This is a genomic window from Corynebacterium sp. P3-F1 (genome assembly GCF_030503635.1).
Lineage (GTDB): Bacteria > Actinomycetota > Actinomycetes > Mycobacteriales > Mycobacteriaceae > Corynebacterium.
This window is the reverse complement of sequence record NZ_CP129965.1, coordinates 691,166-746,788: the sequence shown is the minus strand read 5'-3', so window position 1 is coordinate 746,788 and position 55,623 is coordinate 691,166. Positions and strand designations below refer to the sequence as shown.

Below are 55,623 nucleotides of genomic sequence, written 5' to 3'. Positions count from 1 at the left end.
CGGCCAGGTAGCCCTGCAGCTCCAGGACATCGTTCGGGAAGTTCTCCGCCGCCATCGGGTCGCGCCGCAATGCGCGCCCGAGAGTGTTTTGGTCCGTGCCGGGAGCGCGCCCCAAGCCGAGATCAATCCGGCCGGGGTACAACTCGGCGAGGGTCCCGAACTGCTCCGCAATCACGTACGGAGCGTGATTAGGCAGCATAACGCCGCCAGCACCCAGACGAATTGTCTCGGTGTTGGCGGCGATATGAGAAATGAGCACCGCCGGCGACGACGATGCGATCGACGGCATGTTGTGGTGCTCGGAATACCAGATGCGGTCGTACCCCAGTTTCTCCGCTGTTTGGGCCAGTTCCACGGAGCGGGCCATGGACTGGCTTGGACTCTCATCGTCGCGGACAGTGCAAAAATCCAGCAGAGAAAGCGGGGTCATGGTGGTCCTTCCGGTCAAATCAGGTTTCTTTCACTCCCATGCAACATCCCGGAAGTCCGCACCATTCCATCTCGTGGTTAGGCGTTGCGGGCCTCGGCCTCTTCCAAGCTCTCGCCCTCGACCGTACGCTGCGTGCCGATCTCCAGTGGCGCGTGAGGTTTAGCGAAGTCGATGATGACTCCGACGATGAATGCGATTGCGGTGGGAAGCAACCAGCCTAGGTCGTTGCTCTGCATCGGTGACCAGTCGACGAGCGGGGACAGAGCGTCTGCGCCCCAGCCGAGGGAGACGAAGGTGGAGATGAGCGACCAGATCACTGCGACCCAAATCGGCAGGATGAAGCCCCAGCGCAGGCGGGTGCGGCGGCTGAAGAGGGGCTCAATCAGAGTGACGAAGATCAGGGCGATTGCCGGCGGGTAGAGGAATCCGACGACCGGGCCCGCGATCGAGATGACAAAGTCCAGGCCTTGCGTCGCCATGATGGCCGATGCCACGGCGAAGACGATCGCCCAAGTCCCGTAGGAACCAGCGAACTGCCCGGAGAAGTACTCAGCAGTGGAAGTGATAAGACCAATGGCGGTGGTCATGCATGCAAGAACCACGATCAGCGCGAAGACGGTCTGGCCGGGGCGCCCCATGAGCTGCAACGCTGCGTCAGCAAGCAAAGGCGCGCCTGAATCGTACTGCAATGCGTCTGGCATCGCGCGGCCGATCAAACCGAGACCCAGGTAGATCAAAGCGAGCAGGATGCTGGCGCCGATACCGGCGTAAATCGTGCTGCGGACCAGCGGTTTTCCTTCAGCGAAACCCTTATTGCGCAGCGAGGAAATAACGACGATGGAGAACGCCAGTGCGGCGATCGAGTCCATGGTCAGGTAGCCCTCGAGGACACCCGACGGGTACGGGTTGGTCGCGTAGGTTTCGCTGGGCTCGTAGTGCTGGTTGGTCATGGTGAACAGCGCCATGCTGATCATGATGACAAGCAGCACGACCAGCGCCGGGGTGAGGAACTTGCCCAGCGTGTCGGTGATGCGGGTCGGGTTCCACGACAGCGCCAAAGCGATACCGAAGAAGACGATGTTGAAAAGTGCCGCGCTGAATGTGCTGTCCCAGCCGAACAGCGGTGTGACCGCCACTTCGAAAGAAACAGCGCCGGTGCGCGGCAGAGCGTAAAAAGCGCCGATGGACAGGTAGGCGAGGATCGGGAAGACAACGCCGAAGATGGTGCCTGCGCGTTGCGCGAGGTCGCGCACATTGGAGCCGGAAAGGGCGATCGCGACCACGGCCAGCACGGGCAGGAGCGCACCCGTGGTGAGGAAGCCGAGGATGGCGGGCCAGAAATTATCGCCTGCTTGGACTGCGAGCATCGGCGGGAAGATGAGGTTGCCGGCGCCGAAAAACATCGAGAAAAGAGCGAGTGCCGTGAATAGGATTGCACTGTTCGACGAACTCTTGCCAGTTCCGTTGCCGGTAGAGGAAACAGCTGTTGACATGGAGCCTCCAGGGTGTGGACGGAAAATAATAGGTCTCACCCTAGCATCTCGCTGTATGGGATCGGAATTTTAGTAGCTGGAATTTGGTGCAGTCACATGAGGGGGCTTTATTGCTTCGGTCTGGTCTCGTGGGCGCGGTCGCGCTGGGGGATGAGCGTGCTTCGTGCATGAGGTGCCAGGGATCGTTGTGTGGCGACTGTTCGAATTGCCCGCCAAGGCACAGAACTACAACCAGGCGATTGTGGAAGCCCCCGGAAATCTAGGACAAATCTCGGATCGCGGAAAGTGGAATGTCCACCCAGTCGGGCCGGTTGTTCGCTTCGTACACGACTTCGTAGGCAGCTTTGTCGGCGGTATACGCATCGAGAATCTCGTTGCGGTCGGTTCCGTATCCAGCCAGGAGCTTATCGACGTCTGCGTGGCCTCCCATTGCCTTCGCATACCCGAAAGAGCGGACCATGCCGGCGACGTCGCGTAGCGCATGGTCGGGGAGCTGGCGTTGTTCAAGCGGCCGTGCCGGTTCTCCCTCAAAATCAATGAGGTACCAGCGATCTGCCAAGAGGGTTTGACCCAGATGAAGGTCGCCGTGAATGCGTTGAATCTCCACTGCATCGTCTGGGATGCGCGAGTAGATCTCGCGGAGTCGTTCTTCGTAGGGATCCAGCGCGTCGGTCTGCCGCAGAAGTTCGTCGAGGTGGGAGTTGAGGGAATCCCGGATGCGGGAGGCGGGAACCAAAGAGGTTTCAAAGGAGTCGGCGAGAGCCTCGTGCACGTCGCGGATAGCGCGGCCGAGGGATTCTTCGCTCTCTAGGCCGGGGTCGAGAGCCAGCTGGAATCCGTCGCGGCCACCGGTGATGAGTTCCTGCATCATCGCCAAGGTGCGGCCGTCCCGCGTGAGGTGGCCGCGCACCCCGGCGACGTGGGGACAGTCGGAGATGACGGACAAGAGCTCGACGTCGGGGTTCAGGCCGTCTTCGAGCTTGCGGAAGACCTTGAGAATCCAGCGGTCGTCGACCACGAGGGACGTGTTCGACTGGTCCGCACCGAGGGGAATTGCCGAGCTCCCAGACATGTCCCCGGAAATTTCGCCGAATTGTGGCAGATGGGCGAGGTAAGCCTGGGCGCCGGCATCAGTGTCCAAGACATCCTTGTCGCCGTCGACGAGGACTTGAAAATAGTCGAGCTGTCCATGGTCGACCTCGAGGATCTGCCAGTCAGCGAATCCGGCAGGCAACTCAGCGATCACCTGTTGCCGGTTAATGGGTTCTGATTTGAATCCGTAGAAACGGGTGCTTTTCAGGTCCATAAGTGTGCTCCGAGAATCTAGGAGATGTCGAACCAGAAGTGGCCGTGCGGGGCGAGGGTCACCAGCCAGGGGAGTTCGCCGATGGCGGGGAACTCGACGTTGCCGGACAGCTCGCGCGGAACAATTCCGGCTAGGTGGGACAGGTGCATTTCCACCGGCTGTGGGCGGGAGCTCATGTTGTTCACGCAAAGGATGCGCTCGTTCTCATACTCGCGGATGAATGCAAGAACTTGGGGGTTGGAGTGCTGCACCTCCTGGTAGTCGCCGCGGCCGAAAGCCTTGTATTGCTTGCGGATGTGCACGTGCTCGCGGACCCAGTGGAGGAGGGAGTTCTCCCGGTCCATCTGGGATTCGACGTTAATGGCCTGGTAGCCGTACGTGTCGTTCCGGATGGTGGGGAGGTAGAGGCGCTCGGGGTCGGCGGTGGAGAAGCCTCCGTTGCGGTCGGCGTTCCACTGCATGGGGGTTCGTACGCCGTCGCGGTCGGGGAGCCAAATGTTGTCGCCCATGCCGATCTCGTCGCCGTAGTACAGGAAGGGTGAACCGGGAAGGGACAGCAAAAGAGCGTGGGCGAGTTCGAGACGGTCCCGGTGGCCTCCGAGCAGCGGAGCGAGGCGGCGGCGGATGCCCACATTGGCTCGCATCCGCGGGTCGGTGGCGTAATTGGTGTACATGAAGTCACGCTCGTCTTCGGTGACCATTTCAAGCGTCAGCTCGTCATGGTTGCGCAGGAAGATGCCCCACTGGGCGGAATCGGGAATGTCCGGGGTTTCCCGCAGAATGTCGATGACGGGCTGAGCTTTCTCCTGACGGATGCTCATGAAGATGCGGGGCATGACGGGGAAGTGGAACGCCATCTGGCATTCATCGCTGCTCCCGAAGTACTGGACCACTTCGTCCGGCATCTGGTTGGCTTCGGCGAGGAGGAAACGGCCGGGGTATTCCTCGTCGAAAAGCGTGCGTACGCGTTTGATAAAATTGTGGGTTTCGGGGAGGTTCTCGCAGTTTGTGCCTTCCCGCTCGTAGAGGTAGGGGATGGCGTCGAGGCGGATGCCGTCCATGCCGAGGTCGAGCCAGAACCGGATGACGTCGATGACGGCGTCCTGGACTTGTGGGTTGTCGTAGTTCAGGTCCGGCTGGTGGGAGAAGAAGCGGTGCCAGAAGTACTGTTTGCGCACCGGATCGTAGGTCCAGTTGGACTCTTCGGTGTCGATGAAGATGATGCGGGCTTCCGCGTACTGGTCAGGGGTGTCGGACCAGACGTAGAAGTCCCCGTAGGGGCCCTCCGGGTCGCGGCGGGACTCCTGGAACCACGGGTGGGTGTCGGCAGTGTGGTTGATGGGGAAGTCGGTGATGATGCGGATGCCGCGTTTGTGGGCGGCGTCGACAAGCGAGACGAAGTCTTCGACGGTGCCAAATTCCGGGAGGACCTTGCGGAAATCGCGGATGTCGTAGCCACCGTCGCGCAGCGGGGAGTCGTAGAACGGCGGAAGCCACAGGCAGTCAACACCGAGCCATTGCAGGTAATCGAGTTTTTCCTCGACACCTTTCAAGGTGCCGGAGCCGGAGCCATCCGGATCGTAGAAGGCGCGGACGAGCACTTCGTAGAAGACGGCGTCTTTGTACCACTCAGGGTCGGGCCGCTGCCAGGGTTCGTTGCCGGGGGCTGGAGCGGGCGCGCTATAGTCGCTCGCATCCGCCTCGATGAGGAAGCCTTGCTCGTCAGTGGAGTCCATGCCCGTCAAGGATAGCGTCGGAAATCCGGTTGAGCGCTTCTGCGAGAATGTCCGGGCTCGTGGCGAAGTTCAGGCGGGCGTGGTGCGCGCCCCCGGAGCCGAAGGTGATCCCCTCGTTGAGCGCTACTTTCGCTTCTCGATGGAGCCATGCAGCCGGCTTCTCGTCCTTGATCCCGGTATCGCTGAAATTGAGGAACATGAGGTAGGTAGCGGACGGTTTGGTGAATTTGATGCCGGGGACCGCTCCGGGGAGGTTGTCGATGAGGAAGTCCCGGTTCGATTTGAGGACCGCGAGCTGGTTGTCCAGAGCTTCCTTCCCCTCCTCGTAACAAGCCTGGGCAGCGATGATGCCCAGGGTTCCGGTTCCATCTTTTGCCACGCCGGTGAGCTTGTTCCACGTGGCCACGTCCTTTTCGTTGCTGAAGATGATCTGGGCGCATTTGAGGCCGGCGATGTTCCAAGCTTTGGAGGTCGCGGTGACGGTGATGCAGACGTTGGCGGCGGTCTCGTTCACGCCGGCGGCGCAGACGTGCTGGCCTTCGTAGACGAGGGGGGCGTGAATTTCGTCCGAGAGAACGCGTGCACCGTACTTGTCGGCGATGGCGCACAGTTGGGCGAGCTCTTCGGCATCGAAGGTGTAGCCCCACGGGTTATTCGGGGAGGCGAGAAGGATCGAGCCTGCGCCGTTCTTGAAGGCGGCTTCGACTTCCATGAGGTCGAGTCCGTCCTTTGCGCCGACTTCGACTATGTCGCGGCCGGCGGTAGCCGGGATCTCCAGGAACGGCGGGTAAGCGGGAACAGGGACCACGACGGGGGAGTCGGGTTTGGTGAAGTACTGGACACCGAGGAGCATGCCGCGCACGACGTCGGCGACGGGGAAGATCCACTCTGGGTTTGGGCGCCAGCCATACCGCTCGGAATAGAAGTCACTCACAGCGCCACCGAGATCGTGGAAGGCTGGGGTGTAGCCGAACGATTCGCGGTCGACGGCATCTTGGATTGCGCGCTTCACCGGCTCGGCGGTGGGGAAATCACTCTCGGCTACCCACAGGGGGATGATATCGTCCCCGTACTGGGTCCACTTGCGGGTGCGGCGGGCGCGGAGGGTCTCAAGATCTGGAAACTGCATGCCCTTCAATTTACGCCTTGAACCCGAACGCCTTGAGACGCTTCCGGTCCTCTGCAGAAGAGGAGGCGGTCAATGCGAGGAGTTCAGAATAAATACCGCCGGAAGTGGCAAGGTGCTCGGGAGAGCCGATCTCGTCGATGCGGCCGTCATTGAGGGTGATGATGGTGTCGACGTCGGCGATCGTCGATAAGCGGTGCGCGATCATGATGGTGGTCCTGTTTTTCATCAATTCGTCGAGGCCGGCTTGGACGAGTCTTTCGGACTTCGTGTCCAGGGCGGATGTCGCCTCGTCGAGGACGAGCAGCGGGGCGTCTTTGAGCATGACGCGGGCGACAGCGACACGTTGTTTTTGGCCGCCGGACAGGCGCAAACCTCTTTCACCGATGACCGTGTCGTAGCCGTCGGCGAAACCAGAAATGAAGTCGTGGGCGTTCGCGCGCTTAGCGACGGCGATGATTTCCTCGTCGGATGCCCCGGGCTTTCCGTACGCGATGTTCTCGCGGATGGTGCCGGAGAACAGTGCGGGCTCTTGGAAAACAACACCGACAGAGGCACGGACACGCTCGATATCGGCGGTGTCGATGTCTGTGCCACAGACGGTGAGCGTGCCCGACGTGACGGGGTACAGGCCGAGAAGCAGGTTGACCAGGGTGGACTTACCGCCGCCGGACTCGCCGACAAGGGCAACTTTTTCGCCGTGGTGGGCGGTGAAGGAAATATCGGACAGGACAGGTTCGCCCGGGTTGTAGGCGAAAGAAACACGGTCGAACTTGACTGTCGGCTCAGCGGCCGGAAGGGGCGGAGTTGGCGAGATGTCCAGCTCTGGGACATCGGCGGCCTCGGTGGCGGCGACGACCTGGCTGTTCGCGGACTCTTCGACGGCCTCGTCCATGACCTTGAAGTAGTCCCGGGAACCTGCGACGGCACGCTGGGCGGAATCGACGAGCCAGCTCATCATGTGGACTGGCTGCTGCGCCATGGTGACCAGCTGGATGAGCATGACCATGTCGCCGATGGTGAAGCGGCCCTTGTACGTCTCCACAAACAGGATGAGGTAGATGCCCAGAAACACGAGATTCATCGCCATGCCGCGGGCGACATCCATGCTGTGCCACCAACGGGACTGGGGGCGAGTGAGGTCGATTGTTGTTCCGTAGTGGTCGCCGAAATTTTGGAGTTCGCGCGTTTCAGCGACGAAGGACTTAGTCACTTTGACCTGTCCGACGACCTCGGCGAAGCGCCCGTTAGCGAGGTCGATCTGCTTGTTCTTTTCTCCCTCGAATATCTGCCAGCGCTTTGACGTCATGGCGGTCAGGATGAGGTAAATGGGAAAGAGCGCGAGGAGGAGCAGGGAGAGCGGCCAGTAGAAGAATGCCGTGATGCCCAAGATGGCGATGACCTGCAGGAGCATGGGAAGCAGGGTGTTTGAGAAACTCTGCACCGTTTGCGTGATGTTCATGATCGAGCGGTCGAGTCGCGCGATGATCGTGCCGGTGACTTGCCCGTCGAAGTAGCGCTGGGGAAGCGACAGAAGCTTGGCGAAGTACCGGGTGGACAGCACTTGGCGGATCCGGGCGGAGACCACGTCGCCGAGGTAGCCACCGATATTTTGCATCAGGGTGTTGGCCGAATAAGCGGCGAAAAGGGCGACGGCCAGCCAGGCGACGGTGGTGAGCTCGCCTCCGTCAACGATGGTGTTGGTGGCTTCACGGATGATGAAGGGCGACACGAGGTTGAGGGCCACTGTCACGGTGGAAATGAGGACAATACCGACGTAATAGGGCCAGAGCGCAGACGCGCTGCCCATGACTCGAAATAGAGGCTGCACGCTCACCACTGTAAAGTGAGACGAAGTTTCGTCGAGAGGGAGGCACATCATCATGGCGCGTTCGGTTTCAGGTTTTGCCGCCGTCACTTTGTCTGCACTAGTGCTGGCCGGGTGCGCGGAAGAGGGGGTCGTCGACCAAGAGGGAAGCTCGATCACTCCGACGACAGGTGTGGCCACTCCGACTGAGGAGCCGGAATCCTTCGAGACCCACTCCGCCGAGCCGCTGAAGACCGACGAGTTGGGCGGAGGAATCGTCGAGGATCCGGGCATGGATGTCTCCTACAAATGGCAGGGGACCAACTACGCGCCGAATGGTGGGACAGTGGTCACGGTCGCTGTGACGAACCATTCGGAAAACATCATGCCGCCCGAAGCACTCGGCGACCCGGAGCTGAAGTATAAAGGCGGCAATGAAACTGCCAACCGCATCAGCGCCGAAAAAGCAGGGCTTGAAATGGAGGGGCTCGATTTTCCGTTGGGTAAAGGCGCGACGATGAACGTTCAGATCGCGTTCGACGTGAGCCAGGGGAACCTCAGCGACGCGTCGTTCCAGATCGGCAACGTCATCTTCGAAGGGAATCTGAACAACTAGTGGATGAGCTCGTGGTGTTGTGCACAGAGGACGGGCAACCAACGGGCACCGCGTCCAAGATGGACGCGCATTCAACCAGTACCCCACTCCACCTCGCGTTTTCGGCATGGCTTTTCGACGGCACAGGGAACCTCCTGCTGACGCGCCGAGCTTTATCGAAGCTCACGTGGCCGGGAGTGTGGACGAATAGTTTCTGCGGGCACCCAGGGCCGGGCGAGGCACCTGAGGACGCTGTGGTGAGGCGCGCCCGCGAGGAATTGGGCACGACGGTGACGGGGATCCGGGAAGTGCTGCCGGACTTTTCGTACCGGGCGGTGGACGCTTCCGGGATCGTCGAGCACGAGGTCTGCCCGGTGTACTTCGCTGAACTGGACGGGGAACTTGATCCGAACCCGGACGAGGTCTGCGAGTATCAGTGGGTGAGCATGGAGGACCTGCGGGAAGCGGTGGCCCGCGTGCCGTTCATCTTTTCTCCGTGGCTCGTGGAAGAGCTGGCCCAGTTTCGCCGGTAGTGGCGTAGTTGACCAGCCAGCCGGTCAGTGGGCCGTCGAAAAGCGGGAGGAGCTCATCGGAGTGCTTGCTGTCGCCGGTGAACCGGATGTGCCAAACGTTGCCGGGAGCGCGGTCGACGACGTCGTCGACCCAGCGGAGAATCAGCTTCTTTGTGAGCCGTTTTCCGATGAGAGGCTGCTGGAACTCTTTTTCGTGGGAGGAGATGACGAGGTCAATCTCAGCCATTTCGGTTGGGTCTAAGGAATGGGGCCCGAGCGCCATATCCGTGGGGTAACGGCGGCGGAGGCGTGCATATGCCCGTTCGAGCGTTTTCGGTGAGGCCTTGTTCAGCCACCTGCGTGTGGTGGGGATGCGCAGGGAGGATTTCCGCTGCTGAAACGACCCGGACGGAAATGCCGGCGACATGGCGAGCGCTCTGCGGAATGCGCCGCGGTAGTGGTCGCGGCGCATGAGCCACAAGACGATGGCCGCGCCGGTGGATTGGCCCGTGAGCGTGACGTTGGTGGGGTCACCGCCGAAGGATTCGATGTTGTGCTGCACCCACTCGAGACCGAGAGCGACATCATCTACCGCACGGAAGTGGTTGGGCTGGTCGTCGGGGAATGGCACTAGGCCCTGGAGCTTCTTCCGGTAGCCGATGCGGACAAGGATGATTCCACGTCGCGCGAGCTCCTCGCCTGGCGAGGCTTCGTCCTCGTGGTTTCCCATTTCAAACCGCCCGCCGTGAATGTGGACGACGACGGGGAGGTCTTTCGCCGATTTCGGGGCGATGATGGTGAGGGCGGTGGCGGTGGGGTCGGGCACGGTCGCGTCGATAAGCATGCCCTTCGGAGCCATCTCCGCGTCGTCGAACGGGGCGGGGAAATAGGCGTACTCGATGGAGTGGAAGTAGCAGATTCCGTTGTCCGTGCGTCCGACCACGGTCCCAGCTGGGCACGTCACTTCAACGGGTGAGCTCATGGGGCCTAAGCTTAAGCGACATGATCGATTTGACACAGGCGAGTCCGTGGGTCCAGTTGCCCGTGATTCTGGTGGTGGCGGCTCCTACTGCCGGGTTTGTGTCGGTCGGAGTTCTGCGGTTGGTGGACTTCCTCTTCGGTGACGTAGAGTAGGAAGCCATGGCTAACCCCGAAGACCTGCGCAAAGAGGACATGAAGCTGCCCAAGGCGCGCAGGAAGTACCCCCGTTCCCGCGTCACTCAGGCGTTGTGGGCGCTGATCGCGCTCGTGCTGGTGGCGGGACTTATCGGGCTGTTCTAACGCTGGCCTTTGCGACCTTGTGGAAGAGGTCGATGTCCTCGAGGTTCTCAATGAGGACGGCGTTTCCGTTCTTGTCACTGAGCGGCACGCACCAGTTCTTGTACTGGTGGGCATTGGTTCCGGGCTGATTCTGGATGCGGGTGTCGCCGACCATGTCCACGAGGTTCGTGCACGTCAGCGCTGAGCCGGTGCCCGCGATGAAGCGAGTGAGGCCCAGCACCAACTCATCTACATCGCCGCGTTCAGTTCTTCCGAGACCGTCGAAGTCGGTGTCGGCCAGTGAGGTGCCGGCGAAACAGCCGTGCTCGCGAGCAGTGTTGAGGACGTGGCCCTGCCAGGCGATGTCCTTTGCGTCCATCTCGTCGAAGGAATCGTCCACGAGCCCCAGTTGGTCGCGCAGCTGGTTGTGGGCACCGGACAGGTATCCGGCGGTGGGGGGAAGGTCGTGGGTGCCCACGGAGGACAGCGCGAGATTCCTGTACTCCTGCGGGTTCATGGGGCGCTCGCCGGTGGGAGCGTGCTCGAACCAGATGACGGAGGTGCCCAAAACGCCTCGGTCGCGCAACTCTTCCTGCACCCAAGGTTCAAAGGTACCCAGGTCTTCTCCGACGACGACTGCGTTTGCCCGGTCCGCCTCGAGGGCGAGAATGCCGAGCATGGCCTCATGGTCGTAGTTCATGTAGGTGCCCTCGGCGGGGGTGCCCATGCGCGGGATCCAGAACAGACGGAAGAGCCCGAGAATGTGGTCGACGCGGATGCCGCCGGAGTGGCGCAGCACGGTCTGAAGCAATTCACGCCAGGGGGTGTAACCGCTTTCGGCGAGCTTGAACGGGTTCCACGGCGGCTGGGACCAATCTTGTCCATGCTGGCTGTATTCGTCCGGCGGGGCACCGACGGAGGCATCTTTGACGAGGACATCGCGCAGTGTGTAGGAGTCGGCGCCGGCTGGGTGCACTCCGACAGCCAGGTCGGTCATGATACCGATGGACATGCCGGCGTCTTTTGCTGCTTGCTGGGCGGCCTTGCGCTGGTTGTCGGCGACGAACTGGAGCCACATGTAGAAGCGGGCGAGGTCGTCGGAGTCCTCGTCCAGTTCGGTGCGGGCGCACCAGCGTGCGTATTCGCGTAAGCCGCCGCCCTCGAATTCCACGAACGCGTCGAAGGCGTCGTGATCGCCGGACTCCTCGAATACGTAGAAGAGCTCGTTCAGGGCGGCCAATTTCGCATCGAAGATCGGGTCGCGGTGGATGAAGTTGGGGGAGGTGTTCAGGGCGGTGAACTCGGCGGCCATCTCGTCGATGTCGGCGCGGGTGTCGGCGTCGACACGCTGGTATTCCGGCACATCCTCGACAGAGATGTAGATCGGGTTAATGAAGCGCCGCGAGGTGGGCAGGTAAGGCGAATCCTCGACCGGAGGGAGCGGCTCAGCTGCGTGGACGGGGTTGATGAGCAGGAATTCTGCGCCGTGGCGGGCGAGAATTTTGGCTAGCTCTCCGAGGTCGTGAAAATCGCCAATGCCCCAAGAATGCTTGGAGCGCACCGAGTAGAGCTGGGCCATGACTCCGTAGGACGGCTCTTGGAGCAGCTCTAGGTTGCGCCGGATCACCTGAGGGGTGACCACGAGCGTGCAGGACTCTTCGATGCCGTCCGACTCCAAGTGAATGGTGTGCCAGCCGGTGGGCAGATCGCCGCGGGTGTGGAAGGTGGCTTCCCCCCAGCCTTCCGTTGGCGGCGCCCAGTTTTCGTCTTGGTAGGCGGGGGATTCAGAGCCGTCTTCGAGTGTTATCCACACGTGTGCCGGGGCGCCTTCGGGGACGTGGACGTTGAAATACGTCTCGCGTCCCTCGCGCGCGATGACTACCGGGGGTAGCGGGCGGGTGTCCCAGTGGGTGCGCCACGTCTGCAGGGCTTCCGTGAGCTCTTCGGGTGCGGGATCGTCCGACAACGGAACGTCGAGGGCTCTCAAGAGTTGGACGAGTGATTCGCGGGGCGACACCACGAGCTCGTTGTTCTGGCCCCGGTAGGTCATGCTGAAACCGTAGGCGGTAGCGAGTTGCTCAAGCAGTTCCGTATCAGCCACAACACGTCATTGTGCCAAAGAACGCTCGCCCCCACACATTTCCCATTCAAAAGTGTCGGTCCTGGTGAGCGGTGAGCTATAGGGCAATAGTACGGTCATTGTTAGATAGCCCACACCGAGGGAGGTTTTACCGTGACCGCACAAGAGTCCAAAGTCTTCACCAAACCCGCCGAGTTCAAGCTGGGGCCGGGTGACAACTGCTTGACCATGATGCTCGCCCAGTGCGAGAAATACCCCGACCAGACGTTCTTCTCCCGGCCGGAAGGCCGCGACTGGATCGAGGTCACGGGCAAGGAGTTCGCTGACCAAGTGCGCGCCGTGGCGAAGGGCATCGTCGCTAACGGTGTGGAGCAGGGCGACCGCGTGGTTCTGATGGGTGAATCCAGCTACGAGTGGGCGCTGCTCGACTACGCCATTTGGGCGGCGGGCGCGGCCAGCGTTCCGGTGTACCCGTCCTCTTCGGCGCACCAGGTGCAGTGGATCGTGGAGGACTCGGGCGCGAAGCTCGCCATCACCGACACCGAAGCGAACCGTCAGCTCTACGACCACCTGGTGCTGCGTGAGGATGGTACGCCGCCGCTGCAGGACTCCCCGTCCCAGTTGAAGCGTTCGCTGTCGTTCGCCACCGGTGCCGTGGGTGCGCTGACCACTGACGGCCGGGAGGTCGAGGACTCGGTGATCGACGAGCGCATCTCTAAGATCCAGCACGACGACTTAGCGTCGCTGGTGTACACGTCGGGAACCACCGGTCGCCCGAAGGGCTGCATCCTCACCCACCTGGTGTGGGCGTCGCAGGCCAAGGCCCTGCTGACCAACCCGATCGGCCACTTGATCAACGACAAGACTGCCACCCACTACATGACGATTCTGCCGTTGGCGCACGTCTTGGCGCGTTCAGTAGCGCTGGCGAGCGCGATGGGCGCCGCGCACCAGGCGCACTGGTCGGATATGCGGACCCTGACGCTGGCGCTGCAGCGCTTCGAGCCGGAAATGCTGCTCGGTGTTCCCCGCGTGTACGAAAAGGTCCGCGACGGTGCCTACAACAAGGCGGCGGAGAGCTCCGATTTCTCTGCGCGTACCTTCCTCGAGGCGGAGAAGGTCGCTATCGAGCACTCTAAGGCGATGGATTCGGGGGAGAGGCTCTCGCTCCGTTCGCGCGTGCGCCACAAGGTGTTCGACCGACTCGTGTACAAGAAGCTCCGCGATGCTGTCGGCGGCCAGGCGGCGCTCGCCATCTCCGGCGGCTCGGCGATCTCGACGGATCTGCTGCACTTCTTCCGCGGCGTGGGCATCCCGATTTACGAGGGCTACGGTCTGACAGAGACTGCCGCTGCTGCCTGCGTCAACTACCCGGGCGGAACCAAGATCGGCACCGTGGGCAAGCCGAACAACGGCTACTCGGTCAAGATCAACGAGGACGGCGAGATTTGCTTCAAGGGCGACGGCGTGTTCAAAGGCTACTGGAACAACGAGGAAGCCACGAACGAAGCGATTGTCGACGGCTGGTTTGTGACCGGTGACTTGGGCGAGATCGACGACGAGGGATACGTGACGATCACGGGCCGCAAGAAGGACCTGATTGTCACGGCCGGCGGCAAGAACATCTCACCGGGCCCGCTGGAGGACATTATCCGCTCCGACAAGCTGATCTCCCAGGCTGTCATCGTGGGCGACGGCAAGCCCTTCGTCGGCGTGCTGGTCACCATCGACGAGGAAGAGCTGAAGCGCTGGCGCAAGCAGAACAACATGGGCGACCGTCCGCTCAAGGAGCTGGTGAAGACCCCGGAGCTGCGCGCCGCTGTCCAGGACGTGATCAATGAGGCGAACAAGACGGTCAGCCACGCCGAGGAGATCAAGAAATTCCGCATCCTCACGAGAGATTTGAGTGAGGAGAACGGCGAGATCACCGCGACGATGAAGGTCAAGCGCAAGGTGGTGCTGGACAACTACGCGAAGCAGATTGAGCGGCTTTACCGTTAACACCGGCGCGCCGTACAAAACGCTGTGAGACTCTGGCCTAAAGTCAACGCTCGAACGTCACAACAGGATTTGAGCAAAAGGGGGCCAGTGTGCACCGGACTGTCGCGACGCTGCGCCACCGCGAGTTGACCCAAGAGGTCTACAACATCGGCGACGAGGTCGCGGAGTACATAGAGCACATTGCGGAAGCCATCGCCGATTATGACGGGGAGCTTACCGACGACTGCTTGGCCGAGTTCTCTGAGATCGTTGATGATGCCCGCACTGATGCCCGCCGCGTGGTGGGAGAGCTGATCGGGCTGCGCCAGGCCCTAGTGTCGGGCGTGAAGGCGGGCTCGATTTCGGCGGCTCTTCCCGCCAGCGAGCGGCTGCCGGAACCCGAGCCGCTGGACGCGGCAGGCCTGTTCGAACTGTTCCCCTTAAGTTCTCCTTCTCCGGTCAAAGCGATGACGGAGGTGTGCGCGCAGCGCACCGACCTGATTGTCCAGCACCTCGAGGAAGTAGTGGACTACACGCTCGAACAAACCGACATGGTGGCCCAGAACCTGGCGGCGGTGTCGTTGCCGCACCTCTATGCGCGGGTTGGGGAGCTGGTGGAGTCGGCTGTGGACGGCTGGCTCGATGCCGTTGCTGCGGAGCATCCGGGATTCACCCGCGCAATGCGCGGTTCGAATCCACCGAAATTCCTCGAGGAGCGCGCCCGCGTGGATGCCATCGTGGCCAAGGTGGCGGCGAAGCGGTCGCGGCGCGGGGCATGAGTTTCGGCGTCTACGTCCACGTCCCGTTCTGCGCGACCCGTTGCGGGTACTGCGACTTCAACACCTACACCCCGTCGGAGACGGAATCGAGCTACGCAGCTTATTTGGACTCTTTGGAATGGGAGCTCGAGCTGGCGGCGGACAAAGTGGGTCTGGCCGCCGAAACTGTTTTCATCGGCGGCGGGACGCCGTCGTTGCTGGGGGCAGACGGGCTCGGCAGGATTCTGGACGGGATCAGAAACACGTTCGGCCTCGCCAAAGATGCCGAGGTGACCACCGAATCCAATCCGGAGTCGACCGACCCGGAATATTTCGAGGGTTTGCGGGAAGCGGGATTCACGCGGGTGTCTCTGGGCATGCAGTCCGCGTCGACACCTGTGCTGAGAGTGCTGGACCGGCGGCATACTCCGGGCCGTGCGGTGGAGGCGGCGAAAGAGGCTAAACGGGCCGGCTTCGAGCACGTGAACCTCGACCTCATTTACGGCACGCCGACGGAGACGGACGACGATGTGCGCAAGAGTCTCGATGCAGTCCTGAGTGCCGATGTAGACCATGTGTCTGCCTATTCGTTGATCGTGGAAGACGGCACAGCGATGGCCCGGAAGATCCGCTCGGGGCAGTTGCCGGCCCCGGAGGAGGAGGTCTACGCCGACCGCTACGAGATTATCGCGGAGCGCCTCGAGGGGGAAGGCTTTGACTGGTACGAGGTGTCCAATTGGGCGAAGCCCGGTGGGCAGTGCCAGCACAACCTGATCTACTGGCGCAGCGGTAGCTGGTGGGGTGCGGGACCGGGGGCGCACGGAACCGTGGAGAGATTCCGGTACTTCAACGTGAAGCGCCCGGAAAAATACAACATGATGTTGACTGACGGAGTTCTCCCCATCGACGGCAGCGAGACGATCTCTGACGGGGAATACCATTTCGAGCAGATCATGTTGGGCTTGCGGCTGCGGGAGGGGATTCCGCGGGAGTGGGTCGGATCAGGGGGCCAGGGGGTCGTCGATAAGCACGTGCGCGGCGGCGTGCTGGCGGAAGAAAACGGGCGGATTTTCGCGACAGCGTCCGGAAGACTGCTCATCGACGGGGTGATCACGGACATCTTGGCCGCGGAGTGACGTGGGCGCTACACTCGTGACTTAGCAGTCGAGGAAGGAGAGTGCCAGGTATGGCGGGTGTCGCACGCGAGCGCCGGCAAGCGGTCCTGCGCGCGATCGTTGCGGACTACATTTCCTCCCAAGAGCCGGTGGGCTCGAAGCGCTTGGTGGAGCGCCACCAGCTGAAGGTCTCCTCGGCGACGATCCGCAACGACATGGCTGTCCTCGAAACGGAAGGCTACATCGCACAGCCGCACGCAAGCTCCGGACGCGTGCCCACGGAGAAGGGGTACCGGGCGTTCGTCGACGCGATCAACGACGTGAAGCCATTATCGGTGCCGGAGCGGCGGGCGATCTCGGAATTCCTCGAGTCGTCCGTCGACCTCGAAGACGTGATGCGGCGCTCCGCCCACTTGCTTGCGCAACTCACACGCCAGGCGGCGGTGGTGCAACTACCCACGCTTGCGGTCTCGCGGGTGAAGCACTGCGAGGTCGTCGCGCTGACGCCGACGCGCTTGTTGCTCGTGCTCATCACGGACAACGGCCGTGTGGACCAGCGCAATGTGGAATTGTCGGTCCCGATCGGCGAAGACGCGGTGACGCAGCTACGGGAACTGTTGAACCGGGCGCTGGCGGGCAAGACTATGGGGGATGCATCCACATCTCTGGCCTTGCTTGTCGACGACGCGCCCGCTCCCATTGCCGACCCTTTGAAGCGCGCGATTTCGGTGCTCATCGACACACTGGTGGACAGCCCGAGCGACCGGGTACTCATCGCGGGTGCCGCGAACCTGGTACCCATGACCACGGATCTGCTCAGCGTCGTGGAGGCGCTCGAGGAACAGGTCGTGGTGCTGAAACTGTTGGCCAACCTCCCCGAGCTGGGGAACGTGTCGGTGGTCATCGGTGCGGAGAACGAGGACGAGGAATTGGCTAAGGCCAGCATCGTCACCACCGGCTACGGCGCGGCGGGCGAGACGCTCGGCGGGCTGGGAGTGCTCGGTCCGACGTACATGGATTACCCCGGTACCATGCAAAAGGTCGCCGCCGTGGCCCATTACATCAGCCACATTTTGGCCGGTGAAGAGGGCGGATGAAACGCTTCGCCGACAATGTTAGAAGAAAACAGTTTTAGACAGATTTAGCTGAGAACCGAAGGAATATAGATGGCTCGCGATTACTACGGAATCCTCGGGGTGGACCAAGGGGCCACCGACGCCGAGATCAAAAAGGCGTACCGGCGTCTGGCGCGCAAGTACCACCCGGACGTGAACGACACGGAAGAGGCCGCGGAGAAATTCCGCGAAATCTCTGTGGCGCAGGAAGTCCTGCTGGATCCCCGCAAGCGCAGCATTGTCGACCGCGGCGGCGACCCGATGGAACAGGGCCAGGCAGCTGGCGGCGGTGCAAGCGGGTTTGGCTTCGGGGACATCTTCGAGGCCTTCTTCGGGGAAGGCGGTGGAGCTTCCGGCCGCGGCCCCCGGTCCCGTGTGCAGCCGGGCAACGACGCGCTGCTGCGCACGACGATCACGTTGGCCGAGGCGTTCTCCGGAACCCGGAAAGATGTCACCGTCGATACCGCGGTGATTTGCGAGCACTGCCACGGCACCGGTTCCGAGTCCGAGTCCAAGCCGGTCACGTGCGACGAGTGCGGCGGTCAGGGCCAGGTGCAGCAGGTGCAGCAGTCGTTCTTGGGCAACATCATGACCACGACGTCGTGCCCGAAGTGCTCCGGCTTCGGCGAGATCATCACTGATCCGTGCCAGAAGTGTGGCAGCCAGGGACGCGTGCGTTCGCGCCGAGACATTTCCGTGAAGATCCCGGCGGGCATTGTCAGCGGCATGCGCATCCGCATGGCCGGCCAGGGCGAGGTCGGCCACGGCGGCGGCCCGGCAGGCGACCTGTACGTCGAGGTAGAGACGGAGCCGCACCCGGTGTTCGTCCGCGAAGGGGACAACCTGCACCTGAAGGTGAACGTGCCGATGTACGACGCGGCGCTGGGGACGGCCGTCGAGGTGGAGAACCTGGCGGGAGGCGCAACCGCCATCGACATTCCTGCCGGAACCCAGCCGGAGGAAGAAATCGTGCTCAAAGGCGAGGGCATGCCGCGTCTGCGCCGCGAGGGTGCCGGCGACATGGTCGCTCACGTCCAGATCGTCGTTCCCACCGACCTGACCAAAGAGCAGCGCCGCGGCCTGGAGGAGCTGCGCGACAGCCACGAGGGCGCTGCATTCGTCGAGGAGGAAGCCGGCCAGGACGAGGGCTTCTTCTCCCGTCTGCGCGACCGCTTCCGTCGCTAATGAGTCTGCCGTATTTCCTCGCTGAAGACCCGGCGACAGGAAGGCTCGACGGACCTGAAGGCCGCCACGCCGTCACCGTCAAGCGGATTCAAGTCGGGGAGCACGTGATGCTTGCCGACGGCCACGGGACCCTCGCCGAGGTCGAAGTGACGTCGCTGGCTGGCAAAGACCAGTTGGCGGGCACAGTCGTGGAGCTCACAAAAGTTCCCCGTCCGCGCCCGACCGTGACGGTGGTGCAGGCAATCCCGAAATCGGAGCGGGCAGAGCTTGCTGTTGATTTAGCCACGCAGGGCGGGGCGGACGCGATTGTGCCATGGATCTCTCACAGGACCATCGCGCGGTGGCAGGGAGCCAAGGTTCAGAAAAACGTGGACAAGTGGCAGGCCACGGCGCGGGAGGCGGCGAAGCAGTCGCGGCGCGCCTGGATCCCCGAGGTGCACGAGCCCGTGACCACGAACCAGTTGGCGGAGCTGATCGCGGGAAAGACTGCGGTGGTGCTCCATGAGGACGCTGAGAAGAAGCTCAGCGAACTCGATCTCGACACCGGGCACATCTTTCTCATCGTCGGCCCTGAGGGAGGGATCGACGAGGACGAACTGGAGCTCTTGAACGCGATGACGGTGAAGCTCGGCCCCGAAGTATTGCGCACGGCCTCGGCCGCGTTCGCCGGATTGAGTGCCATTGGGGCACTTTCCCGCTGGTAGGGTGAACCGCATGGCAGAACTGGTCACCCGCTCCTACGAGCTCGACCCTGAACTTGCCCAGGCTGTGCTGGGTGTGACAGACGAGAATCTGCGCACGCTGAACGATGTGCTCGGTGTGGATCTCTTCGCCCGTGGCACCACGGTCATGCTGCGCGGCCCGGTCGAGGAGGTGGCGCACGCGGTGCGCGTGCTCTCCGAGATCCAGGCGATGGCTCGCCGCGGCATTGTCATCACTGCTGATGCGGTGACGCACGCGGTGGACATCATGGCCACGGACATGCCGGAATCGGCCGCGGAGATCCTCGGCCAAGAAATCGTCGCTCGCCGTGGGAAGATCATCCGGCCGAAGACGGCGGGGCAGCGGGAGTACGTCGACGCGATCGACGAGAACACCATCGTGTTTGGGATCGGCCCCGCCGGCTCCGGCAAAACGTACCTGGCCGTGGCTAAGGCAGTGCAGGCGCTGCAGGCTAAGGACGTCAAGCGCATCATTCTCACCCGCCCGGCAGTGGAAGCGGGGGAGAAACTCGGGTTCTTGCCCGGCACGCTGAACGACAAGATCGACCCGTATCTGCGCCCCTTGTACGACGCATTGCGCGACATGCTCGACCCCGAGATGATCCCGAAGCTGATGGAGGCCGGCATCATCGAGGTCGCGCCGCTTGCATACATGCGCGGGCGCACGCTGAACGATGCTTTCGTCATTTTGGATGAGGCGCAGAACACCACCCCGGCGCAGATGAAGATGTTCCTGACGCGTCTTGGCTTCGGCTCGAAGATGGTGGTCACCGGCGATATTTCGCAGGTTGATCTGCCGCGTGGCATCGAGTCGGGCTTGCGGGTGGCTAGGCGTATCTTGAGGGACGTCGAGGACATCCACTTCCAGGAATTCGGCGCGAAAGACGTGGTGCGGCATCAGCTTGTGGGTCGCATTGTCGCCGCTTACGACCACTATGATGCACGCAGAGCCCAACGAGAAGAAGAGGGAGACAAGGCATGAGCATCGAGGTCCTCAACGAGTCCGGGGAGGCAGATGTCAACGAGGAGATGCTTATCGACGTCGCCTCGTTCGCCCTCACCGCCCTCGACGTCCACCCCGATACTGAGATGACCATCACCTGCGTCGACTCGGAGACGATGGCGGACCTGCACATGCGCTGGATGGATCTGCCCGGTCCCACCGACGTGATGAGCTTCCCCATGGACGAGCTCACCCCGGGCTCCAGGCGGCCGGACGCGACGCCTTTTGGTCCGTCGATGCTGGGGGACATTATCCTGTGTCCCGATTACGACCGGAAACAGGCAAACGCCGCCGGTCACCCGCTCGGCCACGAAATGGCGCTGCTGACCGTCCACGGGTGCCTGCACTTGCTGGGGTACGACCACGCCACGCCGGTAGACGAGCGGGAGATGTTCGCGCTGCAGAACGAGATCCTCGCCGACTGGTACGACGATCTTTCTGCCCGCGGTGTGGAGTACCAGCCGAAGCCGGCCGGGAAACACGCATTCCCGTCGGCGGCGGACAGGCAGGAGCTTGACGGGCTCGTCGAAAAGCGGGGCGAGTAGCCGCTGTGGAACTGTGGGTGACGTACCTGCTCGTTGCGCTTTTCTCCCTGCTGGGTGCGGGCGTGATGAAGATGCTCGAGTCCGCGCTGGTGCCCATTTCGCGTGCGCGCGTGGAGTCGATGGTGAAAGACGAGGTCGGGGGCGCTCCCTCTCTTTTGCGCGTCGTTGATGCGCGGTCGAACCACCTGGGGCTTCTGGCGCTGATCCAGACGGTGCTGGACACGCTCGCCGCGGTGTTCGCGCTGCTGACGGCCTTCGACCTGATCCCGTCGCGCGGATGGGCCATCACCGCCGCGATCCTGGCGGTGACGCTCATGCGGTTCGGCATCATCGGCGTGATCGCGCGCCGGGCGGGCAAGCTGAACCCGTACTCGATCTCTTTACGTGCCGCGCAGATCTTGACGGTCGTGTACGTGGTGCTGGGCCCGGTGGCGAAGCTGCTCATCTGGATCGGCAACCTGGTCACTCCGGGCGAGGAGTCGCTGGAGAACCCGTACGCCACCGACGTGGAGCTGCGCGAAGCAGTGGACATCGCGCAGGAACAGGGCGTGGTGGAAACGGTGGAGCACCGCATGATCCAGAACATTTTCGACCTGGCCACCACGCACGCGCGCCAGGTGATGGTGCCGCGCCCGGAGATGGTGTGGATTGAGGCGGAGAAGACCGCCGGCCAAGCGGCGAACCTGATGATCCGTTCGGGCCACTCGCGCGTGCCGGTGATCGGGGAGAGTGTCGACGACATCGTCGGCGTGATCTACCTGAAGGACATTGTGGAGCGCACGTACAACCGCACCGACGGCGGCAGCGGCGTGTCCGTAACCGACCTCATGCGCGAGCCCATGTTCGTCCCCGACTCCAAGCCGCTCGACGACTTGCTGGCGGAGATGCAGCGGGAGCAGACGCACATCGCGGTGCTCGTGGATGAGTACGGCGGCATCGCGGGGCTGATGACCATGGAGGACATCCTCGAGGAGATCGTCGGGGAGATCACCGACGAGTACGACGCGGACGAGGAAGCGCCGATCGAGCTGGTGATGGACCGGACCTACCGGGCGCAGGCGCGTCTGCCGTTGGACGATTTGGTGGATTACCTCGACGACGAGCTGGATTACGAGCTGGAATTCGATGAGGAGGTAACAGACAACGTCGAAACGGTCGCGGGCCTGTTGTCCTATGAGCTCGGCCGTGTCCCCCTACCGGGATCGTATGTGGAGGTCGCGGGCCTGCGTTTCACGGCGGAAGGCGGCAGGGACCGCCGGGGCCGTATGAAGGTGCGCACCGTGCTTATCGACGTCCCCTCGCAGCCCCGTGACGAGGATGCCCCCGACGACAGTGCACAATAGGTGCATGAAGAACATCCTTTCCATCCAGTCGGCGGTGGCATACGGCCATGTGGGCAATTCCGCGGCGGTCTTTCCGCTGCAGAGGATCGGACACGAGGTGTGGCCGGTTTACACCGTGAATTTCTCCAACCACACCGGCTACGGCGCGTGGAAAGGCCCGATGATCCCGGCTGAAGACGTGCGGGAGGTGATCGCGGGGATCGACGACCGCGGTGCGTTGAAAGAGGTTGATGTGGTGCTCTCCGGCTATTTGGGCGGCGACGACATTGCTGGGGTGGTTGTGGAGACAGTGGAAAAGGTGCGGGCTCAGAACCCTGCAGTGCTCTATGCGTGCGACCCGGTGATGGGCAATGCGAAGTCCGGGTGCCACGTGTCGGAGAATATTCCGCCGCTGCTCAGGGACGCCGTCGTGCCGGCAGCGGACATCATCACCCCGAACCAGTTCGAGCTAGGGTATTTGACGGAGAAGACCGCCACCGATCTGGAATCGACGGTGGAAGCCATTGAAGCGGCGCGAGCAATGGGGCCGAGCACCGTGCTGGTGACCTCGGTGGAGCGCCCCGACCAGCCGGACGAAACACTAGAAATGATCGCGGCTGATGAGCACGGGATGTGGATCGTGCAAACCCCGCGGCTTCCGTTCAAGCGCAACGGCTCCGGGGACGTCGCGTGCGCCTTGTTCACCGGGCACTACGCGGAAACAGGCGATGCAGCGGACGCTTTGGCCAAGACGGCGTCGAGCGTGTTCGACATGCTCGAGGCCACCTACGAGGAGAATGCGCCGGAGCTGTTGTTGGTCGAATCGCAGGACGCGTTCGCGCAGCCGCAGATGCAATTTGAGGTGCGCGCGCTGTGAATATCCTCTCGATCCAGTCGTCCGTCTCCTTCGGCCACGTGGGTAATTCCGGGGCAGTGTTTCCGATGCAGCGCCTCGGTCACGAGGTCTGGCCGGTGCACACAGTGAATTTTTCCAACCACACGGAGTACCCCTCGTGGCGCGGGCCCAAGATCGCCCCGAAGCATGTCGCGGATGTGCTGGACGGGATGAGTTTCGCGTACCCGCTTATCGACGTCGTCGTGACCGGCTATCTCGGCTCCCCCTCGCTGGCCTCCGTCATCGTCGAGGCGGTCGGGGAGATCAAGCGCGCCAACCCGGATGCTGAATGGGTGTGTGACCCGGTGATCGGCAACGCGAAGGTGGGCTCATTCGTCGACGACGACATTCCCGCCATTTTCAAAGACGAGATCATCCCGTTGGCCGACGCGATCTGCCCGAACCAGTGGGAGCTGGCACTGCTGACAGGCCGGGAGCTGAACAGCATTGAGGACACAATCTCCGCGGCCCGCTCGCTGAAAAGCAGAGCGCTGGTTACCAGCGTGGACACTGGGAACCCGGACACGATCGGGATGCTGGACATCTCCGAGGACTCTGCCTGGTACGTGGAGACACCACGGATCGGCGGCAATGTCGTCGGTGCGGGGGACCTCGCCGCCGCGATGTACACCGCGCTTATCGACGAAGCACCGGCCGACCGCCTCGAGCACATCGCCGGCACTCTCTACGGCATGGTCGTGGCGGCGCAGCAGACGCAGCGGCTGGACAACAGCTTCGCCGGGCTGCCACTGGTGGAGCGACAAGGCCTCATCGTGGAGCCGAAAGACAGTTTCAGTGCCGTACCATCAGCAGGCATGGACCACCTTTCCCAGTTCACCGACACCCCGGACGGCTTCCGGTCGGGCTTTGTCAGCTTCGTCGGCCGCCCGAACACAGGAAAGTCGACGCTGACGAATGCCTTGGTGGGCGAGAAGATCGCCATCATGGCGGACCAGCCCGAGACGACCCGCCACCCGATCCGCGGCATTGTGAACCGGGAGGACGCTCAGATCGTCGTCGTGGACACGCCCGGCCTGCACCGGCCACGCACGCTGCTCGGCGAGCGCCTCAACGAGGTGGTCAAGGACACCTTCGCCGATGTCGATGTGATCGGGTTGACCATTCCCGCGAACGAGAAGATCGGGCCGGGCGATCGCTGGATCCTCGACGCGGTGCGGCAGACCAAGCCGAACACCCCGATCGTGGGAATTGTGACCAAGCTCGACCGCGCCAGCAAGGATCAGGTCGGCGAGCAGCTCATGCGGCTTCACGAGCTGCTGGTTGAAACCACCGGCAACGAGAACGTAGACGTCGTGCCGGTATCGGCGACCGAGGGCGTGCAGCTGGATGTGTTGCTCGACGTTTTGGCATCCCACCTTCCGGAGGGGCCGCGGTTCTACCCCGAAGGCCACGTCACCGACGAGGATATGGAGACACGCATCGCGGAGCTGATCCGCGAGGAAGCTTTGCGTGGTTTGCGCGACGAGCTGCCGCACTCGGTGGCGGTGCAGATCGACGAGATGCTGCCGGAAACAGATGAGCGGGGCAACACACGAACCAAGATCTACGCAGTGCTCTACCTGGAACGCCCGGGGCAGAAGGCGATCATCGAGGGACGGGACGGCCGCCGCCTGAGTGGCATCGTCCAGCGCTCGCGCAAGCAAATCATGGAGCTCGTCGGCCAGAATGTGTACCTGGATCTGCGCATCAAGGTGTTAAAGAACTGGCAGTCGGACCCGAAGCACCTGGGGCGTCTCGGGTTCTAAAGTGGCGTCCAGACCCAGTTTCCGGGACCGCGCCTTTGTCGTGCGCACGTACGACTTCGGCGAAGCCGACCGTGTCGTGGTGCTGCTCACGCGCGACCACGGGCTGGTCCGGGCGGTGGCTAAAGGCGTGCGCAAGACCAAGAGCCGTTTCGGTTCCCGGGTGCAGCCATTCGTGGACATCGACGTGCAGCTCTACCCGGGGCGCAACTTGGCCACGATCACCCAGGTGGACACCGTGGCCTATTACGGCCGCGGGATCATCGAGGACTTCGACCGGTATACCGCAGCGTGCGCGGTGCTCGAGGCCGCGGAGAAACTCAGCTACACGGACGAGGCGGATTCTTTCCTGTTCGGGGAGGTGGGAACATCCTTGACGGAGCTGCAGGATGCGGAGTTCCCGACACTGATCCTCGATGCATTCATCCTCCGCGCCACCGCGCACGCCGGGTGGGGGTTGAGCTTGTTCGATTGTGCCCAGTGCGGCCGCCCAGGTCCGCACCACGCCTTCCACCCGGCGGTCGGCGGAGCGGCCTGCGTGCATTGCCGGCCGCCCGGGTCCTTCGACGTGGAAGAAGACACACTGCACATCATGTGGCTGCTTACCGGGGGATACCTCGGCGCCGCGCGGGACAAGCTCACCGAGACAACGGCGGCGCAGGTGCACCGCCTGTGCATTTCCCACCTGCAGTTCAATGTGGAGACGGCCGTGTCGTCGTTGAAGATCATGGAGCAGGCATAATAGGCCGAGTGAGCACTATCCCCGAGATTCCCCGCGAGTTCATCCCCCGCCACATCGCACTGGTCATGGACGGCAACGGCCGTTGGGCGCAGGAACGCGGCATGCCGCGGACCGAAGGCCACCGTGCCGGCGAAAAAGTGCTGATGAACATGGTGGACGCCTGCATCGAGCTCGGCGGCGTCGAATGGCTTTCTGCCTACACCTTCTCCACGGAGAACTGGCGGCGCCGCCCCGAAGAAGTGCGCTTCCTCATGGGGTTCTCCCGGGATGTCATGCGCGCGGAGCGGGACCAGCTGCACGAAAAGAATGTGCGCATCGTGTGGGTTGGTCGGCGCCCACGCCTGTGGCGTTCGGTGATCCGCGAGCTGGAGGCCGCAGAGGAGCTGACCAAGAACAACACGGGACTCACACTGGCCATGTGCATCAACTACGGCGGACGGGCGGAGATCGCCGATGCCGCCCGACGCATCGCCACCGCGGCGGCGAATGGGGAGGTGAAGCCGGGGCAGATCGATGAGGCGTCGATAAGCAACTGGCTCTACCGCCCAGACATGCCGGAAGTGGACCTGTTCTTGCGGCCGTCGGGTGAGCAGCGCACCTCCAACTTCCTGCTATGGCAGTCCGCGTACGCGGAAATGGTGTACCGCGATATCCTGTTCCCCGATTTCACCGCGGAGGACCTGTACGGCGCGGTGCTAGAATACGCGCGGCGCGACCGCCGGTTCGGAGGAGTGAAATGACGGACACGACTGCTCAACAACCCACCCGCAGCCGGATCCGCAAATGGCGGCAGTACCTAGCCAACGAACGTGCAGAGGCCGCCACCTACCGCGAGCTGGCTAAGAAACGGGAAGGCGACGAGCGGGAAATCCTCGAAGAAATCGCCGATGCTGAATCGCGCCACGAGAAATACTGGCGCGAGAAACTCGGCCCCGAGGTGGGCATGCCCATCAAGCCGGACCTGCACACGCGCTTCATGGCTTTCCTCGCGCGAAATGTCTCGCCCGTCTTCGCGCTGGCGCTGATGCAGACCTCCGAGCAGCGCTCCCCGTACCTTGAGGACGAGGATGCCCCGGACGAAATCGCGGCCGACGAGGCGATGCATGCGGAAGTGGTCCGAGCGCTCGCCGCGCAGGGCCGCGAGAAGCTTTCCGGTTCTTTCCGCGCGGCCGTGTTCGGCGCGAACGACGGCTTGGTGTCCAACATTGCGCTGGTGCTCGGAGTGATGGGCTCGGGCGTGTCCTCAAATTTCATCCTTCTCACGGGTATCTCCGGCCTACTCGCCGGCGCGCTGTCGATGGCGGCGGGGGAGTATGTCTCGGTGAAATCCCAGGCCGAGCTTCTCGACGCATCGACGCCCGCCCCCGAAGCCCGCGACCTGCTACCGATGCTGGATATGGACCAGAATGAGCTCGCTCTGGTCTACCGGGCCCGCGGAATGAGCGCCGAGGAGGCGGACACGCAGGCGAAGAACGTGTTCTGGTCCCTGATGACCGGCCACCAGCACCATCATGTGGAGGACGGGCTGGAGCCGGGGGACACCGACTCCAGTGGCGCATGGTCCGCTGCAATCGCCTCATTCATCTTCTTTGCCACGGGTGCATTCGTCCCAATCATCCCGTTTCTCTTCGGGGCCGGCCCGACGGTAGGGGCGGTCGTGGCGCTGGTGCTGGTGTCGGGGGCGTTGCTGATCACCGGTGGCATCACCGGTCTGCTGTCCGGCAAGAAGCCGGCATTGCGCGCATTCCGCCAGCTTGCGATAGGCCTAGCCGCGGCATTGGTGACGTATGCGCTGGGCGCCGTATTCGGCGCGGTGGTGGGCGCTTAAGCGTTCTGCTGGCAGTTCTCGCACACGCCGAAGATCTCCGCGTCGTGCCCGCTGAGCTCGAAGCCGTAGTTCTCGGCGGTCTCTTTCGCCCACTGTTCGACCGGGCCACCTTCGATCTCCTCGCTGCGGCCGCAGTTGGTGCACACCAAGTGGTGGTGGTGCCGGTCGGTCAGGCAGTGGCGGTAGAGAGTCTCGCCGGTGTCGGAATTCAACGCGTCGACGGCACCCACCTCAGTCAGTGTTTGCAGGGTGCGGTAGACCGTGGTCAGGCCGACTTTTTGCCCGCGGTCGCACAGTTCCCGGTGGATTGATTGGGCGGAGGCGAACCGGTCAATGTCTTGCAGGACATCCACCACGGCGCTGCGTTGGCGTGTGTTGCGCGCGCCGATCTTCGGGGGAGCGTCCTTCTTGGCCGGCCGAGTAGTCATACCTTCTACCTTAGGGCCCGCCTTTTACATCGGTGGTGCCGGTGTGTTCGGAGTCAGGCCCGGATCACGTTCCGGGATGCTATCCGGCAGCGGGCCGAATGCCGCCGCGGAGCCTGTGCTCTCTGTCGCATCGATGAAGTCCGGGGTGCGTTGCCTACGTGCTGCCAGATCGTCATCCGCTTGGCGGGGGAGCGTGGACAGGGATTCGAGCGTGGCGATCACACCGGGTACAGCCAGGTGGTACACCACCTCCCTGCCAGAACGAGTGGCATCCACAAGACCGGCCTTCTTGAGCACGCGGAGGTGCTGGCTGACAAGGGGTTGGGATTTGTCCAACGAGTCCACCAGTTCGTGCACCACGTGGTCGCGCTCGCTCAGCAGCAACAGGATCCGCAGACGCAGAGGGGAATCGAGTGCACCGATGATTTCCGACGTCCGAGTCATCTTCTCCCCGGACCAGTTCGCGGGGTGGCTCATCCGGCATCCTTTCATTTCCGGGGCGCTGCACGTGGTGGGGCGTAACGGGTATACCCTTTCCGCGCCGGTTACGCAGAAGGTTTCAGATGAACTTCAAGTTTACTAATCCGGTGTCCTGGTTTGTAGCTCGCGTGCCCCATTTTTCTGATTCCGGCCGTTGAACCTGCGCTTTAGCGCAACGGCTACACTTGTCTGCGTTGCCTAACGTCGGCGAGGCGTTAGATGCGCCATTTAGCTGTTTCACCGAACTTTTCAGGAGAGTGGACTTACCCATGGCCTCGACCGTGATCGATACCGTTGTGAACCTGTGCAAGCGCCGCGGCCTGGTCTTCCCGGCCGGCGAGATTTACGGGGGTACCCGGTCCGCATGGGATTATGGTCCGCTGGGCGTGGAACTCAAGGAGAACCTCAAGCGCCAGTGGTGGAAGCACATGGTGCAGACCCGGAATGATGTCGTGGGTGTGGATACCTCCATCATTCTCCCGCCGCAGGTTTGGGTCGCTTCCGGCCACGTCGACGTGTTCACCGACCCGTTGGTGGAATCCCTGCACACCCACAAGCGCTACCGTGCGGACCACCTGCTGGAGGCCTACGAGGAGAAACATGGCCACCCGCCGGCAAACGGTCTGGCGGACATCAACGACCCGGAGACCGGCCAGCCCGGCAACTGGACCGAGCCGCGTGAGTTCTCCGGCCTGATGAAGACCTACCTGGGCCCCGTCGACGATAAAGAGGGTCTGCACTACATGCGCCCGGAGACGGCGCAGGGCATCTTCGTCGACTTCAAGAATGTGATGACGTCGTCGCGCATGAAGCCGCCGTTCGGCATCGCAAACACAGGCAAGTCCTTCCGCAACGAGATCACCCCGGGCAACTTCATCTTCCGCACCCGCGAGTTCGAGCAAATGGAGATGGAGTTTTTTGTCAAACCTGGCGAGGACGAGCAGTGGCACCAGTACTGGATCGACAACCGCCACCAGTGGTACATCGATCTGGGTATTAACCCGGACAACCTGCGACTGTACGAGCACCCGAAGGAAAAGCTGTCGCACTACTCGAAGCGCACGGTGGACATCGAGTATGCCTACGGTTTCCAGGGCTCCAAGTGGGGCGAGCTCGAGGGTGTGGCCAACCGCACCGACTATGACCTGAAGACGCACGCGGAGGCATCCGGCGAGGACCTGAGCTTCTTCGACCAAGAGTCGGGCGAGCGCTGGATTCCGTACTGCATCGAGCCGGCCGCCGGTCTGGGACGTGCGATGATGGCCTTTCTTATCGACGCCTACCACGAGGATGAGGCTCCGAACGCCAAGGGCGGGGTGGACACCCGCGTCGTGCTCAAACTCGACCGCCGTCTTGCGCCGGTGAAAGTGGCCGTGCTGCCGCTGTCGAAGAAGCCGGAGCTGTCCGGCCCGGCGCAGGAGCTCGCGGACACGCTGCGCCAGCACTGGAATGTCGATTACGACACCTCGGGTGCGATCGGACGCCGCTACCGCCGCCAGGATGAGATCGGTACCCCGTTCTGCGTCACCTACGACTTCGACTCTCTCGAGGACCAGGCGGTGACGGTGCGCGAGCGCGACACCATGGAGCAGGAGCGCGTGAAGCTCGATGAGCTGGAGTCCTACCTGGCCGCGCGCCTGATCGGCTGCTAGGAGCTGGGGCTCATGCATTACGTCAGTTGGGATCGCGCGGACCGTGAGGCACCCGTTCTGCTCGCAGAGGGAGGCCCGGACGCGCTGGCGAAGTTCACGCACGATCGCGCCGAGCTCATCTCTGGCGAGGTGTGGGACCTGGTGACCACCCCGGAAGGCGGCGCTGTGGCGACGCAGGGCGGCCGCGAAGTGGTCCGCGTCAACGGTTCGCTGCGTCGCGACAAGCAGATCCCGGTCACGGTGGATGAGCGGCAGTACGTGATGGTTGCGGAGACCTCCAAGAACTGGATCATCGACGGTGCCGCGGGGCAGAAGGTAGGGCAGTTCACCTCTGACCACAACGGGGTGCGCCGCGCCATCCTAGAATTCGAGGGGGAAACCGATCTGGCACCCGTGGACATTGTCGCGCTCGCGTGGGCCAGTCGGCTCGTGCTCGAAGCGCGCAAGATGACCAATTCGACGGCGCTCATCGCCTTCTTGGTGCTGCTCAGCGTCTTCATTGTCGTCGTGTGGTTCGTCGCACCCCAGTAAGAACAGCAAGCACAGCAACAATGGGGGACAGGCACATGATCAGCGCGGTGTGGTACGGGGCGACGCTTCTCGCCGACGACACCGTCGTCGCGGCCGTCACGGCGGATAATCAGCTCACCGTCGACGGGAAGGTCATCGAGGTCTCCCACACAGCAGGGGCGCTGCGCTGGGAAGTCAGGGGAACATCCGGCGAGGAGCCCTTCCAGATACGTATGCGCGGATTGAACACGGGCACGCTCACCGCGCGGTGCGGATCGCGGCGCTACCGCGCGCAGAGGGACAGCACCTTCAGCCAGTCGCGCACCATCGTCGACGACGGCGTCGTTGTCGCGCGCACATCGCCTCGCAGAGGCACGGAATTGCACGTCGAGCTTTTCGACGGTGCACCTTTGCCCGACCTGGTCTTCATCACCTGGGCGCTGACCCTGATGGACACGCCCGGGCGCGCCACCAGGATCTAGCACGGGCTAGAAGCTTCCGCCGCGGCCGCCCATTCCGCCGGCGAAGCCTCCTCCGCCACCGCTAAAGCCGCCACCGCCGCCTCCACCGAAGCCGCCGCCGTATCCGCCACCGAAGCCGCCACCTCCGGAGAGCAGGGAGCCCCAGATGATCGCGCTGGCCATGTTGTTCATGGAGTGGGAGGTCTGACGGCGGCGGTAGTTATCGATGTCGTTCTCCGCAGCCTGCGCCGCCCGGCGGGCGGTGTTCGTGGCCTCCCGGGCGTACTCGATCGCGCCGCGGGTGTCCTTGATGCGGCGGTTCTGTGCCTCCGCGAACTGGCGGCCGGATTCGGCGAGCAAGCCGCGGGCGCGGGAGCCGATAATGCGGCCACGGGACTGGATGAGGTCCTGTGCACCTTGGATCTGGGCGGCAGCGACCTGCAGCTGCTGGTCGAGGAGCTGCAGTTGGCGCTTCTGGTCGCTGGCCACACCACGGGCTTTGTCGATCTCAGCATCGATGTCCGTGTCCAGCTGGGTCAACTCCATGAACAGCGCCAGAGGGTCGGTCTCTTCGCGGTTGCCCATGACACTCAGTTCCTGGCGGGCGCGGGAGGAGATGGAGTCGAGAGCGGAGACGTCGATACGCGCGCCGCGCTCACGCTCGGCCTTGAGATCCTCGATCTCCCGCAGCTCGTCCTTGATCTCCTGGATGAGGGCGGGCAGGTTCGTGCGCGCGGTCTGGATATTCGCGTCGGCGTGCTCGATGGCGTCCAAATTGTTGTCGGCGACCTCGACGGTGTGCTGGGCACCGCGGAGAATATCGACGAGTGCGCCTTGCTTGCCGGCCGGCTGTGCGGCGAGGCTGCGGGCTTGCTCCAGCTGCTTTTCCGCCTCGTCGATGGATTCGAGCGCGACGTCCACGTTGCGGCTGATGGATTCGAGGATTTGCTCAGAGTAGGTCGCGCGCAGGTCGTTCAACGTCGCGCGAGCGGGCTCGACGCGAGCGCGCAGGTCCACCGTGCGCTGGAAGATCGCATCGATCTCCTGGTCAGCCTTCATGAGAACGTTGCGCATGTTCTGGAATTCTTCGCTCTTGCTGTTGAGCGCCTCTTCCGCCTGGCCGCAGGAGGAAATGATGTCGATGAGCATGGCGCGCTTTTCCGGCTCTGTCTCCGGGATGGCGTCGTAGAGACGGTGGTGAATGTTGAATGCGCGCTGCAGGGCGGAGGTGGCCTGGTTCATCGCGGACGTGAACGGGCGCACGCGCTCGGCGCCGAATTCCTCAGTGGCGACCTTCAACTCTTCCTTGCCCACGCGGATCGACTCGTCGGTGTGGACGAGCGTGTCCTGGGCGAGCTGCTCCAGCGTCGGCGTGGGCAGACGGCCAAGCGAATCGGTGTCGCCGGGGCTGAGCTCGCGCGCGGAGGCGAGCTGCTTTTGGTCCGCCTTCTTGTTCTTGTTGCGGCCGTAGAGCCAGAAGCCGCCGCCAGCAAGTGCCGCGGCGCCGAGACCACCAGCCACGATCGCGGCGCCCTCGCCGTCAGTGGAGCCGTTGACGGCGTTAATGGCGTCCAGGCCCGCCGCGCCGTAGTTCTTCTGCGCCAGCTGGGAGTAGGCGGAGTTGTACATTGAGTCGATCGCGGAAGAGCTCCACTGGGAGCCACCGTTCACGTTGAACTTGCCGTCGCCCGGTGAAATAGCGATCACCGCGGTGTTCGGCCCCTTCTCCGTGACGGCCTCGCGTACCCACGCGGCCGGGTCGTCGTCGCCGAAGGTGTCCAGATACACCACGTAGGCGTTGAGCTGCTTCGACTGTTGCAGCTGCACGATCGCGTCCTCGATCTGCGACTTTTCTCCCCCGGAGAGTACGCCGGCGTCGTCGGTGACCTTGTCCCTCAGGCCGGTCGGTGCGACGGACGCGCCGGTGGCTGCCGGGGCCTGAGCCTGCACAGCATCGACGGCGGCGAGCGTCAGAGGTGCGGCGGATAGAGCAATGCCGCCGGCAAGGGCAGGGGCGGCGAGAGCAATACGGAGGTAACGCGAAGTCATGCCCACTAGGGTACCGCGCGCGTGGTGCCCGTGGACGGGCATATTTCCCGATTAGGCTCGGTGGCGCTATGACGTACCAGTATGATCCGGTGGACCTGGCCCGCCGCGCGGCGGAGCCGGAGAAGGGCTCGCAGCTCGCGAGCATGGAGGAGCACCGCGACGCGTTCGCGCGCGACAGGGCCCGCGTGCTGCACTCTGCCGCCTTGCGCCGTTTGGCCGACAAGACCCAGGTGGTGGGCCCGCGCGACGGGGATACTCCGCGCACCCGCCTGACGCACTCGCTGGAGGTCGCCCAGATCTCCCGCAGCATCGGCGTGGGGCTCGGGCTCAACCCGGACCTGTGCGAGATGGCGGGGCTCACCCACGACATCGGGCACCCGCCGTACGGCCACAACGGGGAGGTGGCGCTCAACGAGCTCGCCGCAGGTTGCGGCGGCTTCGAGGGCAACGCGCAGACGCTGCGGATACTGGCCCGCCTGGAGCCGAAGGTGCTGGTGGACGGGCAGTCCTTCGGCCTCAATCTCACCCGTGCCGCGCTGGACGCCGCGTGCAAGTACCCGCGCACGCGCACGAACCCGGATGGCACCGTGAACCGCAAGTACGGAGCGTACGACGAGGACACCGACATTCTCGCCTGGCTGCGCGAAGGCCACACCGACGACCTCCCGCCGATGGAGGCGCAAGTCATGGACTGCTCCGACGACATCGCCTACAGCGTCCACGATGTCGAGGACGGCATTGTCTCCGGCCGCGTGGACCTCAAGGTTCTGTGGGATCTGGTGGAGCTCGCCGCGCTCGCCGCGAAAGGCGCGGCCGCATTCGGAGGCACGGCGGATGAGCTTATCGACGCCGCCGCCCGCCTCCGCTCCCTCCCCATCGTCTCCGCCGCCGCGGATTTCGACTTCTCGCTGACCGGTTACGTCACGTTGAAGAAGATGACTTCTGAACTGGTCGGCCGCTACGTCGGTGCAGTGATCGCCGCGACAGAGAAAGCGAACCCCGGGCCCGTCGGCCGCATGCACGGCCAGCTGGTCATCACGCCGGAAGCCGAGGCGGAAGTGCGTTTGCTCAAGACCGTGGCGGTGCTTTACGTGATGGACATGCCCGCCCACATCGCCCGCCAGGACCGGCAGCGCAACCGCATTGTTCGCGTCTACGACTACCTCACCGCCGGCGCGCCGGGCTCACTGGACACCATGTTTGCCGCCTGGTGGCACGAGGCCGATTCGGACGCTGCCCGCCAACGCGTGATCATCGACCAGATCGCCTCCATGACCGAGTCCCGTCTGGAGCGCACGGCGAAGAAGACCGCCTCCTTCGAGGGGTACCTCTAAGCGCAATCGCCTTTTCAGTACGAGAGATCGCGCCGCCGCTGGTGTCTCGCTCCCAGGACTTCGCTCACGAATTCCTCCGGGTCAGCTTCGATCTCCTCCGCAGTGAAATAGAGTTTGCGGAATCCGCGGGCGGCCACCCACCGTTCGCGCTTGCGCAGCCGTTGAGCGAGCTGTTTTTGTTCCGGGTCGGTTTCGAGCTGACGCATGAGCGGATCCTCGTCGACGGCGATGACAAGATCGTTACCGGCAAGGAGAATAGCGTGCCCCATCTCGTCGAGCTCGCAGTGCGTTCGAACGGAGACAAGCGAGTCATCCAGCAGCGCGTACGCCAGCAGATGCGGGAACGAGGTCAGTTCCGCCGCACGGTGGGGTAGTGAGATGGCCATCCGTCTCCGGTTCGGGTGCATCGGCCCCGCGAATTCCTCCGCATAGGAAGAAATCTCGTCTGCGCCCAGCCCGCGCTGGAGCAGCCACCCTGCAGCGAGCCACGCATTCGTGCGCTGCCCCATTCGGCACAGGTCCATGTACGTGCGCAGCGGATGCGTCACGCGCACGCCATCCAGCTCCACAATTTCATCCTCCCGGATCTTTGTGGATACGAATCGTACACCAGGAGGGAACTTGCTTTTCGACGGCTGATGCCCCGACGGCAGCGCCATCCCCACCATCCGATCCTTCGGCGCGATGAACCACATTCCCCATTGCGCCGCAGCCCACGGACCCATGAGCACGGCCTTGCGCGATTCCCGTGCAGCAACAGCGCCCCGCACGGTGAACTGCATTTTCGGGCTGAGTTTGCGGAACCATCTGGCCGGGATCGCGCTGGTCGGAGCCACAGAAATGAGGTTGGGGGACCGAGCGCCGGGATCCCTGCGTGAAACCTGAATTCGCTCGCGCAGGTAGTGTTCCCGGATTTCGTGAACGCCCTGATCAGCGAAGTGCACCCATGATTGATTTTCCCCCATGTCCCCTATCTACCGCGCTGGAGTTCAGGTTTCTCGCTGAAACCTGAACAATCGGCGCAGTTGCGCACTGAAATGTGCAATTCATTCAACATGAGCCTGATGAACGGGCGACGAGTTCAGGTTTTTGTTGACGGTCGCGTCGCGCCTAGGTCGTACTGGTTCAGCGCTGGCCGGATGTGAGCTGGACGCCCTCGAGGGCCAGGACGTCGAGCAATCTGTCGGCCACTTCCGTGGGAATGTGCCAATCCGTCACCACCAGGTGGTGCGCCTGGGTTTCGCGCAGGAGGTCGGCGAGGGCGTCAAGGTTGCGTGGGACGGGGCGTTCGTTGGGATTTGCGGGGCCGGTGAGCTGCGGGGAGGTGCGCTCTTCGGGGGCGTAGACGGCTGCGATGATGCCGGCGCCGAGGTCCTCGATGGAGCGGACGGGGCAGTCGATGACGATGGTGTTGGATGCACCGTCCATTTCTCGGCTGTCCATTACTGGACATCCATTTCACAGAAGGATTCGTAGTGGTCGTCTGTGTAGTAGTACACGTCCGGGTCGGTCGGGTTGCCGCCGCCGGTGACAATGCGGCGCTCGCCGCGGTGGTTCACCCCAGGAGTGGAAACGGTGTACTCCCGGTAATAGTTGGAATCCTCCTCCGGCAAAATGCTCTCGTAATTGCCAAAGTGCTTGCCGTCGTTGGAGGGGTGGCGGAAGGGGCCGGAGGAGTGGATTGCGTCGATAAGCTGTGTTGCTTCCGGCGGAACTGACGTGCACTCCTGGATCCCATCTGTGTCCTCGGGATCGTGGACGAGGGAATAGATCGTGGCTACGAGGGTGATGACCCCTATGATGAGGATCATGGGCAGAGCGACTGAATGGCTCGAACTGTCGCCGTCAGTAGACATGCGTTCATTTTAAGCACACCCGCGCGGTAGGATGTGCGCCATGGCAAGGGGCAGAATTCCGGATAGTGACATCGAGGCTATCCGCGAGCGCGCCAACCTCGCCGACATCGTGGGGGAGTACGTTCAACTCAAACCGGCCGGGCACGATTCCTTGAAGGGGCTCTCGCCGTTCAAGGACGAGAAAACGCCGTCGTTCCACGTCAGGCCCGCGCGCGGCTACTACCACTGCTTCTCCACAGGCAAGGGCGGCGATGTCTTCTCCTTCATGATGGAGATGGAACAGCTCAGTTTCCCCGAGGCGGTCGAGGCCGTTGCGGAAGAAATCGGCTACCACATCAATTACCAGGGCGGATCCACAGGCGCGCGCGACGTCAAACCCGGTACTCGCGCTCGCTTGATCGCCGCGAACAAGGCGGCCCACGAGTTCTACCGCGACCAGCTGGAGCAGCCCGAGGCGGAGGTCGGCCGCCGCTTCCTGCTAGACCGCGGGTTCAACCGCGAGATCATCCACCACTTCGAGTGCGGGTACGCGCCCGACGGGTGGGACACGCTGACGAAACACCTGTTGCGCAAAGGCTTCGACGTACAGGAGCTCGTCGACGCGGGCTTGTCCACCATGGGCCGCCGCGGCCCCATCGACAAATTCCGCCGGCGCCTTCTGTGGCCTATTAAAGACGTGGCCGGAAACGTCATCGGCTTCGGTGCCCGCAAGTTGTTCGACGATGACCAGATGGGCAAGTACATGAACACCGCGGACACGATGCTGTACCACAAGTCCAAGGTGCTCTTCGGTCTGGACCTGGCTAAGAAGAACATCGCCCAGGGGCATCAGTGCGTGGTGGTGGAGGGCTACACAGACGTGATGGCCATGCACGCTGCCGGTGTCACCACCGCCGTGGCCTCGTGCGGCACCGCCTTCGGCAAAGACCACCTGAGCATCATCCGGCGCCTCATGCTCGACGACAACTATTTCCGGGGCGAGTTGATTTACACCTTCGACGGCGATGAGGCGGGCCAGAAGGCGGCGATGCGCGCCTTCGAGGGCGATCAGCAGTTCACTGGCCAGTCTTTCGTGTCTGTCGCTCCGGACGGGATGGACCCGTGCGACCTGCGCATGGCTAAAGGCGACGGTGCCGTCCGCGACCTGGTGGCCAGCCGGGTTCCGATGTTCGAGTTCGTCATCGAGTCCCTTCTGCAGGACTATTCCTTAGACACCCCCGAAGGGCGTTTGCAGGCTTTGCGGCGCACCGTCCCCGTCGTCGCCCAGATCCGCGACACCCCCCTGCAGACCGAGTACGCCCGCCAGCTCGCTGGTTGGGTGGGGTGGCCCGACCCCAACGAGGTGATCCGGCAGGTCCGCCAGGAGGCGAAGAACCCCAAGCAAGCCAAGCGAACTGCGTGGGCGGACGCGACCGCCAAGTCCAACCAGCCCGCCCCCAACCAGCCCGCTTTCGAGCTGCCCAACCCCGACGACCCGCTGCTGTGGGCCCAGCGGGAGGCCCTCAAGGTGGCGTTGCAGTACCCGGACGCCGCCGGCAGCTACTTCGACGGCATCAACCCGGACGCCTTCACTCACCCTGCTTACCGTGCGGTCCGTGACGCGATGGGCAAAGCCGGCGGGACTGCCCACACCGGCGCCAACCAGTCCGCTAACAGCTGGATTTCTCACGTCTCCGACGAGATGCTCGACGCTGCTGGCCGCAATTTCGTCTCCGAGCTTGCCGTCGAGGACATCCTCGCCGAGGACCCCGCCGCGTACGCGGACTCCGTCCTCTCCCGGCTCCAGGAAGTCCGCGTGGGAAACCAGATCGCTCAGCTGAAATCCCAGCTGCAGCGCATGCGTCCCAGCGATGACGAGATGGCCTACAACGCCCTATTCTCCGACCTCGTTGCACTCGAGCAGGCCCGCCGGGAGCTCAACGACCGGGCGTTCCGCGGCTAGGCGGGGTTATCGGGACGACAGAACTACACGATTGATTTCCTTGCGGATTAACCGAAGACTGAATCTTCTTCAACGCCAATCCTTCATCGAAAGGAAGGCCAGAGGTCTGCCTGCGTTAAATCTCCGCGCCACTTCCGTTTGGAAGAACTCCGCTCGGCTTAGATGAACTCCGCTCGGCGCGCGAAACTTCTTTCCTAGATAAAGAGGAGGCATGGGGGAATGGTTCTCGGTAGCCAGCTTGCACACCCCTGACTCTAAAATTGGTTTCATGACCATCCTCGTCCTCGATGCCCGCTGGCCCGACATGATCCCGCTAGCCGCCGCCAACCTGGCTGGCCCGCTCATGTACACCGACGAGGTGCCTGTCTCCGTCCGCTGGAACTTGGGCGACCTGATCGCAGCGGATCCAACTGACCAGCCGGGGCCGGGAGCGCTCGTCACCACCGACCCGAACGACCCGGCCATCCGGACGCGCATCGCGGCGGGGGAGCGGGTCATCAAGGCCTCTTCGCTTTCCGACCCGTTCCTCCAAGCCCAGCAGGTCATGCGCGAAGCGCGAACCCGCGGGGAGTGGGAGATGGAGCAAACGCACGAGACGCTCATCGAGTACCTCGAGCAAGAGACACATGAGCTTATCGACGCAATCCGCAATCACCACCCCGACGAAGCCTTGAAGAAAGAACTCTCGGACCTTTTGCTGCAGATCCTCTTCCACGCCGAGATCGCATCGCGTCGTGGAGCCTTCGCATTCCCCGATGTCGCCCAAGCCTTCATCGACAAAATGAAAAATCGCGCCCCTTACCTTTTCGATGGCAGTACCGGCATCGTGGCCAAGCACGAGCAGGATCGACTGTGGGACGAAGGTAAGAAGCGCGAGACGGGCAGTGCCTAACCCGCTGCGTTTAGCGGGCGAGGAACTGGGAAGATAGCCCTTGGGCGACCGGTGCTAGATCGCGCAGTTCAGGGAGGCCAGCCTGCGACGAGAGTGTGGAGGCCAGGTCAATAGCCCGGGACTGCGGGGTGACCGGATCTGCTTTGACCACACCGCAGGCGAGAGCGCGGTCACCAACGGCGTTGATCGTCGGAGTAGCAACGAGGGTCAACGCAGCGTCGGCACCGAATTGCTTGTTCAACGTAGCGGTGAGCTGGGAATGGGTCGTGGTGGCGTCGACAAGCTTGGCGCCACGGAGAAGCGTACCGACGGCATTGCAGTCAGTGGTGGCGATGCCGCTGTTGAGTGCTCGCACGAGCTGGACGGTGTTGTTCTGTGCTCCGGCGTTGACTGCACCGGTCGTGGCGACGGCGGTGACTGCTAGAGCGATGGCAAGAGGACGAATGCGCATGGGGAGGGACCTTTCCGGACTAGTTTTCGGGGCGAATACTGATGCTACAGTTAATCTGTGTGAAGCATGTGGTTTAGATCGGGAATCTAGTGGGGGCGCGTGTCCCGCAAATGGGGCGCGGTAGAGTGATCGAACGTGACACCGCCACGAAACTCTCGCACCGCCCCGCGCCTCGCTGCCGGTTGTGGATGCGGGGCAGTACTAGCGGTAGTAATGGCAATCGTGCTGGTCATATCGCTGATCTTCTGGTTGTTCAGCATTTTCGATGCTCCCTTGAGCACACAAAACCGGGCTCCCGTTCCTGCCGATGTGCCCCCCGCCGCCGCTGCAAGCCCTCCGAGCATTGATGTGCACGGACCCGGCCGAACCTCTGATCTGCTCGCCGACTGGGTGGCCCCTATTTCTGAGTTGACGAACATTCCTCCCCAAGCCGTGCGCGCCTACGGCAACGCCGAACTCATCGCCCGCGAGGCATGGCCCGAATGCAATCTTCACTGGAATACTCTCGCCGGACTGGGGTGGGTGGAAACCCGCCACGGGACGTACACCGGGCGGATCGGCGCAGGAGCCCGACTCGACGAAGACGGCCGCGCGTCCCCGGCCATCATCGGCCCAGCTCTAAACGGCGACGGCTTCGCCCATGTGCCGGACACCGACGACGGTCAATACGACAACGATCCCGAATTCGACCGCGCCGTCGGCCCGATGCAGTTCATCCCCGAGTCTTGGGAGCGCTACGGCCGCGACGCGGACGGCGACGGCTACCCGGACCCGCAACAAATTGACGATGCTGCGCTGGGAGCCGCGAACCTGCTGTGCGCAAGCGGACGCAACCTCGACGCCCCCGAAGAGTGGCAGGCTGCGATCCTGGGATACAACCATTCGAACGACTACCTGATGAGGGTCCGCGACGCCGCCGCGAATTACGCGATAGGTCAATCCGCGCACCGGTGATAGGGACGCGGCGACCGCTCAGAGCGTTTTCTGGAACAATCGTGGGTGGAAAGCCAACTTCAATCAAAGGAGAACTTCAATGGCTGACATCATGTTGACGTACGCCCGCGAGATCCTGGATTCCCGCGGCAATCCCACCGTCGAAGTCGAGGTCTTCCTCGACGACGGTTCCCACGGCCTGGCCGCTGTGCCGTCCGGCGCATCCACCGGTGAGCACGAGGCGCACGAGCTGCGCGACGGCGACGACCGCTACGGCGGAAAAGGTGTGCGCAACGCCGTGCACAACGTCAACGAGACCATCGCCGACGCAATCGCAGGTATTGAGGCGGATGATCAGCGCGTGCTCGACGCGACCATGATCGAGCTTGACGGCTCCGACAACAAGAAGAACCTCGGTGCAAACGCTATTCTCGGTGTCTCCATGGCTGCAGCGAAGGCCGCGGCTGACTCCGCCGGCTTGCCGCTGTACCGCTACATCGGCGGCCCGAACGCGCACGTTCTGCCGGTGCCGATGATGAACATCCTCAACGGTGGCGCACACGCCGACTCCGGAGTCGATGTCCAAGAGTTCATGATCGCCCCGATCGGCGCAGAGACCTTCACCGAGGCGCTGCGCCAGGGCGCCGAGGTCTACCACGCGCTCAAGGCCGTGATCAAGGACAAGGGCCTATCCACCGGGCTTGGCGACGAAGGCGGTTTCGCCCCGTCCGTCGATTCCACCAAGGCCGCACTCGACCTGATCGTCGAGGCCATCGAGAAGGCCGGTTACACGCCGGGCGCCGACATCGCGCTGGCCCTGGACGTCGCATCGTCTGAGTTCTTCGAGAACGGCTCCTACAACTTCGAGGGCGGCCAGCACTCCGCCGAGGAGATGGCCAAGGTGTACTCCGACCTGGTGGAGAACTACCCGATCGTGTCCATCGAGGATCCGCTGGATGAGAACGACTGGGAGGGCTACACCAAGCTCACCGCGGAAATCGGCGACAAGGTCCAGATCGTCGGCGACGACTTTTTTGTCACCAACCCGGAGCGCCTCGCCCGCGGTATCGAGGAGAACGCGGCGAATGCCCTGCTGGTCAAGGTCAACCAAATCGGTACCCTGACCGAGACGTTCGACGCTGTCGAGCTCGCCCACCGCAACGGCTACCGCACGATGATGTCCCACCGCTCCGGCGAGACCGAGGACACCACCATCGCCGACCTGGCTGTCGCCCTGTCCTGCGGCCAAATCAAGACCGGCGCACCGGCACGTTCCGAGCGCGTGGCTAAGTACAACCGCCTCATCCGCATCGAGGAAGAGCTCGGCCCGGCAGCGGTCTACGCCGGCCGCGACGCTTTCCCGCGCTTCAACAAGTAGCTCGAAGTAGCGCGCCTCACGCCAGCGGATAGCGGGGCCACGTAAACTACACAGTCACTATGGCCACATCATCCGCACGCGGCGCACGCCGCAGCGACACCAGCCCCCAGCGCACCGGTACGTCCGGCGGCTCTGGGGGCTCGCGTCGTCGACCAACAACGGTCCCCGTGGCCAGCCGCGACGCAGCCCGCGCCGCGAAGAAGCAAAAACGCCCCCGCACGGACATGCTCAAAGGCGACATCGTCGGCGTCGCAGTTCTGATCACGGTCGTGCTCGTTGTACTCATCGCCATCGCCGTCCCGTTGCGCAACTACTACACGGGCAAAGCCGAAATCGCGCGCCTCCACGAGTCCATCGCGGCTAAAGAAGAAGAAAAAGCCAAGCTCGAACAGGACTTGGAGCGCTACAGCGACCCTGAGTACGCCAAGCAGGAAGCCCGCCGCCGTCTCGGCATGATCGAACCGGGGGAGACCGCTTGGCGCATCATCGATCCGCGCATGCAGGGCACCACCATCACCAGCGAGCACGCCGAGGACCCAGACGCGGACACACCGTGGAACCAGATTTTGTGGAACTCCCTGCGCGAGGTGCCTAAGGAAGAAGCAGAAGAAGAGCTCACGCCATCCGGGCCGGAGGAGCCCACCGATCCCGCCGATCCCACCAGGGAGATGCCGGAACAGCAGTAGCCGCGTCTGTGCGACAATGAGCGTCATGCAGACACCAACGGAGGAACAGCTCGCGATCGTCGAAAGGCAACTTGGCCGCACACCGCGCGGCGTGCTCGAGATCGCGTACACGACGCCAGACGGGCAACCGGCGGTAGTCACGACAGCGCCCAAGCTTGACGACGGCACACCGTTCCCCACCCTCTACTACCTCACCGACCCCCGCCTCACGGCGGAGGCGTCCCGCCTCGAGGTAGCCCAGGTGATGAAGTGGATGGAGGCCCGGTTGGCGACGGACGCGGAATTGAAAGCGGATTACGAGGCCGCTCACCGCCATTACTTGAATAAGCGGAACTCCATTGAAGATCTCGGCACTGACTTCTCGGGCGGCGGCATGCCCGACCGTGTGAAGTGTCTACACGTCCTTATTGCCTACGCCCTCGCCGAAGGCCCCGGACGCGTTCGCCTCGGAACGGAGGCCGTTGCGCTTGCGGCTGATCACGGTGGCCTACGTGGCACCGCCATCCCCGCCGACTGGCCCACTCTGGCGGATCTCGGAATCACCCTCGACGAAGCAGGGGAGGACCTGGCATGACCCGCGTGGCGGCCGTCGACTGCGGCACCAACTCGATCCGCTTGCTCATTCACGATTCTGCTGCCGGTGAAATCTGCCGTGACATGACCATCGTGCGCCTCGGCGAGGGAGTGGACGCCACGGGGCGCTTCACGCCGGAAGCTCTTGCGCGCACCCGCGATGCCCTGGCCGTATTTGTCGAGCGCATGGCGTCCGAGGGCGTCGAGGCCGTCCGCATGGTCGCGACGTCTGCGACCCGCGACGCCGCTAACCGGGACGAGTTCTTCGAGATGACCCGCGAACTCCTCGGCCGTGTCAAGGACAGCGCTGTGGCGGAGGTCATCTCCGGCGAGGAAGAGGCCGCGCTGTCCTTCCGCGGTGCCACCACTGACATCGACGATGACAGGGGGCCCTTCTGCGTCATCGACCTCGGCGGCGGATCGACCGAATTCATCGTGGGCAGCTCGGATGGCATTCTCGGTGCCCGCTCCACCCAGATGGGCTGCGTGCGCATCACGGAGCGTTTCATGCGCAGCGACCCGCCCACTGCGGAAGAGACCGATTCCGCGCGGGAGTACATCGACACCCAGATCCGCAAAGCACTGGAGACAGTGCCCCTCGGAAAAGCCGCGACCTTTGTCGGCTGCGCCGGCACCTTCACTACGTTGAGCGCTCTCGCTCAGAGGCTCAAGTCCTACGATCCGGAGGCGATCCACTGCTCCGAGATCAGCTTCGACGAGATGTGCGAGGTCACATCGAACCTTCGGGCGCAGACAGCCGCTCAGCGCCTCCAGAATCCCGTCATGCATGCCGGACGAGCCGATGTGATCGGTTCGGGCGCCACCGTCGTTGAGCAACTCATGGCCGCCATCGAGCGGGAAACCGCCGGCGCCGCCTCCTCCTTCGTCATCAGCGAGAAGGACATTCTCGACGGCATCGTGGCCGGTCTGCTCTAGTTCCGTCTAAGTCTCTTAATCCTGGTCGGGCTCGTAGATCGTGTTCTCGATCTCGCCGCCCTTCCCGCCACGTCCCCGGCGCAGGTCCTTGACTTCGCGCATCCGCGGATCGGGGTCGAGCTGGTTCGCGATCGTCTTCCGGGTCGAGCGAACCACCTGCCGCGTGAGCGGGGAGTTGACCACCTTTTGCGTGGTGTCCACGATCTGGTGGTAGCGCTTGCGGCCCGCCTTCGTGCCCATCACGTAACCAGCTGCCGCTCCAACCGCCAGTTGGGTTAAGCGTCCCATGGTGTGCGCCTCCTTGTCGTGCTCCGTGCCAGTACCTTTTCACCTTAGCGAACCCGCCTGCCCGCGGTCACTCGGGTGGATTGCAGTGTGCTCGTACCCCGCAGTTATACTTTGACGACGCGTCCGGTAACCGCTCGGCGACCACCCAGCGGCCACCGCGGACGCAGCGAGGGGCTATAGCTCAGTCGGTTAGAGCCGCGGACTCATAATCCGTTGGTCGCGGGTTCGAGCCCCGCTGGCCCCACATTTCTTCCTGGCGAAACTTACGTGGTTTTCCTGGCCCAGCTGTGAGCCCGCGTGGCGGACTGGGGCTGGGCCAGCGTGCGAAAACGTTCGCTAGGGGAGGTTCTTGTGTCCAGGGCCGGCAACCGCGCCTGGGCAGCACTCACTAGTACGCAGCGTGAGGCCGCCACCATTCCCACCGGAATGGTGCAAAGCCGAAAATACCCCGCGACCAGCTTGTACGCTAGTAGCGGGGTGAAACTAAATTGCTCCTCCAACTGGGCTCGAACCAGTGACCCTTCGATTAACAGTCGAATGCTCTGCCAACTGAGCTATGGAGGAATATCTGCGATAGCTTTGCGTGATTCTGGCGAACCAAGCGCTGCTGTGCAACGTGTTGATACTCTAGCGTCTCACTGAACTGGGTGACAAATCGGCAGCGCGTGGGCGGTTTTGCTGCCGATGTGGAGGCATGCAGCAGACGCGGGAACGTCCCTACACGTCGTAAGTCATCGGTGCCCCGGGGCCTAGCGGAATACCGAGGAAGTACCAGATGACGAAGAACAGGAACCAGCCCACGCACATGGCCATGGAGTAGGGCAGTGCGAGGGACATGAGGGTGCCCACACCGGCTTTCCTGTAGTACTTCTGCAGGAACGTCAGTGCGACAGCAAAGTACGGGGACATCGGGCTGATGATGTTGGAGGGGGAGTCACCGATACGGAAGAGCATTTGGGTGACTTCGGGGGCGATGCCGACGTACATCATCATCGGCACCACGACTGGTGCCATCAGGGCCCACTGGGCGGAGCCGGAGGTGACGAACAAGTTGATCAGGGCAACCATGAGCACGAAAGCCGCGAACAGGAGGACGTTCGGGAGGTTCCAGGCCTGGAGGAGCTCGGCGCCGCGGATCGCGGTCCAGGAGCCCAAATTGGACCACTGGAACCAGGCGAGGAACTGGGAGACGGCGAAGAAGAGCACCATCATCGGCAACAATGTTTCCAGGCCCTTGGCCATGAAGGCCGGGATGTCTGAGGCGGACTTCACGGTGCCGATGATCAGGCCGAAGACCAGGCCGCATAGGAAGAACGCAAGGGCGATCGGCACGGCGATGGCCTGGATGAGCGGGGATTGCATGAAGCCTTCGTCCGGTCGCGCGAAGGGGGAACCGGGGATGAACAGCAGGGCGAAGTAGACGGCCAAAAACGCCAGCAGCGCGACGCCGGACCAGATCAGCCCCTTTTGCTCCAAGGGGGACAGGGCGAGGTCGTCTTGTGAGGCGCCCTCAGAGTCAGTGTCAGAGTCCGAAGAAGCATCGGAGTCAGCGTCATCCGGCTCCGTGTCGTAGTCGAAGGCGAGTTCGGAGGTGTCGATGTGGTCGTCGTCGATAAGCTGCTTGGCTTTCTTGTCCACGTAAAACTCGGTGACGACCGTGATGATCAGCGACAGAACCACGGCAGACGGGATGACGAAGAAGATGTTGGCTAGAGGGGAGACAATATAGTTCTCGTCCACTAGCTGCGCCGCCGACGTGGAGATGCCGGCGAGCAGCAGGTCGGTGATGTTGAGGATCAGCGATGAATTGAAACCCGCGGACGATGCGGCGAACGCCACCATCGCGCCGACGATCGGGGAGCGGCCGACCGCGTAGAAGGCCATCGCGCCGAGCGGAATGATGATCACGTAGATCGCGTCAGACGCGACGGAGCCGGTCACGCCCGCGAGCGCCACCATGAAGGTGAGCATCTTCGGGCTGACGCGTACCACCATGCGGCGCACCAGCGCGGACAAAAGGCCGGCTTTTTCCGCGATGGCGACGCCGAGCATCACCGCGAGAATCACGCCGAGCGGCGGGAAGCTAATGAAATTCTCCACCGCGTCGGAGACCATCCGCGACAGATTCTCGCCCGTCAGGAGGTTCTCGACGTGGATTTCCTCGCCCGACGACGGGTCGACCGCACTCAGCCCCGCTCGGCTCGCCATCCACGACGACACCGCCACGACTCCCGAGAGGATCACGAATAGCCAGAACGGGTCCGGCAATTTATTGCCGATCTTCTCGATCCAGCCGAGGAATCCCGCCGACTCGCCCCTACTTTCCTTGCGCTTTGTTTCGGTTGTGGCGCTCATGGACGGCAGCTTACAGGCTCATCGCCCCCGATTTCCTCCCTTTCCCACCCCCAGCCCTGACCTTCTCGTTTTCGGTTTCCTTTGCTGTAGCACCTCCCTCAGCTTTAGTCGCTACCGCGCTAGGCTGACGGGCATGGAACTCGCCCCGCACCTTGAAAACTGGCCCGCCGACACCGTCGCCGCCGCGCTGATCGCCCCCGGCTCAGCCGATGAGACCGACACGTTCGGAGATCAGAAGCATGTCTTCGAGCTCGCCAGCGTGACCAAGCTCTTGTCCGCCTACGCTTTCCTCATGGCGGTGGAGGAAGGCGTCTTCGAGCTGGACACCCCCTGCGGGCCGGAAGGGTCCACCGTAAAGCATCTGCTGGCGCACGCCTCCGGCGTGGGATTCGACACCCGAGAGCCGCAGAAGCCCGCGGGGGAGCGCCGCATCTATTCGTCTGCCGGTTACGAGATCCTCGCCGAGCGCCTGGAAAACGAAACCGGCATGACATTCACCGACTACGCCGCCCAGGGAGTCTTCGAGCCCCTCGGCATGAGCTCGACCGAGATCTACGGTTCGGCGGGGCATGGGGGAAGGTCGAACGTCGATAATCTGCTCTCTTTTGCGCGCGAACTTCTCGCACCCACGCTGCTCGCGGAAACCACCGTCCGCCGGGCGTTCACCAATCAATTCGGCGATCTGCGCGGCATCGTGCCCGGCTACGGAATGCAGAAACCGTGCCACTGGGGCCTCGGTTTCGAAATCAAGGGCAGCAAAGACCCCCATTGGACTGGCGACGGGATGCCCGCCGACACCGTCGGCCACTTCGGCATGGCCGGCACATACCTGTGGCTCATCCCCACCTGGTCCGACTCGCCCGCCGCAGGCACCGCCATGGTCGCGCTCACCGACCGCCAATTCGGTGACTGGGCCAAACCGCTTTGGCACGACTCCAATACCCGCATCTTCAGCGAACTGGCTTAGCTACGATACTTGCGTGTATTTCGGTGGAATCGACAACGCAGTAGGCCAAGCAATCGCCATCCTCGACCTGATCGGGGTGTTCCTCAACGCCATCATCGGCGGCACCGTCGCGCGGCGCATGAAATTCGACGCCGTCGGTTTCATACTCATCGCCATTATCTCCGGCATGGCCGGCGGCATGATGCGCGATGCCCTCATCGGGAATACCCCTGTCGCCGCGCTCGTGGACCCCTGGTACATCTCCGTCGCCGTCCTCGGTGCCGCCGTCGCCTTCTTCGCCAACCTCCAGGGCTACTTCTGGGAACTCGCACGCTTCCACGGCGACATGATCATTCTCGGCGTCTGGTGCACCACCGGCACCGTCACCGCCATTGGCGCCGGTGTCGCCTGGCCCGGCTGCATCCTCATGGGCATCCTCACCGCCACCGGCGGCATGGTCATCCGCGAAGTCCTCATCGGGCGCATCCCCCGCATCCTCAACGACCAGCAAATGTACGTCGTCCCCGCCATCGCCGGCTCCATCACCGCCATGGTCCTCTACAACACCGGGTTCCCCACCGCCGCGCTCGCCTCCGCGCCGCTCGTTGCCTTCGTCCTCGGCACCGCCGCCTACTGGGCCGGCTGGTACGTCCCCGTCACCATGGATAGCGCCCCCATGAACACCTGGGCCCGCTACGCGCTCACGCGGCTGGCCAAACTCGAGCCCGCCGCTTTTCGACGTTGGCGCCACACCAAGTCCTCCCACCCCGCCGAAGACCCCCTCGCCGACGACGGCATGATGCCCACCAAGGGTGAAGTCCGCCATGCCCTCCGTGGCGGTGCCAGCCCCCTGCGCGGTCCCGGCCCCGAACTCAAGCCCGCCACCCCCGAGGAATTCCTCGGTGCTCTTTACCGCGTCTACGTCCACCCCGACGGCGATGAATCCGAAGGGGGATGGGCCCGCCGCGAAGAGGTGTAGCGGTAGCTCTTGCTCCGCCCCTTCCGCCCGAGCCGCTTGCCGCACTGGCCCAGCTCACCCCGCCCGGTCCAAGTAATCTCCAGCCAACTGCAGTATTCACGTGACGAACCCTCAATCGGTTCTTGAAAGAACGGGGGGATCAAGTACTTGTCGAGGGTTGCCCCTGTGATTCAAGCGAAGCAACAATTGCCACGAGACAAATGAGGGCGTTGGGGAAGACGAACCTCGTCTGGCGCACCCCGCGCGGCCAAGCCAATTCAGGCCAGCCGCGGAGTGCGTTTACAACGAAAGGACCGCTTCCCGCCATGACCACGACTTTGTCCGCCATGTCTGCGGCATCCAACTCCACTGATGTCAGTGCCTTCGCTGCATCTGGTACCGCCAGTGATGTGAGCACAGTCGCTTCCTCAAGTGCCGCCGCCAACGATCCCTCGCGCATCCGCTGTGTCTTAGCCATCTCCTCAATGCCGCGTCATCTCCGCCTCCGCGTGGAAGGACTGATGCACGAGCACCTGAGTGAGCCCGTTGCGGCTCCCTCACTGGTGAGTGTGTGGGACACGCCGTGGTTCACGCGCTGGCGCAAGGAGCCCTCCCGCGCCGGGACCGTCAGCTGCCGTGAAGTCATCGAGGCACCTGCCGCGGAGTTAGCGACTTTTCACAGCGCTCTCGCCGAGCTAGCCCAGACCTTCCGGTTCGACGCGTACGTCGCCAAGGCCGAGCGTGGTCGTGCCTCTTCTGCCTATTAGCAGCCGCTTTCTCAGCTGAGTGCTCGCATTTCTCGCCGATTAGCCCGCGGCTTCTCTAGTTCTCTCGGCGAAGAATTGGGCCATGTCGCCCAAGGTCGTCGACGGGTCGAGGTTTTCTTCGTCCACGCGTACCCCGAAGTGCTCTTCAGCGCGGACCGCGAGCTCGATGCGAGTGAGGGAATCGACGCCGAGACTGTCGAAGGTGTCACTCGGATCGACATCGTTCGCGTCCTCGATCGCGTCGACCCGTGCGAGTAGACCCGCCAGCTGAGCGAGCGTATCGCCTCCTGCCGAACTACCGGCTCCGTCAGCGCTGCCTCTGGAGCCGCCGGAGGTTGCGTCCACGTTGTTGGGCAGGCCGTCGAAGGATTCGTCGGGGACAAGATCGGGGTCCAAGCCGAGCTTGGCCAGGTCGAGGCGTTGCGAAAGTTCCATGAACCCATTCTAAGAGCGCAGTTACGAATGCACCCTCGCGGCTGGCTTCTCGACGAGGGAGGGAATCCTAGCTGCGAAGGTGCTTGTTGAAATGAATGGCTAACCTACCAACAATATGAGCCACACCGCGAGCATCATTAACTTACGGTGGTGAGCCAGAAGTAGCGGCAAGACCGGAAAAGATGCCCCCGATGTGTGCGATGCGCACAGTGTAAGGGCCTCCTTTAAAACTGAAAAGCTCCCCACCACAATGGGCAGGGAGCAGATCAGGCGAAAATGCGGGCGGGCTTAGCCCATCGCGTTCTCGTCGCCGTCGTCGGAGCCGGAGTGAACAGGCTCAGCGGCGGTCGGGTCGTCGACCTTGAGGTCCTTGGCGGCTTGGGCGGCGACGGAGATGTCGATCTTGCCTTCGTCGGCAAGCGCGGTGAGCGCTGCGACGACCATGGACTCGGCGTCGATGTTGTAGTAGCGGCGTGCGGCCTCGCGGGTGTCGGAGAAGCCGAAGCCGTCGGCACCGAGGACGGTGTAGCGGCCCGGGACGTAGGGGCGGATCATCTCCTGCAGCTCGGTGGTGAAGTCGCTCGTCGCAATGTACGGGCCTTCGGTCTGCTTGAGCTGCGTCGTGGCGAATGCCTCGCCCGGGTCCTCGGACGGGTTGAGGATGCGTGCCTTGTTGCGGGCTGCACCGTCGCGGGCCAGCTCGGTCCAGGAGGTGACGGAGTAGACGGCTGCGCCGACGTTGTAGTCGTCCTGGAGGATCTGCTGTGCGCGGAGTGCCCACGGCATGGCCACGCCGGAGGCGAGGAGGGACACGGTGTTCTCCTTGTCCTCGCCGCGGTCGTAGAGGTAGATGCCCTTGTGCAGGCCTTCGACGTCGAGGTCGTCGGGGCGAGCCGGCTGGTGGATCGGCTCGTTGTACACGGTGAGGTAGTACATGACGTTCTCGCCGCCGTCCGGGCCGTACATGCGCTCGATACCACGGTTGATCAGGTACGGCATCTCGTAAGCGAACGCGGGGTCGTACGCGACGATCGACGGGTTAGTGGAGGCCAAGACGGGGGAGTGGCCGTCCATGTGCTGCAGGCCCTCACCGAACAGGGTGGTGCGGCCGGCGGTAGCACCGACGATGAAGCCGCGGCCCATCTGGTCGCCAGCTGCCCAGAAGTTGTCGCCGCAGCGCTGGAAACCGAACATCGAGTAGAAGATGTACATCGGGATCATGGGTTCACCGTGCGTCGCATAGCTTGTTGCGGCGGCGATGAAGCTTGCCGACGACCCGTCCTCGTTGATGCCCTCGTGCAGGATCTGCCCCTCCGGAGACTCGCGGTAGGAGAGCTGCAGGTCGTGGTCGACCGGGACGTAGTTCTGGCCCTTCGGGTTGTAGATCTTCAGGGTCGGGAACCAGGAGTCCAGACCAAAGGTGCGGGCCTCGTCCGGGATGATCGGGACGACTCGCTTGCCGATCTCCTTGTCGCGCATGAGCGCCTTGAAGGTGCGGACAAGCGCCATCGTTGTGGCGACCTTCTGCTTGCCGGAGTCCTTGAACAGGACCTTGTACGTCTTGTCTAGGTCGGGCACCTCGAGAGGCGTGTAGTCCTCGCGGCGCTCCGGCAGGTAGCCGCCAAGTTCCTTGCGGCGCTCGAGCATGTACTTGATTTCCTCGGACTCAGGGCCCGGGTTGTAGTACGGCGGCAGGTACGGATCCTTCTCCAGCTCTTCGTCAGAGATCGGGATTTCCTGCTTGTCGCGGAAGAGCTTCAGGTCGTCGATGGTGAGGCTCTTCATCTGGTGGGTGGCGTTGCGGCCCTCGAAGCTGTGGCCCAGGCCGTAGCCCTTGATGGTGTGCGCGAGGATGACGGTCGGCTTGCCGTTCTTGGTTTCCAGAGCCTTCTTGTATGCGGCGTAGACCTTGCGGTAGTCGTGGCCGCCGCGGCGCAGGTTCCAGATCTCCTCGTCCGTCATGTCCTCCACGAGCTTCTTGGTGCGCTCGTCGCGGCCGAAGAAGTGCTCACGGACGTACGCGCCGTCGTTAGCTTTGAAGGTCTGGTAGTCGCCGTCCTTGGTGGTGTTCATGATGTGGACGAGAGCGCCGTCCTCATCCTTTTCGAGCAGCTCGTCCCACTCTCGGCCCCAGACAACCTTGATGACGTTCCAGCCGGCACCAATAAAGAAGGACTCCAGCTCTTGGACGATCTGGCCGTTGCCGCGCACCGGGCCGTCGAGACGCTGCAGGTTGCAGTTGATCACGAAGGTCAGGTTGTCTAGCTCGTACAGGCTGGCCATTTGGAGCAGGCCGCGGGATTCCGGCTCGTCCATCTCGCCGTCACCGAGGAACGCCCAGACGTGCTGCTGGTCGGTGTCCTTGATTCCGCGGTGCTGCAGGTACTTGTTGAAGCGTGCCTGGTAGATCGCGTTCATCGGGCCGAGACCCATGGACACGGTCGGGAATTCCCAGAACTCCGGCATGTCGTGCGGGTGCGGGTAGGACGGCATGCCCACTCCTGGGCGGGAGTGCTGCTGGCGGAAACCGTCCATCTGCTCTTCGGTCAAGCGGCCTTCGAGGAAGGCGCGGGCGTACATACCCGGCGATGCGTGGCCCTGCATGAAGATCTGGTCGCCACGTTGTGGCGCGTCCTTGCCGTGGAAAAAATGGTTGAAACCGACCTCGTAGAGCGCTGCGGCGGAGGCGTAGGTGGAGATGTGACCGCCGACCTTAATGCCGGGGCGCTGAGCGCGGTGCACCATGATGGCGGCGTTCCAGCGGATCCAGCGGCGGTAGCGCTTTTCCATTGCCTCGTCGCCGGGGAAGTCCGGCTCGAGCTTGGTCGGGATGGTGTTGACAAAGTCGGTCGACGTCAACGAAGGCAGCGGCACGCGCTGAGCCGAGGCGCGCTCCAGCAGGCGCAGCATCAGATAGCGGGCGCGCTCCGCGTCAGAGGCTTCGAGCAGCCCGTCCAAAGAGTCCATCCACTCCTTGGTCTCTTCCGGGTCCGGGTCGTGCAGGTAGGACGCGACGCCGTCACGGATGAGAGGGACGTTCGAATCGTTCAGGTTTTCGGGGTCAGACAAGACCATCCTCCGATATCGTGGTGTGTTTCCACCAGCTTTTCCGCACGTCAAGGGGGGTTTTGTCTAACCGCATCCAACGCGGGTTGGCCGGTGCCTACAGGGTCCAAGGATACGTACTTTTTCGAACTGTCGCCCATGGGGGGAAGTGTGGTTGTATCCTGGCTGTATCCGTGTTCGTGATTCAAGGAGGAAGTGGAGATAGTGAGCGCCACTGGTGCCGCCAACTACGTGGATAAGCTCGGTATTTCGAGTGGCGAGGTTGTCCAGGAGCTCGGTTGGGACGATGACTGCGACGCATCGATTTCGGAGTCCATCGAGGATGCGATCGGGGAAGCGCTGCTTGACGACGATACAGATGAGCTCTGCGACGTCGTCCTCCTCTGGCACCGCGCTGATGACGAGGACTTGGTGGACGCACTCGTTGATGCCACGCGCAATCTTTCCGACTCCGGTCGCATCTGGCTGTTGACCCCCGGCGCAAACCAGGCCGGGGAGGTCCACCCCGGCGATATTTCCGAATCTGCCCAGCTTGCAGGCCTTGTTCAGACCAAGGCCGACCGTCTCGGTGACTGGCAGGGTTCGTGCCTCCGCAGCGCCGGCGCAAAGAAATAACGCTCTTCCGCTTGTCTCGCTCAACGTATCGCAACCAGCGCTCACTCACCCCTCCCAGAACGTCATGCTTATTGATGCCTCACGCTTCCCTCTCTCCCTTTGTGAGATTCAACACGATCCTGCAGTGAGGATGCTCTGCTACCCCCGTTTGTTGATCGATCGGGCTTTTTGGTCGGCTGGCGAGCAATCCGTGGGCTGGAAAATCCGTAGGCGGACACAGGGGGCGGACGGCGAAAGGTGCGCAAAAGAACGCGGGCGCATAAGAAAACGCCCAGCACTTTGACCGTTGTCAGGTGGATGAGCGTTCTGTTGTGGTGCGCCATGACGGGCTCGAACCGCCGACCTACTGGGTGTAAACCAGTTGCTCTTCCAGCTGAGCTAACGGCGCGCGTGGGGAAATGCTAGCACGGGCCGTCGCAGGGGAACAAAAGCTGTATAGCGGGGGCCGGGTGGGGGTGTGGGAGGAGCTGTTAGAACCGTTCTTCGTCGGGTTTGGTGGCCCATGGGTTGGAGCGTGCGTGTCCGTAGCGGGCGCGGGTGGGAGCGCGGTTAGAGGTGGTGGGTTTTGTGGCGTTCCCGGCGGCCGCGGAAGTAGAAGGGCCTGCAGGGTCAGCAGGATCACCACAAGTATCAGGAGCGTCGGGCGACGCATGGGCGCCGGAGGCGACAAGTTCAGCCATTTCCTGTTGTTCGGTGGCGTACCGGCGGCGTTCGCGGACTTCGGAGTAGATGAAGTATGCGAGTCCCGCGGGTGCCATGATGCCGAAGGCGATCCATTGGAGGCCGTAGGAGAGGTGGTTGCCCCGGTCGAGGACGGGCAGGGGAATGGGGTTGAGCACTCCGGGTTGGTCCGCGAGCAGTTGCGCGTACGGGTCGGCCAGGTCGGTTCCGGTCAGAGCGGCGGCTTGTCCGGTGTTGATGGTCTGGACCATGGTGTAGCCCTGGTCGTCGATGGGCTCCAAAGTAGAGGTGTCGCTGAGGTGGATCATGGCGAGCAACGTCACGGGGTCGCTGGGTGCGGGGGCGAGTTCGGGAACGGTGGTGCCGCCGTCGGTGGCGGGCACCCATCCTCGGTTGATCAGGATTGTTGCGCCGCTATCGAGCTGAAACGGCACAAGCGACTGGAAGGCGGGCGCACCTTCGACGGGCCGCAAACGCAGCAGTAGTTCGTCGTCGGGGAGGTAGTGCCCGGTCATGGTCACGCGCGTCCATTCCTCGTACGAGTTCGAAGCAAGCAGCTTATCGGCGTCCACCGGGTCCCCCTCGAACGCCTTCTCGATCCGCTCGTTGCGCTCCTTGATGTCGTGGTCTTTTCCGAGCTGCCAGGGGGACAGCCACGTGATGGCGAACCACGAGAACAGCACTGCGAAAACGGCTGCGAGTACCCATCCGGGAGTGAGAAAGGTCCTCCAGATGGGCTTCGTTTTCGGCGCGGTCACGCCGGTTAGTCTACCTGGGCGCGCACCCAATCCAGAATGCCGTCAGCGGCTGCTTCGATTTGTTCGCGGGTGACGGTGAAACCTTCGGGGCCGCCGTAGTAGGGGTCCTCGACGCTTGCGTTCTCCGGTGCGGACGGGTCGAAGGAGCGCAACAGGCGGATCTTCTCTTCGGGTACGCCCTGGGCGACGAGCTCGGAAACGTGGCGGGTGGCAAGTGCGACGATGAGGTCGGCATTCATCTGCTCGCCGCCGAACTGTTGGGCGCGGTGGGCGGAACCGTCGTAGCCGTGGGCGGACAGTTCTGCCAAGGCGCGTTCGTCGGCGGGGTTGCCCACGTGCCAGCCGCCGATGCCGGAGGAGGTGACGCGGACAAGGGGGGCCAACCCGGCGTCGATAAGCTTCTGGCGCACGATCGTTTCCGCCATCGGCGAGCGGCAGATGTTGCCGGTGCACACGAAGTCGATTCGGATCACTGGTCCTCCTTGAAAACGGTGACTATTTTGTCGAGCTCAGCCGGGGTGTGCGCGGTGGCCCACGCGCGGTCCCATTCTTCCTGGGTGCCGTATCCCCAGGCGACGGCGACCGCGGGGAAGCCGAAGTGCGCGGCCCCCTCGATGTCGTGGAGGCGGTCGCCGATCATGAGCCCGCGGCCGATGTCCACATTATCCAGCACATGCGCGATCACGTCGGCCTTGCTGCGCCGCGGACCGTCCTCCTGCGCCGCGCCGAGGAAGTCGATGTGTTCAAGCATGCCTTCCCGCTCCAAGACGGCGCGCGCGAAGCCTTCGCCTTTCGACGTCGCCGTGACCACCCGGAACCCCTCCTCCTTCCAGGACGCGAGCAGGTCGCGCATCCCCGGGAATGCGGACGCGCGC

The 55,623-nt window shown here is 63.2% G+C and carries 55 protein-coding genes, 3 tRNA genes and 1 pseudogene (2 of these 59 only partly in view); 35 read left to right on the top strand and 24 right to left on the bottom strand.

Going from position 1 to position 55,623, the window contains the following annotated elements; translation table 11 throughout:
• The 6 genes from QYQ98_RS03490 to QYQ98_RS03465 all read right to left on the bottom strand — a co-directional run.
• Positions 1-430, bottom strand: the 5' end (the start) of a protein-coding gene (locus tag QYQ98_RS03490) for an LLM class flavin-dependent oxidoreductase (RefSeq protein WP_302007377.1). The gene continues 548 nt to the left of window position 1, outside the view; 430 of the gene's 978 nt are visible here — the first part of the coding sequence; the start codon lies at positions 428-430; its stop codon lies beyond the left edge, outside the window.
• Positions 431-507: 77 nt separating this feature from the next.
• Positions 508-1,923 carry a branched-chain amino acid transport system II carrier protein gene (gene brnQ, locus QYQ98_RS03485; RefSeq protein WP_302007376.1) on the bottom strand — a complete coding sequence of 472 codons (1,416 nt, stop codon included), beginning with the start codon at positions 1,921-1,923 and terminating at the stop codon, positions 508-510.
• A 259-nt stretch (positions 1,924-2,182) separates the two neighbouring features.
• Positions 2,183-3,169: a phosphotransferase gene (locus tag QYQ98_RS03480; RefSeq protein WP_367881637.1), complete on the bottom strand. Its 987-nt coding sequence runs from the start codon at positions 3,167-3,169 to the stop codon at positions 2,183-2,185.
• Positions 3,170-3,246: 77 nt separating this feature from the next.
• Positions 3,247-4,965 carry a maltose alpha-D-glucosyltransferase gene (gene treS / locus QYQ98_RS03475; protein ID WP_302007374.1) on the bottom strand — a complete coding sequence of 573 codons (1,719 nt, stop codon included), beginning with the start codon at positions 4,963-4,965 and terminating at the stop codon, positions 3,247-3,249.
• On the bottom strand, positions 4,952-6,094 hold the full coding sequence (locus tag QYQ98_RS03470) for a MalY/PatB family protein (protein ID WP_302007373.1): 1,143 nt from the start codon (positions 6,092-6,094) through the stop codon (positions 4,952-4,954). The genes treS and QYQ98_RS03470 overlap by 14 nt, the downstream gene beginning before the upstream one ends.
• Positions 6,095-6,104: 10 nt before the next feature.
• Positions 6,105-7,922 (bottom strand): ABC transporter ATP-binding protein, encoded by a 1,818-nt coding sequence (locus tag QYQ98_RS03465; protein WP_302007372.1) that lies wholly within the window; start codon positions 7,920-7,922, stop codon positions 6,105-6,107.
• 52 nt (positions 7,923-7,974) lie between these two features.
• Here QYQ98_RS03465 and QYQ98_RS03460 point away from each other — a divergent pair, with 52 nt between their 5' ends.
• Positions 7,975-8,514 carry a hypothetical protein gene (locus QYQ98_RS03460; protein ID WP_302007371.1) on the top strand — a complete coding sequence of 180 codons (540 nt, stop codon included), beginning with the start codon at positions 7,975-7,977 and terminating at the stop codon, positions 8,512-8,514.
• On the top strand, positions 8,514-9,026 hold the full coding sequence (idi, locus tag QYQ98_RS03455; RefSeq protein ID WP_302007370.1) for an isopentenyl-diphosphate Delta-isomerase: 513 nt from the start codon (positions 8,514-8,516) through the stop codon (positions 9,024-9,026). Before QYQ98_RS03460 ends, idi begins: the two co-directional genes overlap by 1 nt.
• Here the strand turns inward: idi and QYQ98_RS03450 are convergent.
• Entirely contained in the window at positions 8,977-9,987 is a 1,011-nt protein-coding gene (locus QYQ98_RS03450; protein WP_302007369.1) for a carboxylesterase family protein, read from the bottom strand. The two genes, idi and QYQ98_RS03450, sit on opposite strands and share 50 nt — an antisense overlap.
• Positions 9,988-10,007: 20 nt before the next feature.
• Between QYQ98_RS03450 and QYQ98_RS03445 the strand changes: the two genes are divergently transcribed.
• Together QYQ98_RS03445 and QYQ98_RS03440 are read left to right on the top strand one after the other, a co-directional pair.
• Entirely contained in the window at positions 10,008-10,139 is a 132-nt protein-coding gene (locus QYQ98_RS03445) for a hypothetical protein (protein ID WP_302007368.1), read from the top strand.
• A 6-nt stretch (positions 10,140-10,145) separates the two neighbouring features.
• Positions 10,146-10,286, top strand: a complete 141-nt coding sequence (locus tag QYQ98_RS03440) for a hypothetical protein (protein ID WP_302007367.1) — start codon at positions 10,146-10,148, stop codon at positions 10,284-10,286.
• On the opposite strand, the gene QYQ98_RS03435 is transcribed toward QYQ98_RS03440, so the two are convergent.
• A complete protein-coding gene (locus tag QYQ98_RS03435; RefSeq protein WP_302007366.1) occupies positions 10,270-12,366 on the bottom strand; it encodes a 4-alpha-glucanotransferase in 2,097 nt (698 codons plus the stop codon). The genes QYQ98_RS03440 and QYQ98_RS03435 overlap by 17 nt on opposite strands.
• 132 nt (positions 12,367-12,498) lie before the next feature.
• Between QYQ98_RS03435 and QYQ98_RS03430 the strand changes: the two genes are divergently transcribed.
• The 15 genes and pseudogenes from QYQ98_RS03430 to QYQ98_RS03360 all read left to right on the top strand — a co-directional run bounded on the left by QYQ98_RS03430 (position 12,499) and on the right by QYQ98_RS03360 (position 27,318).
• A complete protein-coding gene (locus QYQ98_RS03430) occupies positions 12,499-14,346 on the top strand; it encodes a long-chain fatty acid--CoA ligase (RefSeq protein ID WP_367881636.1) in 1,848 nt (615 codons plus the stop codon).
• Between the two features lie 89 nt (positions 14,347-14,435).
• Positions 14,436-15,104 (top strand): hypothetical protein, encoded by a 669-nt coding sequence (locus tag QYQ98_RS03425; protein WP_302007365.1) that lies wholly within the window; start codon positions 14,436-14,438, stop codon positions 15,102-15,104.
• Complete coding sequence (hemW, locus tag QYQ98_RS03420) at positions 15,101-16,219, top strand: radical SAM family heme chaperone HemW (RefSeq protein WP_302007363.1); 1,119 nt, start codon at positions 15,101-15,103, stop codon at positions 16,217-16,219. Before QYQ98_RS03425 ends, hemW begins: the two co-directional genes overlap by 4 nt.
• A gap of 50 nt (positions 16,220-16,269) precedes the next feature.
• Positions 16,270-17,295: a heat-inducible transcriptional repressor HrcA gene (gene hrcA / locus QYQ98_RS03415; RefSeq protein WP_302007362.1), complete on the top strand. Its 1,026-nt coding sequence runs from the start codon at positions 16,270-16,272 to the stop codon at positions 17,293-17,295.
• A gap of 69 nt (positions 17,296-17,364) precedes the next feature.
• Positions 17,365-18,498 (top strand): molecular chaperone DnaJ, encoded by a 1,134-nt coding sequence (gene dnaJ, locus QYQ98_RS03410; RefSeq protein WP_302007361.1) that lies wholly within the window; start codon positions 17,365-17,367, stop codon positions 18,496-18,498.
• Positions 18,498-19,202: a 16S rRNA (uracil(1498)-N(3))-methyltransferase gene (locus tag QYQ98_RS03405; RefSeq protein WP_302007360.1), complete on the top strand. Its 705-nt coding sequence runs from the start codon at positions 18,498-18,500 to the stop codon at positions 19,200-19,202. Before dnaJ ends, QYQ98_RS03405 begins: the two co-directional genes overlap by 1 nt.
• 10 nt (positions 19,203-19,212) lie before the next feature.
• Complete coding sequence (locus QYQ98_RS03400; RefSeq protein ID WP_302007359.1) at positions 19,213-20,202, top strand: PhoH family protein; 990 nt, start codon at positions 19,213-19,215, stop codon at positions 20,200-20,202.
• Positions 20,199-20,768, top strand: coding sequence for an rRNA maturation RNase YbeY (gene ybeY, locus QYQ98_RS03395; RefSeq protein ID WP_302007358.1), 570 nt, complete (start codon positions 20,199-20,201; stop codon positions 20,766-20,768). Before QYQ98_RS03400 ends, ybeY begins: the two co-directional genes overlap by 4 nt.
• Before the next feature lie 5 nt (positions 20,769-20,773).
• Entirely contained in the window at positions 20,774-22,111 is a 1,338-nt protein-coding gene (locus tag QYQ98_RS03390; RefSeq protein WP_302007357.1) for a hemolysin family protein, read from the top strand.
• Positions 22,112-22,115: 4 nt separating this feature from the next.
• The gene (pdxY, locus tag QYQ98_RS03385; protein WP_302007356.1) at positions 22,116-22,967 is read left to right on the top strand and encodes a pyridoxal kinase PdxY; all 852 of its coding nucleotides are present in this window, start codon (positions 22,116-22,118) and stop codon (positions 22,965-22,967) included.
• Positions 22,964-23,773, top strand: a pseudogene (gene pdxY, locus QYQ98_RS03380) (pyridoxal kinase); the annotation flags it as partial. The gene pdxY (QYQ98_RS03385) and the pseudogene pdxY (QYQ98_RS03380), both read left to right, overlap by 4 nt.
• Before the next feature lie 27 nt (positions 23,774-23,800).
• Positions 23,801-24,751, top strand: coding sequence for a GTPase Era (era, locus tag QYQ98_RS03375; protein WP_302007659.1), 951 nt, complete (start codon positions 23,801-23,803; stop codon positions 24,749-24,751).
• 1 nt (position 24,752) lies between these two features.
• The gene (gene recO, locus QYQ98_RS03370) at positions 24,753-25,490 is read left to right on the top strand and encodes a DNA repair protein RecO (RefSeq protein WP_302007355.1); all 738 of its coding nucleotides are present in this window, start codon (positions 24,753-24,755) and stop codon (positions 25,488-25,490) included.
• Positions 25,490-26,230 (top strand): isoprenyl transferase, encoded by a 741-nt coding sequence (locus tag QYQ98_RS03365; protein ID WP_302007657.1) that lies wholly within the window; start codon positions 25,490-25,492, stop codon positions 26,228-26,230. Before recO ends, QYQ98_RS03365 begins: the two co-directional genes overlap by 1 nt.
• Positions 26,227-27,318 (top strand): VIT1/CCC1 transporter family protein, encoded by a 1,092-nt coding sequence (locus tag QYQ98_RS03360; RefSeq protein WP_302007354.1) that lies wholly within the window; start codon positions 26,227-26,229, stop codon positions 27,316-27,318. The genes QYQ98_RS03365 and QYQ98_RS03360 overlap by 4 nt, the downstream gene beginning before the upstream one ends.
• On the opposite strand, the gene QYQ98_RS03355 is transcribed toward QYQ98_RS03360, so the two are convergent.
• Together QYQ98_RS03355 and QYQ98_RS03350 are read right to left on the bottom strand one after the other, a co-directional pair.
• The gene (locus tag QYQ98_RS03355; protein WP_302007353.1) at positions 27,315-27,746 is read right to left on the bottom strand and encodes a Fur family transcriptional regulator; all 432 of its coding nucleotides are present in this window, start codon (positions 27,744-27,746) and stop codon (positions 27,315-27,317) included. The genes QYQ98_RS03360 and QYQ98_RS03355 overlap by 4 nt on opposite strands.
• A 24-nt stretch (positions 27,747-27,770) precedes the next feature.
• A complete protein-coding gene (locus QYQ98_RS03350; protein WP_302007352.1) occupies positions 27,771-28,223 on the bottom strand; it encodes a helix-turn-helix transcriptional regulator in 453 nt (150 codons plus the stop codon).
• A 272-nt stretch (positions 28,224-28,495) separates the two neighbouring features.
• Between QYQ98_RS03350 and QYQ98_RS03345 the strand changes: the two genes are divergently transcribed.
• Genes QYQ98_RS03345 through QYQ98_RS03335 form a run of 3 tightly spaced genes read left to right on the top strand, consistent with a single transcriptional unit; the run spans position 28,496 to position 30,870 of the window.
• Entirely contained in the window at positions 28,496-29,878 is a 1,383-nt protein-coding gene (locus tag QYQ98_RS03345) for a glycine--tRNA ligase (protein ID WP_302007351.1), read from the top strand.
• A gap of 12 nt (positions 29,879-29,890) precedes the next feature.
• Positions 29,891-30,409 carry a hypothetical protein gene (locus tag QYQ98_RS03340; RefSeq protein ID WP_302007350.1) on the top strand — a complete coding sequence of 173 codons (519 nt, stop codon included), beginning with the start codon at positions 29,891-29,893 and terminating at the stop codon, positions 30,407-30,409.
• Positions 30,410-30,429: 20 nt separating this feature from the next.
• Positions 30,430-30,870, top strand: a complete 441-nt coding sequence (locus tag QYQ98_RS03335) for a hypothetical protein (RefSeq protein WP_302007349.1) — start codon at positions 30,430-30,432, stop codon at positions 30,868-30,870.
• Positions 30,871-30,876: 6 nt separating this feature from the next.
• On the opposite strand, the gene QYQ98_RS03330 is transcribed toward QYQ98_RS03335, so the two are convergent.
• Entirely contained in the window at positions 30,877-32,898 is a 2,022-nt protein-coding gene (locus tag QYQ98_RS03330; protein WP_302007348.1) for a TPM domain-containing protein, read from the bottom strand.
• A gap of 68 nt (positions 32,899-32,966) precedes the next feature.
• Here QYQ98_RS03330 and QYQ98_RS03325 point away from each other — a divergent pair, with 68 nt between their 5' ends.
• The gene (locus QYQ98_RS03325) at positions 32,967-34,232 is read left to right on the top strand and encodes a deoxyguanosinetriphosphate triphosphohydrolase (RefSeq protein WP_302007347.1); all 1,266 of its coding nucleotides are present in this window, start codon (positions 32,967-32,969) and stop codon (positions 34,230-34,232) included.
• A gap of 14 nt (positions 34,233-34,246) precedes the next feature.
• Here QYQ98_RS03325 and QYQ98_RS03320 read toward each other — a convergent pair whose 3' ends face one another.
• From QYQ98_RS03320 to QYQ98_RS03310, 3 genes are all read right to left on the bottom strand, one after another.
• Entirely contained in the window at positions 34,247-35,068 is an 822-nt protein-coding gene (locus tag QYQ98_RS03320) for a hypothetical protein (RefSeq protein WP_302007346.1), read from the bottom strand.
• 289 nt (positions 35,069-35,357) lie between these two features.
• A complete protein-coding gene (locus tag QYQ98_RS03315) occupies positions 35,358-35,675 on the bottom strand; it encodes a hypothetical protein (protein WP_302007345.1) in 318 nt (105 codons plus the stop codon).
• Positions 35,675-36,088 (bottom strand): ribonuclease domain-containing protein, encoded by a 414-nt coding sequence (locus QYQ98_RS03310; protein ID WP_302007344.1) that lies wholly within the window; start codon positions 36,086-36,088, stop codon positions 35,675-35,677. Before QYQ98_RS03310 ends, QYQ98_RS03315 begins: the two co-directional genes overlap by 1 nt.
• Before the next feature lie 40 nt (positions 36,089-36,128).
• Here QYQ98_RS03310 and dnaG point away from each other — a divergent pair, with 40 nt between their 5' ends.
• Together dnaG and QYQ98_RS03300 are read left to right on the top strand one after the other, a co-directional pair.
• Positions 36,129-38,030 carry a DNA primase gene (dnaG, locus tag QYQ98_RS03305; protein WP_302007343.1) on the top strand — a complete coding sequence of 634 codons (1,902 nt, stop codon included), beginning with the start codon at positions 36,129-36,131 and terminating at the stop codon, positions 38,028-38,030.
• Between the two features lie 268 nt (positions 38,031-38,298).
• Positions 38,299-38,922 (top strand): MazG nucleotide pyrophosphohydrolase domain-containing protein, encoded by a 624-nt coding sequence (locus QYQ98_RS03300; RefSeq protein WP_302007342.1) that lies wholly within the window; start codon positions 38,299-38,301, stop codon positions 38,920-38,922.
• 10 nt (positions 38,923-38,932) lie between these two features.
• Here the strand turns inward: QYQ98_RS03300 and QYQ98_RS03295 are convergent, their stop codons facing one another.
• Complete coding sequence (locus QYQ98_RS03295) at positions 38,933-39,373, bottom strand: hypothetical protein (RefSeq protein ID WP_302007341.1); 441 nt, start codon at positions 39,371-39,373, stop codon at positions 38,933-38,935.
• A 213-nt stretch (positions 39,374-39,586) separates the two neighbouring features.
• Between QYQ98_RS03295 and QYQ98_RS03290 the strand changes: the two genes are divergently transcribed.
• The 5 genes from QYQ98_RS03290 (at position 39,587) to QYQ98_RS03270 (ending at position 43,879) form a co-directional block, all read left to right on the top strand.
• Positions 39,587-40,327 carry a lytic transglycosylase domain-containing protein gene (locus QYQ98_RS03290; protein ID WP_302007340.1) on the top strand — a complete coding sequence of 247 codons (741 nt, stop codon included), beginning with the start codon at positions 39,587-39,589 and terminating at the stop codon, positions 40,325-40,327.
• Between the two features lie 79 nt (positions 40,328-40,406).
• Positions 40,407-41,684: a phosphopyruvate hydratase gene (gene eno, locus QYQ98_RS03285; protein WP_302007338.1), complete on the top strand. Its 1,278-nt coding sequence runs from the start codon at positions 40,407-40,409 to the stop codon at positions 41,682-41,684.
• Positions 41,685-41,743: 59 nt separating this feature from the next.
• The gene (locus tag QYQ98_RS03280) at positions 41,744-42,370 is read left to right on the top strand and encodes a septum formation initiator family protein (protein ID WP_302007337.1); all 627 of its coding nucleotides are present in this window, start codon (positions 41,744-41,746) and stop codon (positions 42,368-42,370) included.
• A 25-nt stretch (positions 42,371-42,395) separates the two neighbouring features.
• Positions 42,396-42,944 carry a DUF501 domain-containing protein gene (locus tag QYQ98_RS03275; protein ID WP_302007336.1) on the top strand — a complete coding sequence of 183 codons (549 nt, stop codon included), beginning with the start codon at positions 42,396-42,398 and terminating at the stop codon, positions 42,942-42,944.
• On the top strand, positions 42,941-43,879 hold the full coding sequence (locus QYQ98_RS03270; protein WP_302007335.1) for a Ppx/GppA phosphatase family protein: 939 nt from the start codon (positions 42,941-42,943) through the stop codon (positions 43,877-43,879). The genes QYQ98_RS03275 and QYQ98_RS03270 overlap by 4 nt, the downstream gene beginning before the upstream one ends.
• A 15-nt stretch (positions 43,880-43,894) precedes the next feature.
• On the opposite strand, the gene QYQ98_RS03265 is transcribed toward QYQ98_RS03270, so the two are convergent.
• On the bottom strand, positions 43,895-44,167 hold the full coding sequence (locus QYQ98_RS03265; RefSeq protein ID WP_302007334.1) for a hypothetical protein: 273 nt from the start codon (positions 44,165-44,167) through the stop codon (positions 43,895-43,897).
• Positions 44,168-44,337: 170 nt separating this feature from the next.
• Between QYQ98_RS03265 and QYQ98_RS03260 the strand changes: the two genes are divergently transcribed.
• Positions 44,338-44,411 (top strand) — tRNA-Ile (locus tag QYQ98_RS03260).
• Between the two features lie 247 nt (positions 44,412-44,658).
• Here QYQ98_RS03260 and QYQ98_RS03255 read toward each other — a convergent pair.
• Both QYQ98_RS03255 and QYQ98_RS03250 read right to left on the bottom strand, forming a co-directional pair.
• Positions 44,659-44,731, bottom strand: a tRNA-Asn gene (locus QYQ98_RS03255).
• A 153-nt stretch (positions 44,732-44,884) separates the two neighbouring features.
• A complete protein-coding gene (locus tag QYQ98_RS03250; RefSeq protein ID WP_302007333.1) occupies positions 44,885-46,522 on the bottom strand; it encodes an AbgT family transporter in 1,638 nt (545 codons plus the stop codon).
• 133 nt (positions 46,523-46,655) lie between these two features.
• Here QYQ98_RS03250 and QYQ98_RS03245 point away from each other — a divergent pair, with 133 nt between their 5' ends.
• From QYQ98_RS03245 to QYQ98_RS03235, 3 genes are all read left to right on the top strand, one after another.
• Positions 46,656-47,489 carry a serine hydrolase gene (locus QYQ98_RS03245; RefSeq protein WP_302007332.1) on the top strand — a complete coding sequence of 278 codons (834 nt, stop codon included), beginning with the start codon at positions 46,656-46,658 and terminating at the stop codon, positions 47,487-47,489.
• A 13-nt stretch (positions 47,490-47,502) separates the two neighbouring features.
• Entirely contained in the window at positions 47,503-48,447 is a 945-nt protein-coding gene (locus tag QYQ98_RS03240) for a trimeric intracellular cation channel family protein (protein WP_302007331.1), read from the top strand.
• Positions 48,448-48,752: 305 nt separating this feature from the next.
• On the top strand, positions 48,753-49,193 hold the full coding sequence (locus QYQ98_RS03235; RefSeq protein ID WP_302007330.1) for a hypothetical protein: 441 nt from the start codon (positions 48,753-48,755) through the stop codon (positions 49,191-49,193).
• Between the two features lie 39 nt (positions 49,194-49,232).
• Here QYQ98_RS03235 and QYQ98_RS03230 read toward each other — a convergent pair whose 3' ends face one another.
• Positions 49,233-49,628, bottom strand: a complete 396-nt coding sequence (locus QYQ98_RS03230) for an acyl carrier protein (RefSeq protein ID WP_302007329.1) — start codon at positions 49,626-49,628, stop codon at positions 49,233-49,235.
• A 288-nt stretch (positions 49,629-49,916) separates the two neighbouring features.
• Positions 49,917-52,703: a pyruvate dehydrogenase (acetyl-transferring), homodimeric type gene (gene aceE / locus QYQ98_RS03225; protein ID WP_302007328.1), complete on the bottom strand. Its 2,787-nt coding sequence runs from the start codon at positions 52,701-52,703 to the stop codon at positions 49,917-49,919.
• Positions 52,704-52,898: 195 nt separating this feature from the next.
• On the opposite strand from aceE, the gene QYQ98_RS03220 reads away from it, so the two are divergent.
• Positions 52,899-53,309: a DUF3052 domain-containing protein gene (locus QYQ98_RS03220; protein WP_302007327.1), complete on the top strand. Its 411-nt coding sequence runs from the start codon at positions 52,899-52,901 to the stop codon at positions 53,307-53,309.
• A gap of 312 nt (positions 53,310-53,621) precedes the next feature.
• Here QYQ98_RS03220 and QYQ98_RS03215 read toward each other — a convergent pair.
• The 4 genes from QYQ98_RS03215 to QYQ98_RS03200 all read right to left on the bottom strand — a co-directional run.
• Positions 53,622-53,697: transfer RNA gene (locus QYQ98_RS03215), tRNA-Val, on the bottom strand.
• A gap of 82 nt (positions 53,698-53,779) precedes the next feature.
• On the bottom strand, positions 53,780-54,748 hold the full coding sequence (locus QYQ98_RS03210; RefSeq protein ID WP_302007326.1) for an SURF1 family protein: 969 nt from the start codon (positions 54,746-54,748) through the stop codon (positions 53,780-53,782).
• 5 nt (positions 54,749-54,753) lie between these two features.
• On the bottom strand, positions 54,754-55,221 hold the full coding sequence (locus tag QYQ98_RS03205) for a low molecular weight protein-tyrosine-phosphatase (RefSeq protein WP_302007325.1): 468 nt from the start codon (positions 55,219-55,221) through the stop codon (positions 54,754-54,756).
• Positions 55,218-55,623: the 3' portion of an HAD-IA family hydrolase gene (locus QYQ98_RS03200; protein ID WP_302007324.1), read on the bottom strand. The gene runs 236 nt beyond the window's last position; 406 of the gene's 642 nt are visible here — the last part of the coding sequence; its start codon lies beyond the right edge, outside the window; it ends in the stop codon at positions 55,218-55,220. Before QYQ98_RS03200 ends, QYQ98_RS03205 begins: the two co-directional genes overlap by 4 nt.

Bases quoted from the DNA above. Each gene is read 5' to 3' on its own strand.
- QYQ98_RS03440 (WP_302007367.1), top strand. From the start codon at position 10,146: ATGGCTAACCCCGAAGACCTGCGCAAAGAGGACATGAAGCTGCCCAAG.
- QYQ98_RS03325 (WP_302007347.1), top strand. From the start codon at position 32,967: ATGACGTACCAGTATGATCCGGTGGACCTGGCCCGCCGCGCGGCGGAG.
- era (WP_302007659.1), top strand. From the start codon at position 23,801: ATGGACCACCTTTCCCAGTTCACCGACACCCCGGACGGCTTCCGGTCG.
- QYQ98_RS03250 (WP_302007333.1), bottom strand. From the start codon at position 46,522: ATGAGCGCCACAACCGAAACAAAGCGCAAGGAAAGTAGGGGCGAGTCG.
- QYQ98_RS03315 (WP_302007345.1), bottom strand. From the start codon at position 35,675: ATGGACAGCCGAGAAATGGACGGTGCATCCAACACCATCGTCATCGAC.
- QYQ98_RS03360 (WP_302007354.1), top strand. From the start codon at position 26,227: ATGACGGACACGACTGCTCAACAACCCACCCGCAGCCGGATCCGCAAA.
- QYQ98_RS03405 (WP_302007360.1), top strand. From the start codon at position 18,498: ATGAGTCTGCCGTATTTCCTCGCTGAAGACCCGGCGACAGGAAGGCTC.
- QYQ98_RS03345 (WP_302007351.1), top strand. From the start codon at position 28,496: ATGGCCTCGACCGTGATCGATACCGTTGTGAACCTGTGCAAGCGCCGC.
- brnQ (WP_302007376.1), bottom strand. From the start codon at position 1,923: ATGTCAACAGCTGTTTCCTCTACCGGCAACGGAACTGGCAAGAGTTCG.
- QYQ98_RS03445 (WP_302007368.1), top strand. From the start codon at position 10,008: ATGATCGATTTGACACAGGCGAGTCCGTGGGTCCAGTTGCCCGTGATT.
- QYQ98_RS03280 (WP_302007337.1), top strand. From the start codon at position 41,744: ATGGCCACATCATCCGCACGCGGCGCACGCCGCAGCGACACCAGCCCC.
- QYQ98_RS03230 (WP_302007329.1), bottom strand. From the start codon at position 49,628: ATGGAACTTTCGCAACGCCTCGACCTGGCCAAGCTCGGCTTGGACCCC.
- dnaG (WP_302007343.1), top strand. From the start codon at position 36,129: ATGGCAAGGGGCAGAATTCCGGATAGTGACATCGAGGCTATCCGCGAG.
- QYQ98_RS03400 (WP_302007359.1), top strand. From the start codon at position 19,213: ATGGCAGAACTGGTCACCCGCTCCTACGAGCTCGACCCTGAACTTGCC.
- QYQ98_RS03310 (WP_302007344.1), bottom strand. From the start codon at position 36,088: ATGTCTACTGACGGCGACAGTTCGAGCCATTCAGTCGCTCTGCCCATG.
- pdxY (WP_302007356.1), top strand. From the start codon at position 22,116: ATGAAGAACATCCTTTCCATCCAGTCGGCGGTGGCATACGGCCATGTG.
- QYQ98_RS03300 (WP_302007342.1), top strand. From the start codon at position 38,299: ATGACCATCCTCGTCCTCGATGCCCGCTGGCCCGACATGATCCCGCTA.
- dnaJ (WP_302007361.1), top strand. From the start codon at position 17,365: ATGGCTCGCGATTACTACGGAATCCTCGGGGTGGACCAAGGGGCCACC.
- QYQ98_RS03265 (WP_302007334.1), bottom strand. From the start codon at position 44,167: ATGGGACGCTTAACCCAACTGGCGGTTGGAGCGGCAGCTGGTTACGTG.
- QYQ98_RS03340 (WP_302007350.1), top strand. From the start codon at position 29,891: ATGCATTACGTCAGTTGGGATCGCGCGGACCGTGAGGCACCCGTTCTG.
- aceE (WP_302007328.1), bottom strand. From the start codon at position 52,703: ATGGTCTTGTCTGACCCCGAAAACCTGAACGATTCGAACGTCCCTCTC.
- treS (WP_302007374.1), bottom strand. From the start codon at position 4,965: ATGGACTCCACTGACGAGCAAGGCTTCCTCATCGAGGCGGATGCGAGC.
- QYQ98_RS03245 (WP_302007332.1), top strand. From the start codon at position 46,656: ATGGAACTCGCCCCGCACCTTGAAAACTGGCCCGCCGACACCGTCGCC.
- eno (WP_302007338.1), top strand. From the start codon at position 40,407: ATGGCTGACATCATGTTGACGTACGCCCGCGAGATCCTGGATTCCCGC.
- QYQ98_RS03450 (WP_302007369.1), bottom strand. From the start codon at position 9,987: ATGAGCTCACCCGTTGAAGTGACGTGCCCAGCTGGGACCGTGGTCGGA.
- QYQ98_RS03235 (WP_302007330.1), top strand. From the start codon at position 48,753: ATGACCACGACTTTGTCCGCCATGTCTGCGGCATCCAACTCCACTGAT.
- QYQ98_RS03270 (WP_302007335.1), top strand. From the start codon at position 42,941: ATGACCCGCGTGGCGGCCGTCGACTGCGGCACCAACTCGATCCGCTTG.
- QYQ98_RS03295 (WP_302007341.1), bottom strand. From the start codon at position 39,373: ATGCGCATTCGTCCTCTTGCCATCGCTCTAGCAGTCACCGCCGTCGCC.
- QYQ98_RS03290 (WP_302007340.1), top strand. From the start codon at position 39,587: ATGGCAATCGTGCTGGTCATATCGCTGATCTTCTGGTTGTTCAGCATT.
- QYQ98_RS03460 (WP_302007371.1), top strand. From the start codon at position 7,975: ATGGCGCGTTCGGTTTCAGGTTTTGCCGCCGTCACTTTGTCTGCACTA.
- QYQ98_RS03335 (WP_302007349.1), top strand. From the start codon at position 30,430: ATGGGGGACAGGCACATGATCAGCGCGGTGTGGTACGGGGCGACGCTT.
- QYQ98_RS03355 (WP_302007353.1), bottom strand. From the start codon at position 27,746: ATGACTACTCGGCCGGCCAAGAAGGACGCTCCCCCGAAGATCGGCGCG.
- QYQ98_RS03275 (WP_302007336.1), top strand. From the start codon at position 42,396: ATGCAGACACCAACGGAGGAACAGCTCGCGATCGTCGAAAGGCAACTT.
- ybeY (WP_302007358.1), top strand. From the start codon at position 20,199: ATGAGCATCGAGGTCCTCAACGAGTCCGGGGAGGCAGATGTCAACGAG.
- QYQ98_RS03350 (WP_302007352.1), bottom strand. From the start codon at position 28,223: ATGAGCCACCCCGCGAACTGGTCCGGGGAGAAGATGACTCGGACGTCG.
- hrcA (WP_302007362.1), top strand. From the start codon at position 16,270: ATGGCGGGTGTCGCACGCGAGCGCCGGCAAGCGGTCCTGCGCGCGATC.
- QYQ98_RS03470 (WP_302007373.1), bottom strand. From the start codon at position 6,094: ATGCAGTTTCCAGATCTTGAGACCCTCCGCGCCCGCCGCACCCGCAAG.
- hemW (WP_302007363.1), top strand. From the start codon at position 15,101: ATGAGTTTCGGCGTCTACGTCCACGTCCCGTTCTGCGCGACCCGTTGC.
- QYQ98_RS03330 (WP_302007348.1), bottom strand. From the start codon at position 32,898: ATGACTTCGCGTTACCTCCGTATTGCTCTCGCCGCCCCTGCCCTTGCC.